The organism is Leifsonia sp. 115AMFTsu3.1 (assembly GCF_004362795.1).
GTDB lineage: Bacteria > Actinomycetota > Actinomycetes > Actinomycetales > Microbacteriaceae > Leifsonia.
Genome location: NZ_SNYB01000002.1, coordinates 552,571 through 609,493 on the forward strand (window position 1 = coordinate 552,571; position 56,923 = coordinate 609,493).

Genomic DNA, 56,923 nt, shown 5'->3' on the forward strand with positions numbered 1-56,923 from the left:
CGAGGGCTGGACCGGCGCGATGGAGCTGCTGTACCTCAAGCGCGGCTTCATCGAGACGCCGTGGTGGCGGGCGCAGGTCGGCTACGCCGACGAGGCGGAGCGGCGGGAGGCGGCGCGCCTGCGGGCGTGACACTCGCCTCCGCGCCCAGGGCGGTCGGCTCCGTCGGTGCTGCGGAAACGGAGGACATCCCGCACGTCCGGCTCCGCGCATCCTCCGTTCGTGGCGAAACGCCGCGCGTCGCCGTGGGAATTCCTCCCTTTCCACGGCCGCCGGGGCACCTTTCCCGCGTCCGCGAGGCGGCGGGAAACGGAGGAGTTTCGGTCCGACACTCCGGCGGAATGCGCGGAACGGAGGATGCGGGGAGCCGGGCGTCCGGGTTCTCCTCCGTTTCGGTGCGAGGGCGAGGCGGGTGTGGGCGGTCACTCCCGGAGGAGGCCGCGCAGCGTTTCGATCGTGTCGGCCTCGCCGGCGTCCTTGTCGTCGCGGTAGCGCTTGACGCGGGCGAAGCGCAGGGCGATGCCGCCGGGGTAGCGGCTGGATCGCTGCACGCCGTCGATCGCGATCTCCACCACCGTCGTCGGCGCGACCCAGACCGTCCCGGCGGTTCGCCGCACCTCGATCTCCTGGAAGTGCTCCGTCTGCCAGGCGAGGAGCTTGTCGGTGAGGCCCTTGAAGGTCTTGCCGACCATCACGAACCCGCCCGGCTCGCCGAACGCGCCCTCCGGATCGCGGGCGCCGAGGTGGATGTTCGACAGCAGCCCCTGCCGCCGCCCCGACCCCCACTCCACGGCGAGGACGACCAGGTCGTAGGTGTGCACCGGCTTCACCTTCACCCAGCTGGAGCCCCGCCGACCCGCAGCGTAGGGCGAGTCGATCGCCTTGACGACCACGCCCTCCTGCCCGGCGGAAAGGGCGTCGCGCGCGACGCGCTCGGCAACCTCGGGGTCGGCCGTGACCTCGCCGGGGATGCGATGGTCGCCGGCCACGCGCTCCAGCTCCGCCAGCCGGGTGGACAGCGGCTCGTCGAGCAGATCGCGGCCGTCGACGTGCAGGATGTCGAAGAACCAGGGATGCAACACCGTCTCGCGCACGGCATCCGCGCCGAATCTCGACATTGTCTCCTGGAAGGGCCGGGGAGCGCCGTCCTCATCCAGCGACAGGGTCTCTCCGTCGAGGATCACGTCGCGCACCGGCAGTCGCCGCGCCACCTCGACCACCTCCGGCACGCGGTGGGTGATGTCCGCGAGGTTGCGGGTGAAGACGCGCACCTCGTCGCCGTGGCGATGCACCTGGATGCGCGCGCCGTCGAGCTTGTACTCGACCGACGCCTCGCCGGTCGTTGCCAGGGCCTCCGCCGCGCTCGGGGCGGACGCCGCCAGCATCGGCAGAACCGGTCGGCCCACGACCAGGCCGACCGCATCGAGCTCCTCCGCGGTGCCGGTCAGCGCGAGGCGTGCCGTCTCGCCGAGGTTTCCGGACAGCATCGCCGCGCGGCGCACGCTGTCGCCGGGGCGGTCCGCGGCCCGGGCGATCGCATCCATCAGCACACCCTCGAGTGCCCCGGTGCGCATCTCGCCGAGGAGCACGCGCGCGATGAAGTCCTGCTCGCGTGCGGTGGCCCGCGCCGTGAAGTCGCGGAGGGCGCGGTTGCGCTCGCCGGCCGAGCCGGATCCCGACAGCGCCGCGAGGCGGTCGAGCAGCGCATCCAGATCGTCGACGGTCAGAGAGGCCTCCGACGCGGGCTCGCCCATCGCGCCGTTGAGCCCGCGCCAGCCGACGCCGACGCGACCCTGCCGCGCCTTGCCGACGAGGAAACCGACGGCCGGAGCGATCTCCTCCGGGTCGAGGTCGGCGAGGAGCGTCGCGAGCGCATCCACCTTCGCCAGCCGGGAGCGAGTGGATGCGACGGTCTCGGCCGTCGTCACGAGCGTGTCGAGGAGCACGTCCCCATACAACCACCGGCCTCCGACGTCGCACGGCCGGGCCGGTTCTAGGCTGGCCACATGAACACGGTCCACAACCTCGACGCCGCCTTCGCCCTCATCCCGGAGCCCTGGCAGCCGCACCGGCTCGCGAGCGTCAACGACTACGACGTGAAGGTGGCGCGCCTGCGCGGCGAGTTCGTCTGGCACGCGCATCCCGAGACCGACGAGCTCTTCCTCGTCATCGAGGGGCGGCTCACCATCCAGCTGAGCGACGGGGATGTGGAGCTCGGTCCGCACGACGTGTTCGTCGTCCCGCGCGGCGTCGAGCACTGCCCGAAGGCCGACGAGGACGCGCTCGTCGTGATGGTGGAGCCGAAGGGGACCGTCAACACCGGCGACCGTCCGGGCGAGCGAACCGCCGAGCTGCGCGAACTCGCCGACGAGGTCTGACCGGCCGCGGGCGGCATCGAAACACTCGCAACACCACCGAAACGCGGGCGAAACGCGTCGCCGATAGCGTCTGGCCATGGGCGAGCTGTTCGGTGGATACGCGACCGCGGCGTCCGGCAGGCGTCAGGGCGGCAGCACCCCCTTCGATGAGATGTTCGCGGACGTGACAGCAGCGGAGGGCGGCATCCGCCCGGCCTATCGCGAGCTGTTCGCGGCCCTCGCCTCGCTCACCCAGGAGGAGCTGCGGGGGCGGACGGAGGCGCTGGCCAGGTCGTACCTCGCGCAGGGCGTGACCTTCGACTTCGCCGGCGAGGAGCGCCCGTTCCCGCTGGATGCCGTCCCGCGGGTGATCGAGCAGGACGAGTGGGCCCACGTCGAGGCGGGGGTCAGGCAACGCGTCAGGGCGCTCGAAGCGTTCCTCAGCGACGTGTACGGCGACCAGAACGCTGTCCGCGACGGTGTCATCCCGGCGGGGCTGATCACCTCGTCGGCGCATTTCCACCGGGCGGCGGCCGGGATCGCGACGGCCAACGGCGTCCGGATCCAGGTGTCGGGCATCGACCTGATCCGTGACGAGGTCGGAGCGTGGCGCGTTCTCGAGGACAACGTCCGCGTCCCGAGCGGCGTCAGCTACGTCATCTCGAACCGGCGCGTGATGGCCCAGACGCTTCCCGAGCTGTTCACGTCGATGCGGGTGCGCCCGGTCGGCGACTATCCGTATCGCCTGCTCCAGGCGCTCCGGGCGAGCGCCCCGGACGGCATGGAGAACCCGAACGTCGTCGTGCTGACCCCCGGGGTCTACAACTCCGCCTACTTCGAGCACACCCTCCTCGCCCGGCTGATGGGGGTCGAGCTGGTCGAGGGGCGCGACCTGTTCTGCTCGGGGGGTCACGTGTGGATGCGCACCACGTCGGGACCGCAGAAGGTCGACGTGATCTACCGGAGGATCGACGACGACTTCATCGATCCGCTTCAGTTCCGCGTCGACTCCGTCCTCGGCACGCCGGGCCTGATGCTGGCCGCGCGGCTCGGGAATGTGACGATCGCCAACGCCGTCGGCAACGGCGTCGCCGACGACAAGCTCGTCTACACGTACCTTCCCGACCTCATCCGCTATTACCTGGCCGAGGAGCCGGTGCTCCCCAACGTCGACACCTGGCGCTTGGAGGAACCGGAGTCGCTCGCCGAGGTGCTCGACCGGCTCGACGAGCTCGTCGTCAAGCCGGTCGACGGCTCCGGCGGCAAGGGTCTCGTGATCGGGCCGGACGCCTCCCGCGCGGAGCTCGCCGACCTTCGCGCACGTCTCGCCGCCGACCCGCGCGGGTGGATCGCTCAGCCGGTCGTGCAGTTGTCGACCATCCCCACACTGGTCGACGACGGGATGCGCCCGCGGCATGTCGACCTCCGCCCGTTCGCCGTCAACGACGGCCGAGACATCTGGGTCCTCCCCGGAGGTCTCACCCGGGTCGCCCTCGCCGAGGGCCAGCTGGTCGTCAACAGCAGCCAGGGCGGCGGATCGAAGGACACCTGGGTGGTCGGCGCCCCGGCGACCGACGTGCCGGCCGACCGTTCGGGTCAGCGGCGCCCCGGCGATGCAGCGGAGGGCGCCTCTCGGGTGGCGGGAATCGTCGCCGAGCAGGCGGCGGGGCCGGGTGTCTCCGCCCACCACGTGCCCGACCACTCTGCGGAGGATGCGCCGCGCTCCGATCAGCAGCAGCAACAGCAACAGCAGCAGCAGGGCGTCCCGGCGGAGGTCACCTCATGCTGAGTCGCATCGCCTCCTCGCTCTTCTGGATCGGCCGCTACATCGAGCGGAGCGACGGCACCGCCCGCATCCTCGACGTTCACCTGCAACTCCTCCTCGAAGACCCGTGGATCGACGAGGACACCGCGTGCCGATCGCTCCTCAGCGTGATGGGCAGCCCGGCACCGGAGTCCGCGATCGTTCGGGAGGACGTGCTCCGCATCCTGGCGGTCGACCGCGCGGCGCCCGCATCCATCGTCTATTCGCTGGCGTCTGCGCGGGAGAACGCCCGGCGCGCCCGCGAGATCATCTCGACCGAACTCTGGGAGTGCCTCAACACCACGACCGCGCGGATGCCGCGACGGGTGACCAGCGACAAGGTGCACGAGTTCTTCAGCTGGGTGCGCGAGCGGGCGGCGCTCGCCGTCGGGCTGATGGAGTCCGGGGCGAGCCGCGACGAGGCCTGGCACTTCTTCACCCTCGGCCGCAGCCTGGAGCGGGCCGACATGACGGCACGCCTGCTCGCGACGCGGTCGCTGACCGAGGCGAGCGGGCCGAGCTGGACGACCCTCCTGCGCTCCTGCGGTGCCTACGAGGCCTACCTGCGGACGTACCGCGGAGTGCCGTCCGCGAGGAACGCTGCGGAGTTCCTCCTCCACGACAGGCTTTTCCCGCGATCGATCCTCTACTCGGTGGCGCGCGCGGTGGACAGTCTGCGCGAGATCGAGCCGAGACTGGAGCGGGTCGGGGTCTCCGATCAGGCGGCACGGATGCTCGGGCAGGTGCGCAGCGAACTCGAGTTCCGGCCGGTGGCCGACGTGCTCGACGACCTCCCGGCCTTCATGTCCGCCATCCAGGACGCGACGAGTGCGGCGACGACGGCGGTCGCCATGCGGTACTTCCCCGAGAGCGTCGCGCCGAGCTGGACGGGGGACAGGGCGTGAAACGGCTCAGGATCGTGCATTCGACGGGCTACCGCTATGACGGCGACGTGACCGCCTCGTACAACGAGGCGCGCATGCTTCCCGTCTCCGGCTCTCGGCAACTCGTGCTCCACTCGTCTCTCGATGTGCAGCCGGTCTCCTCCCACCACCAGTACACGGACTACTGGGGCACCAGGGTCCTGGCGTTCGACGTGCTGGCCCCGCACAGCGAACTGACGATCACGGCGAGCAGTCTCGTGGAGGTGCTCGAGGCGGAGCACCCCACCTCGACTGTCGGCTGGGAGGAGCTCGCCGCCGTCGTCCCGAGGTCCGCCGCGTGCGTCGAGCAGCTCCGTCAGACGGCGCTCACCGCTCCGCCGCCCTCGCTGGCCGAGCTCGCCGGATCCGTCGTGACCGACCTCGGACCCGACGTCGACGGACCCTGCGCCGCCGCCCAGGCGATCGTCGCCGCCGTGTCGTCCGAGATGGAGTACGTGAGCGGAGTGACCGGCGTTCGAACCGCTGCCGCCGAAGCGTGGGATGCGCGGAGCGGGGTCTGCCAGGACATCGCCCACGTCGCGGTCGGGGCACTCCGGTCCGTGGGGATTCCCGCGCGCTACGTCTCCGGCTATCTGCATCCCCAAGCGGACGCCGCCGTCGGGGAGACCGTCGTGGGGGAGTCGCACGCGTGGGTGGAGTGGTTCTGCGGCGGGTGGCACGGTTACGATCCGACGAACAGCATCCCCATCGGCGATCGTCACGTGCGCGTCGGCCACGGCCGGGACTACACCGACGTCACACCCCTCCGAGGCGTCTACGCGGGCGGCAGCGGGTCAGAACTGTTCGTCTCGGTCTCCATCACCCGGGAGGCGTGAGTCGGCGCCCAGGATCCCTTCGCGCCGTGTTCGTTTCCCCACCCTCCCGTGACCGCTTTTCCTCTGGTGGAGGGGCGCCCACGATATCGTCGTCTCACACGCCACTTCGGGAGACGGGCCTTCGCATGCCGAGACAGGAGCGCGCGGAGAGAACGCGCCTCGCCATCCTCGACGCCGCCGCCGCGGAGTTCGACGAGCACGGGTACGAGGGCGCTCGCCTGGAGCGGATCGTCGAGCGGACGGGCGCGACAAAGGGCGCGGTGTACTTCCACTTCCGTTCGAAGCTCGATATCGCCCGGGCCCTGGTCGCCGAGAAGTACGCGAATTGGCCGGTCATCATCGGGGAGGTCGAGGAGTCCGGGTTGCGGGGACTCCCTGCCGCGCGGGAGCTGACGCGCCGCGTCGGTGCGCTGCTGGCCTCGGACGTGCGCGTCCGTGCCGCCATGAAGCTGTCGCAGACCGTGCTGCCGCCGTCCGCCGACGAGAACCCCTACGCGCGCTGGGTCGCCGTTCTCTCACAGCTTCTGGAGCAGGAGACCGAGGACCGCGGCGGCCCGGAGGTGGATGCGCGAGCCGTCGCGACGGTCGCGGTGCACGGCATCTTCGGGGCGTACATGATCGCGGACGAGCGCGGGACGCTCGATGCGCTCGCGTCGGACATCGAGAGGATCTGGGACGTCCTCGCCGTGCCCTTCGGCCGCTGAACCCGATTTGCACTCAAACCGGTGAGTCCGTATGTTTTGGCGCGGGGACACCGACGACACTCGGCGTCGTCACCGGGGGAGTACGCCCCGTCTCTTCGCGAGTCGGGGCGTACCCTCGACCCGAGCGCACCCGCGCGCCTCGGTCATGACGACGGGTCCGCATCCCGTCGCGTTGCGCGATGACGCAGGATGCGGCGGAGCACGAGCCATCCGAGCACGAGACCGACGGCCGCGTAGACGACGATGTCGATGTACTCGGTGTACCGCTCGACGAGGTGGTACTGCGTGCCGAGGGCGAACCCGGCACCCACGAGGATCGCGTTCCAGAGCAGTGTCCCGGCCAGGGTGAACGCCGCGAACCGGCCGAACGGCATCCGTGTCGCGCCCGCGGGGAGCGAGATCAGGCTCCGCACCAGGGGCACGAGCCTCCCGAAGAAGACGGCGCCGCGGCCGTGGCGCTTCAGCCAGTCCGCGGCCTTGGTGAAGTCGTCCTCCTCGACCAGGGGCAGCCGTGACAGCAGCCGGACGGCACGCTCCTCGCCCAGCGTGCGGCCGAGGACGTACAGGATGGCCGCCCCGGCGAAGCTGCCGAGCGTCGCCGCGAGCAGCACGAGCACCACGTTGAGCGACCCCTGGTACGCGAGGAATCCGGCGAACGGCAGGATCACCTCGCTCGGGATCGGCGGGAACACCACCTCCGCCAACGAGCACAGTCCCACCCCGATCTCGCCGAGGGCGGTCATGACGCGCGCGGCGAGACCGGCGATGCCGCCGAGCTCGGACGGGTCGGCCTGCGTCCGCAGCGGGGACGCGGCCAGGGGCAGGGCGAGAAGCTGTCCTGTCATGGCGACGACGGTACCCGCGACTCGATGGGAAACGCGTGGATGTGCGGGGGCCTCCCAGCACCCGAAGCGTTACATCCCTGGTCGCCGGCCGGGCGGCCGTTCCACGCGCGCGAGCGCCAGAAGGCTGTCGAGGCCGTCCGCCGTCCCCGGCCAGTTGCGTTCGAGCGCGTCGTAGCCCGCGTGCTTCACGGCGAAGCGCACCGCGACGATCGTGAGGATCGCATCGTCGGCGTAGCCGATACCGGGAAGGAAGTCGGGGATGAGGTCGATCGGGAGGATCAGGTACACGAGCAGTCCGTAGAGCCACCAGCGGGTGGCGCGCGGTACGGCCGGATCGGTGGCGAGCCGCCGGATCAGGCGGACGACGTCGGGCACCAGGCGCAGGATCGCCCGCCAGTCCACATCGCGTCCGGCCCGGCGCTGCTGCACGACGAGGACCACCACGAGGGCGATCCACATCACGACCAGGGCGACGAGCACACCGATGACGGTCCAGATCCATCCCGGCATCGTCACTCCCGGAAGATGTGGACGGCCTCGCGCGCGGCGTAGGCGACGATGACCAGGGCGGCCACCGGGTCCGCCCACCACCAGCCGAGGAGCCCGTCGAGGCCGATCCCGAGCAGCACGCTCGTCGCGAGGATGCCGTCCACCAGGGTGACGCGCCCCTCGGCGGCCAGCACCGGGTTGGCGAGGAGGCGGCCGACGCATGCCTTCCCGAAGGCCAGCAGGAACATGACGGCGGCGGTAGCGCCCGTCCATCCCGCCCCCAACGGGCTCGGCGCCGCGCGGTGGCCGGTCGCCAGCGTGACGACCCCTTGGACGAGCAGGTAGCCGCCGAGGAGGACGAACGCGATGCCGATCAACCGGAGGGCGAGTCGCTGCCGCCTTTCGTCCGATCCGGTGAGTTCCCAGATCACCACCGTGCTGGCGCCGATCTCGATCAGGCTGTCGAGTCCGAACCCGAGCAGGGCGACCGAGGCACTGGCGGAGACCGCGATCGCGAGGACGACGACGCCGACGACGTTCCAGCCGAGGGTGATCGCTTCCAGGCCGATGCCGGCCCGGACGAGCCTGGTCCCGCGTGCGAGCTCCGCGGATGTGCTCATCGGCTCGGCGGATTCGCCGCTTCATGATGGTCGGGCACGGTGACCGTGTCCGGCGGAGTCACTTCGAGATGCAGTTCGTCGAGCGTGCGCAGGTGCTCCTGCGCGTGCGCGCGGGCGGCGGCCGCTATCCGGTGGGCGTCGCCGAGGACGACCGCGTCGACGGCGAGCTCGGCACTCCCGTGCAGCCGGTGGCCCACCCAGCGCAGTTGCACGCGCGGTGCCGCGACGACTCCGGGCGTCTCGATCAGGGCGTGCTCGAGCTGCTCCACCAGATCCGGCTCGATGCCGTCGAGCAGCCGGCGGCCGATGCTCCGGACGGTGCCCCAGAGCAGCACGACGATCGCGGCCGAGATGAGCACACCCACGATGGGATCGGCGAGAGGGAACCCCAGCATCACGCCCAGGGCGCCGAGGACCACCGCGAGGGAGGTGAAGCCGTCGATGCGGGCGTGGACGCCGTCGGCGACCAGCGCGGCCGAGCCGATGCGCCGGCCGACCCGGATGCGGTAGATCGCGACCGCCTCGTTGCCGGCGAACCCGATCAGGCCGGCCACGATCACCCAGCCCAGGTTCTCCAGCGGGTGCGGGTGGAACAGTCGGTCGATCGACTGCCAGGCCGCCACGATCGCCGACAGCGCGACGACGGCGATGATGAACAAGCCGGCCAGATCCTCGGCGCGCCCGTACCCGTAGGTGTAGCGGCGGGTGGCGACCCGGCGTCCGAGCACGAAGGCGACCCAGAGGGGGACGGCCGTGAGGGCGTCCGAGAAGTTGTGGACCGTGTCCGCCAGCAGGGCGACGGAGCCGCTGAACGCGACGATCACCGCCTGCAGCAGTGTGGTCGCGAGCAGGACGAACAGACTGATCTTCAGGGCACGGACGCCCTCGGTGCTCGCCTCCATCGCGTCGTCGATCGAGTCGGCCGCGTCGTGCGAGTGCGGGACGAACATCCCGTACAGGAAGCCGCGGAACCCGGTCGGGTGGTGGTGCCCGTGGTCGTGTGGATGCTCGTGGTCGTGCGGGTGCCCGTGGTCGTGCGGGTGCCCGTGGTCGTGCGTGTGCGTCTCGTGGGTCACGGGGTCGCCTCGTCCTCTGCCGTCGGCGCCTGGTGGTGGTGGCGCGGCGTGCCGCCGAGCGAGTGCTCGGCCTGGAAGATCGCGTCGCTCACGAGCCGGCTCGCGTGCTCGTTCTCCAGCCGGTAGAACACCCGCTGGCCGTCCTGCCGGGTCGCGACGATCCGCGCCAGCCGGAGTTTCGCCAGGTGCTGCGACACCGCTGCGGGCTGCTTGTCGAGGATGTCCGCGAGATGATTCACCGACAGCTCGCCCGCATCCCGGAGCGCCAGGACGATGCGCACGCGGGTGGCATCCGCCAGCATCGCGAAGACCTCGACGGCGAGTTCCACGTACTGGCTGTCGGGAAGACGCCCGCATATCGGCTTATCTGCATGCATACGCAGATTAAATCGCGTCGCATCCGATCGAGCAACCCGGGGGCGGCCGATAGGGTGCGTGAATGGCCGTCTCTCTCCATCCGCTCGATCCGTATGGGGCGGATCGGGACGCCCTCATCGACTTCCTGACGGGCAACGAGTTCCCGTTCCATGTCGTGCCAAGGCTTGATCGCGCTGCAGCACTCGCCGCGATCGACGCGGGTGCGTATGGCGACGACGACCACGCTGCGTTCTGGCTCCAGGTGCCGAGCGGAGAGCGGATCGGCACGGTTCGGTTGGACGATCTGGGCGACCCCACGCCGTTGATCGACCTGAGGCTCGACGGTGGCATGCGTGGTCGCGGGCTGGGCACGAAGGCCCTGCGCGCGGCGACGGATTTCGTGTTCGACAGCATGGCCGCCGTCAACCGCTTCGAGGGGCAGACGCGCGAGGACAACACCGCGATGCGGCGGGTGTTCGCGCGCTGCGGGTGGGTCAAGGAGGCCCATTACCGCGAGGCCTGGCCCGTGCCGGGGCGGGAGCCCGTCGCGTCCGTCGCGTATGCGATACTCCGGCGCGACTGGAGAGACGGCACGACGACGCCCGTGCCCTGGGAGGACGAACCGCGTCCTCGGTAGGGCGTCAGACCGAGCCTCCCCGCCCGGGCGGGGGCTGGACCGATATCCCGGCCCTCTGTGCGATGTCCGCCGCGGCGGCCCGCGAGTTGACGCCGAGCTTGCGGTAGAGCCGGGAGGCGGTGGCCTTCAGCGTGTTCGGGCTGATGAAGAGCTCCGTCGCGATCTCGCTCATGGAACGGGTGGTTGTGAGCTGCTGCAGCACGTCGCGTTCCCGCTTGGTCAGCGATCCGACCTCCGTTGCCGCCTCCCGTCGTCGCGGCGCGAGGAGGCTGTGGGCACCGGGGGCCAGGGTCTGCAGGTGCGCGTCACTGATGAGGTGGTAGCTGGCGCGCATGTCCTCCTGCTCGATGATGGAGTGCGCGAGCCGGAAGTTGTGGGCGGCGGAGCGGGAGCGTTGCAGCGCGAGGGACGATGCGGCCGTGATGAGGAAGGCCCCGGCGCGCACGCGGGGCGGGCTGAGGGGTTCGGCGGCCTGCGCGGCGTCGTCGATCGCCTCGATGAAGCGGCCGCGCCGGTACTCGCCGATCGCCCGGAGCAGGTGGTCGTCGGGCGTCACGGGGCGGTGCCCGGCTACGGAGCGCCCCAGCCGCATCCACGTGGCGCGCACGTACTGCCCGTTCATCCCGCGATTGGAGACCGCCGGCGGGTGCCTCCCGAGCTCGCGGGCGAGCTCCTCCTCGAGGAGCACCTGCTCGGCCTTCGTGTGAGCGAGGAAGGACCGCACCCAGCTGGCGGCCGCCCAGTACTCGCCGACCGGGTGGGCCGCGACGAGCGCGAGTTCGTGCGCGGACGCATCCTCCTGCAGGCGGTCGGCGTGGACGAGGGCGGCGGCGAGATGGTGGGCGGCGTCGTAGCGCGGGTTCGATTCGCCGGTGTTCCTGGCGCGGTGCGCCCAGTCGAGTGCCGCGCTCAGCCGGCCTCGGGCCGCGAGATGCCAGGCGAGGTGGCCGGCGGCGCGGCGGGCGACCTGGGGCTGCTCGGTCATCACGGCGACGCGGTGCGCTTCTTCGTACTCGTAGGCGACGGGGAGGGTGTGGTCCCCGGAGAGCTCGAGCGCCCGGCCCCACTGCACGAACAGATGCGGGAGGTTGGCGAGACGGTGCCCGACCTCGCCCGGCTCCGCTGCCGTCAGCGCCCGGCGTGCCTCGGTCGCGGCCTCGACCGCCGCCGCGTGCTGTCCCTTGGTGCGTGCCGTGGCCGATGTGCCGGTGAGCCCGATCAGGTACTCCACGAGATCGCCTGAGCGTCGACCGGGGACCGTCGTCGCAGCGGGATGCTGCTCGAAGCGGTCGGGACCGCCTCCCGAGACGACGTGCTTGAGGTAGTTCACTGCGGACACCAGGGCGACATTGTCGACGAATGCCTCTCCGGGGAGCGCCCGGAGGGCGGCGAGCAGGGCTGCGGGGTCGGTGTGCGCGTACCGGTCCCAGTGTTCCGCGATCACCGCGGCCGCGGCGGCCGAACCGGCCCGGCGCGCCGTCTCGGCGACGACCGCGGCAAGGCTGTCTGCGGGTACGCCCTCCTCGGTCCCACGGTGGTCGCCATCGGCGGGGAGCGAGTCTGACGGGGAGGGCACGGACGGAGTTCCTACAGGGTCGGGGGAGGGGCGGAGCGGATGCCGAGGCGCGTCGGCGGGGACGATCACCTCGATTCGATTGAACACGTCCCCGGAGCCGATTGTGGTCCTTCACCTGGGGGACATTCGGTATTCGTGAGGGTTAAATCCGGGGTGAATTTTTGTTCGTCGTGTGGAAATCCTTCACGCCCCCTCAGAAGACTGAGCCTGATTCACAGGATCGTCAGCCGTCTGTCTCACTGACCGGCGGACGGGGGAGGACACCAATGCACCTGGCAGCTCGGCACCGGAGACGGCGCAACGCTCAGCACTCAACGGACTCGTCGTCGGGAAGACGGCTGGTCTTCTCGCTGAGCAACCGCCGCAGCAGATTCGCGGCAGCCGTTCTCAGCGTCGGACTGCTCGCGAGCGGGCTGAGCACGTGGGCGCTGCTGGGCACGTCGGCCGCTCCGGCCGCGGCTGCTCCCGGCAACCCGGGCACCCCGTCGGCGCCGACCGTGGCGTTCCAGGAGAACTTCGAGAACGGGGTTGGGAACACGCCCGTCGGTTTGACGGCGTATACCGGCGCGTCCGGGCAGAAGTACACCGCAGACGCTGCGTGGCTGAGCAACTGCAACGGGCAGGTTCGTAACTTCAACACGCCGTCAACGACGATCGGCAACTGTCAGATCGAGAGTGACGCGGCGCACCTGAACCAGTTGGCCTATGCCCTCGGTGCGCACGCGGGTTCCGCGACCCCCGGCGCCAACCACGCGGTGACGGCTTACACGGAGAACAACCCGGGCGTGAATGCGACGGAGTTCCAGACGGCGACCAACATCCCGCTCGCCTCGTCCTCGGGTCGGTTCCTGACCTTCAGCGTCGACACCGCGGCCGTCAACTGCAACGCCTCGGCACCGCTTTACCAGTTCGCCTTCCTGAACCAGGCTGGCACCGCCACCAACGTCGGAGGGCAGCTCAACGCGTGCTCCTCCGGCCAGACCGTGAACGTCCCGGCTAACGGCTCTCTCGGCGCGGCGGCGGTGAACGTCGGCACGTATACCTCCAACGGTTCGGTGCTCTTCACCGGTTCGACCCTCGGCATCCGGATGCAGAACGCGAACGGGTCCGGCGCCGGCAACGACGCCGCCTTCGACAACATCCGCATCCTGGATGTGACCCCGCAGCTCGATAAGGCGTTTACTCCCACGGCAGTCCAGACCGGTGGAACCTCGACCCTCACCTTCACCGTCACGAACACCAGCGAGCTCGCCTCGAAGGCGGGCTGGGGCTTCACCGACACCCTCCCGGCCGGCCTGACACTGGCGAACGGCACTGTGGGCGGCACCTGTAACGCGACGACCACGGCTGTCGCGGGCGGCACGACCGTCGCCGTGACCAACGGCACCCTCGCCGCCGGCCAGGCCTCGTGCACCATCACGGTGCAGGTCACCTCCTCGGTCGCGGGCAGCTTCACCAACGGACCGGGCAACGTGACGGAGACCGGCCTGAACCCGCCGGGTGACAGCACGGTCACCTTCACCGACCTGACGATCCCCACGGTCGGCTGCACCACCGACCCGGCGATCTTCAACACCGGTTACAACGCAGCCAGTGGTGGACAGGCCGCCGACGGATCTAACGATGCGGGCTGGACGGTTGCCGGTGGGGTAGACGGTTTCTACCACAACCCGAGTACCACGGCGCCATCGACGAATGCGACTCCTGCTCTTCCGCCCGCCGGCACGACCTATGCGCCAGCGCAGGTTGGCAAGATCGCCAACGTCTGGGCGGACAGTCCGGCGGGGAACGCGCAGTGGATCTCGGCGAACTACGCGGGTCCGAACGTTCAGAACCAGTCCGACGGTAGTGGTGACTGGTACTACCGCTACCAGTTCAACCTCGATCCGGCTGTCGATCCGGGGAGCTTCGCGCTGGATATGAAGTGGCTGGCCGATAACTCGGTCGCCGGGGTGTGGGTGAACGACATCGCGCAGTCGGGAACGAACCTCCCGCAGGACACCGCTGCTCCGTACGTCTACCAGGGCTTCACCCTGGCGAATGCCGCCCAGACGTCGTTGACGACCGGGTGGAAGACGGGGTTGAACACGATCCTGGTGCAGGTCAAGAGCTTCTACACCGCCGAGGGCTTCGACGCGCAAGTCCAGTCCACTGTGCTCTGCCCGAACCCCGCCTACGCGGTCACCAAGACGGCGTCGGCAGCGACCGTCCAGCCGGGCGGCAACCTGACCTACACGGTCACGGTGAAGAACACCGGCAACGTCGCCTACACGGCGGCGAACCCGGCGACCATCTCCGACAACCTGTCGGGTGTGCTGGATGACGCCGTGTACAACGGCGATGCCGCGGTGTCGTACTCCGGCGGCTCCACCTCGGCCGCTCCGACGGTTACGGGATCCACGTTGTCCTGGTCGGGACCGCTGGCGGTCGGTGAGACGGCAACCATCACCTACTCGGTGAAGGTCGACTCCCCGGACGGCGGCGACCACAAGCTGACCAACGCGGTCACGCCGGGCACGAACGGCGGAGGCTGTGCGACCGCGGCGGACTGCACCACGACCACGCCGGTGCAGTCGTTCTCCGTGACGAAGACAGCCGACCGGACCGATGTGGTCCCCGGCCAGAAGATCACATACACGATCACCGTGAAGAACACGGGCACCGTGGACTACACCGTCACGGCACCGGCGTCGTTCAGCGACGACCTGACGGCCGTGCTGGATGACGCCACCTACAACAACGACGCCACCGGCGGCGCGACCTATGCCGCTCCGACTCTCTCCTGGTCGGGCGCCGTGGCCGCCGGTGACACCGTGACGATCACCTACTCGGTGACCGTGAACGACCCGGACACCGGCGACCAGCACCTCAATAACACCGTCGTCACCCCGCCGGGCATCGGCGGAGACTGCGATCCGACCGCGGGCAACCCCGCCTGTACGGTCAACATCCCCTCCGGCTCGTACACGGTGGCCAAGTCCGCCTCGACCACCTCGGTGACCGCCGGTGACACGGTGACGTACACGATCACGGTCACGAACACCGGCGCGATCGACTACACGGCCACCGCACCGGCGACTCTGACGGACGACCTGGCCCGTGTGCTCGATGACGCGACGATCGTCAGCGGCCCGGACAACGGAGCCACGGTCACCGGCACCTCTCTGAAGTGGTCTGGCGCCCTAGCGGTCGGGCAGACGGTCGTGATCACCTATGCGGTCAAGGTCAACAGCCCGGACACCGGCGACAACGTCATCACCAACACGGTGCGACCGAACTCGCCCGGCGGATCGTGCGACCCCGCAGGCAGCTGCACCACCACAACCGATGTGCGGGCCTTCACCGTGTCGAAGTCCTCGTCTCCTGCGGGCGCAGTGAACCCGGGTGACAAGGTCACTTACACGGTCACCGTGACGAACACCGGAACGGCCGACTTCACCGCGGGCACCCCTGCCTCCTTCACCGACGACCTGACGGCGGTGCTGGATGATGCCATCTACAACAACGACGCCACCAACGGCGCGACATATGCCGCTCCGACACTGTCCTGGTCCGGCGCCGTTGCTGCAGGCACGAGCGTGACCGTCACCTACACGGTGACCGTGAACTCGCCGGACACCGGCGACCACACCCTGACCAACGCGGTCGTACCGAGCGGTGGCGGCACCTGCGTGCCCGGTCAGTGCGCCACGACCAACCCGGTCCAGTCGTACACGGTCGCGAAGACCGCCTCGGCCGGCCCGGCGCACCCGGGCGACACCGTCACCTACACGGTGACCGTGACGAACACGGGTGCGGCCGACTACACGGCAGCGGACCCGGCGTCGATCACCGATGACCTGTCCAAGGTTCTGGACGACGCCACCTATGTGGCCGGGTCTGCTACCAACGGCGCGCAGGTCACCGGGAACACGCTGACCTGGTCCGGTCCGCTCGCTGTCGGTGCGGTCCAGACGATCACCTACCAGGTACTCGTCGGCCCCGCCGGGACCGGGGACGGCACCCTGACCAACACGGTCACGGGCGACCCGGACAAGGGCGGCTCGTGCGTCACCCCCGGCGGTTGCACGACGGACACGCCGGTGCAGGCATTCAGCGTGACCAAGACGGCGGACCAGACCGAGGTCACCCCCGGTCAGAAGATCACCTACACGGTGACGGTGACCAACACCGGCACAGTCGACTACACCGCTACCGCTCCGGCCTCCTTCACCGACGACCTGTCCGGGCTGCTGGATGACGCCACCTACAACAACGACGCCACCAACGGTGCCACCTACGCGGCGCCGACCCTGTCGTGGTCCGGCGCACTGGCGGTCGGTGCGACGGTGACGGTGACCTACTCGGTGACGGTGAACGATCCGGACACCGGTGACAAGGTGATGCCGAACACGGTGGTCACCCCCACCGGTGGCGGCGGGGACTGCCCGGCCGGCACGGACAACGCCGAGTGCACAGTGACGATCCCGTCGGGTTCGTACACGGTGACCAAGACTGCAGACAAGTCCGAGGTCGCCCCTGGCGCCACCATCACCTACACGGTGACGGTGACCAACACGGGCAAGGTGGACTACACCGCGGCCGAGCCGGCGTCGTTCAGCGACGACCTGACCAACGTCCTCGACGACGCCGCCTACAACGGTGACGCCAGCAACGGTGCGACCGTGGCCGGGAACACGCTCAGCTGGGCCGGTCCGCTCGCGGTCGGCCAGACGGTGAAGGTCACGTACTCGGTGACGGTGAACAGTCCGGATGCGGGCAACCACCACCTGGTCAACGCGGTCATGCCCACCGGGCCGGGCGGGTCGTGCGACCCGGCGGGCAGCTGCCTGACCAACACCCCGGTCGCCTCGTACACGGTGCACAAGACGGTCTCCACGACCAACACGGTGAAGCCGGGAGCCGTGGTCAGCTACACCGTCACCGTCACGAACACGGGTGAGTTCGCCTACACCGCGAGCACTCCCGCGAAGTTCACCGACAACATGAGCGACGTGCTCGACGACGCCCACTACAACGGCGACGCGACGCACGGAGCGACCCTCAGCGGCGCCGTGCTCTCCTGGGCCGGCCCGCTGGCTGTCGGCGAGACGATCGACGTCACGTACTCGGTGACGGTCAACAACCCGGCGGCGGGCAACCACCGCCTGGTCAACACCGTCGACCCGGCCGTGGACGGCGGGTCGTGCGACCCGTCGGGCGCCTGCGACACCCGCACGCCGATCGACCCGGGCCCCGGCCTGGCGTTCACCGGTAGCGATCTGGTCGCACCCGGAATCATCGCCCTGCTCCTGCTGGGCGCCGGAGCAGCGTTCATGCTGATCCGCCGACGCCGCGCGACCGAGTAAGACCCCGTGACAGTGGGCCGGCATTTCCCCAAGGTGCCGGCCCACTGTTGCGGGTTCCCGCTGACGTGTCCGGGGGGAGCGTCAGCCCACCGAGGTGCCGGCTCGGGCGCCGGCACCTCGGGTCACGGAGTGCCCATCCGACGACCTCGACGTCGTCAGCCCACCCGCACCAGCGTCTGCTGCCATCCGGTCGATCCGTTCGGCGCGATCGGCGTGCGCTTCTGCTCCTGCACGCGGCCCGCGCGATCGGTGGCGCGCACCGCGAGGGTGTGGCTGCCCGCTGTGGCGTCCCAGTCGAGCGACCACTGCACCCAGGTGTCGGCGTTGATCGGAGTGGAGAGCTTCGCCTGCTGCCACTGGCCGCCGTCGATCCGCACCTCGACGGTGCGGATGCCGACCGTCTGCGCCCACGCGACACCGGCGATCTTCGTCGGGCCGGCGGAGAGCGGCTTGTCCACGCGCGGGGTGTCGATGCGGCTGGAGAGCTTGATCGGGGCTTTCGCGCTGTAGCCGCGGGGAGTCCAGTACGCCTGATCGGCGGCGAAGGTCGTCACCTTCAGCTCGGTCAGCCATTTCGTCGCCGAAACGTAGCCGTAGAGGCCCGGCACCACCATCCGCACCGGGAAGCCGTGCTCGAGGGGGAGCGGTTCGCCGTTCATCCCGATCGCGAGGATGGCGTCGCGGCCGTCGTCGGTGAGCGCATCCAGCGGGGTGCCGGCGGTGAAGCCGTCGACGCTGCGCGACAGCACCATATCGGCGCCCCGGCGCGGACGGGCGAGGGCGAGGATGTCGCGGACCGGCACGCCGAGCCACCGCGCGTTCCCGACCAGGTTGCCGCCGACCTCGTTCGACACGCACGTCAGGGTGACGCCGTACTCGGCTGGGCGCATGTCGACGAGGTCCTGGAAGCTGAGCTCGACGCGCTTCTCGACCATCCCGTCGATGGTGAGGCGCCAGTTCGCCGGGTCGACCGACGGCACGGTGAGGGCCGTATCCACCCGGTAGAAGTCCGTGTTCGGCGTGAAGAGCGGGCTGATGCCGGGAACGTCGAGTTCGGCGCCGGCAGGCACTTTCAGGCGGGAGGCCGGCGTCGGGAGCTTGAGCGCCGAGCGGACCGCGGCGATGGATGACGTGGCAGCGGACCCCAGGCGCGACCCGACCCCGGCGACCAGGGCTCCCGCCGCTGCGACCGACGTGAGCACCAGGAACCGGCGGCGGTCGACGCCGACCCTTTCCGCTCCAGCGGTCCCGTCGCGCCAGGCGTGAAGCCGCCCGATCAGCAGTCGCAGCACCAGCGCGCCGAGCAGGGCGCCGACCGCGGCCGGAAGGAAGCCGAACGGGCTGGCCCCCGTGCGGGTCAGCGTCGCCACCACGGCCGCGACACCCGCGAGAACGAACAGCGCGACGCCGACCCACCGACGCCACCACTCCAGCACCCCCGCGACGGCGGCGGCGACGAAGACCGCAAGGCCGAGGCTCGCCAGCAGGAAGAGCTTGTCGTTCGACCCGAAGAGGTCGATCGCCAGTTCCTTCGCCCAGCGGGGGACGATGTCGATCACGAACGAGCCGACCGCGACGATCGGACTCGCGTCGCGCACGGTCAGCAGGGCCACCAGTTCGGCCGCTCCGAGGAACACGCCACCGCTCACCGCCCCGGCGAGTGCGGCCAGGGCGATGGTGCCGATTCTCTTCTTCGCTGACATGCCTGGAGTTCGTGGCGGAGAGGCCCCGCGGATTGGTTCCAATCCGATTCGCCGCCGGGGCCGAACCCCTGATGACCGCCCCGCAGCGGCCGCAACGATCGTCACCATCCCTCGAAGGAGAAGAACCATGCGATCCACAGCTCGTCTCGCAGCGGCAGCCATCCTGGCCGCAGCCGCCCTCACCCTCACCGCCTGTTCGTCCGGTGCGGGCAGCGCCACCTCCAGCGACTCCGGCTCCTCGATGAGCAAGTCCACCCCGTCCGCCTCGAAGATGGACCCGGCCGCCGACCTCGTCGGTCCCGGCTGCGCGGCATACGCCAAGCAGGTCCCGTCGGGTGCGGGCTCCGTCTCCGGCATGGCCGAGGACCCGGTGGCCACCGCGGCCAGCAACAACCCGCTGCTGACGACGCTCGTCGCGGCCGTCTCGGGCAAGCTGAACCCGCAGGTGAACCTGGTCGACACCCTGAACGGCGGCGACTTCACCGTCTTCGCCCCGGTCGACGACGCCTTCAAGAAGATCGACCCGGCGACCATCGAGTCGCTGAAGACCGAGGCGGGCACGGCCACGCTGACCTCGATCCTCACCTACCACGTGGTGCCCGGACAGCTTGCGCCGTCTGACATCGACGGCACCCACAAGACCGTCGAGGGCGGCGACGTCACCGTCACCGGCTCCGGCGACTCCATGAAGGTCAACGACGCCAACGTCATCTGCGGCGGCGTCAAGACGGCCAACGCGACCGTGTACCTGATCGACTCGGTCCTGATGCCCCCGGCCAAGTAACTCCCGGCGTCAGCCCGCCCCCGGCGCGGCCGTGCAGCCTCCCCGCTGCACGGCCGCGCCGTCTGTGTGTGCGGAAGTCGTCGCACTCACTCCGAGAGGAAGCCGCTGAGCGCCTGGGTCAGCTCTTCGCGGGCCGTCTCGTCGTCGATGGTGGCCGGTCGGTCGCCCGGCTGGGCGCCGTAGTCGCCGAACTGCGCGTGGTCCATGCCGTCGATCTGCACCATCCGCGCGTCCTCCGGCAGCAGGTGCCGGTTCGCCGCGAGCTTGGCGGGCGTGCTCAGGCCGTCGCGGCTGCCGCCGATCGACAGCACGCGCAGATCGGCACCGCTGAGGTCGTTTGCGCAATACGAGCCGAACAGGATGAGTCCGGTCACCTTCGGATCCTCGGCCAGCTGGCAGGCGCGGACGCCGCCGAGGGAGTGGCCGCCGACGTACCAGTCCGTCACCTCCGGAGCGTGGGCGGTGAACGTGGACAGCGGCCGCTGGTCGAAGAACGCCAGGTTGAGCGTCGGCTTCGTGATCACCACGGTGAGGCCCGTCTCGGCGACGACGCCCGAGAGCTTGTTCAGGTAGGCGTACGGGTCGACCAGCGCGCCTGGGACGAACACCAGGCCGTCGCCGGAGGGCGTTCCGGTCGGCTCCATGACGACGGAGTCGCCGGCGTCGTGGATCTGGACGGCCGGGTCGCGCCAGGCCTCGAGCGCCGCGGACCGGTCGCCCATCATCGGGGTGGACGCCCAGGCCAGGAATCCGACCACGGTCAGGACGAGGACGCCGAGGACAGCGCCACCCGCGATGAGGATGCGGCGTCGGGTTCTGCTGGACCGGCTCACGAATCCAGCGTAGCCTGACCATAAGCTTGCTGACTAATCTCCTAGCAAGGGAGTTTCGATGTCTTCACGTTCCCGCTGGGCCGGCCTGGTCTTCATCAGCATCGGTGTCGCGCTCATCATCGTCGACTCGACGATCGTCAACGTCGCGATCCCGTCCATCGTCGACGAACTCCATATCGGGTCCACCGGAGTCCAGTGGGTGCAGGAGTCGTACACTCTCGTGTTCGCAGCCCTCCTGCTCGTGTTCGGGACGTTGGCCGACCGGTTCGGACGACGCCGGATGCTCCTGATCGGCGTGGCGATCTTCACGCTCGCCTCCGTCGCCGCGGCCCTGTCGCCGACCGGCGCCTTCCTGATCGGGGCGCGACTCCTGCAGGGTGTCGGCGGCGCCATGGTCCTGCCGACCACGCTCTCCCTGATCAACGCGAACTTCCGCGGGAAGGAGCGCGCGATCGCGTTCGCCGTCTGGGGCTCGACCATCGGTGGGATGACCGCGCTGGGTCCACTGCTCGGCGGGTGGCTGACGACCGCGTTCTCGTGGCGCTGGGCATTCGGCATCAACATTCCCCTCGGCATCCTCATCATCGTCGGCGTGCTCGCGACGGTGCCCGAGTCGCGCGACACCCGAGCCGCACGGAGCGTGGACTGGGTGGGCGCCCTGCTCTCGGTCGTCACCTCCGCGAGCCTCGTCTTCGGGCTGATCGAGGGCCGCACCTACGGCTGGTGGCTCGTCGACACCCGACCGTCGATCGGCGAATGGACGTGGCCGTTCGACCTCTCACCCGTGCCGATCGCCTTCGCGGTCGCGGTGCTCGGAGGAGTGCTGTTCGTGCTGCGGGGCCGCGCGCGCACCCGGGCAGGCCGGAGCACCATGCTCGCGCTCGACCTCTTCCGCATCCCGTCGTTCCGCAACGGCAACGTCGCCGCGACCATCGTGTCGCTTGGAGAGTTCGGCATCATCCTGGCGCTGCCGATCTGGCTGCAGAACGTCCTGGGCTACAGCGCTCTCGACACCGGCCTCATCCTTCTCGCCCTGGCGATCGGGTCGTTCCTCGCGAGCGGCTTCGCCGGCGCCTTCGGCAACCGCATAGCGCCCGTCACGATCGTCCGCGTGGGGCTGGTCGCGGAGATCGTCGGTGTGGCCGGGCTGGGCCTCGTGATCTCCTCCACCACGCCGTGGGGAGCGCTGATCCCGTTCCTCTTCGTCTACGGCTTCGGTGTCGGGCTCGCGACCGCGCAGCTCACCGGGGTGGTGTTGCGGGATGTGCCGGTCGAGCAGAGCGGGCAGGGCTCCGGCACCACGAGCACGGCGCGCCAGATCGGCTCCGCTCTGGGCATCGCCGTGCTCGGCACGGTCCTGTTCGCCTCTGCCACCGCGGTGTTCGACGCCAAGCTCGACGACCGGGGCGTGCCGGCTCCTCAGCGCGACCAGCTGGTGTCCGCGGTGGTCGACAGCTCCGGAGCGGCGATCGCCGGGCTGGAGAAGAACCCGCAGACGGCTCCCGTCGCCGCCGACGCGAAGGAGGCGTTCAGCGACGGGACGCGATGGGCGGCGTTCGCCGCGGCCGGTTTCCTGGTCGTCGGCCTGCTGGCGACGGTGTCGCTCGGCAGTGGAGGCCGTCGGCCGAACGCGGCGGAGGAGACGGCCGAGTCCGACGGGTCCGGCCCGGAAGCCGAGTACACCGCCGACGACATCGCCCGCATGGTGCAGCACCTCGCCGACGCGCTCGAGGCCGACCCGGATCTCGACCGCGCCCGCGCCGCCGCATCCCGGCTCGACCACCGGTCGCGTGCGCTGCTGACCCGGTTCTTCCGCGACCTCGCGCAGGGGTGAACCCCGTTCAGGCGGAGGCGCTCCACTGCTCGCCGGGCCGATAGGAGCCGAAGCTCCACTCCCGGCCGCCCGGGTCGAGCACACGTGCCCGGCGGCTGCCCCACTCCGTCTCCTCCGGCGGGAAGACCACCGTCGCGCCGGCGTCCACGGCGCGTGCGAACATCCCGTCGACGTCCTGGGTCACCAGGTACAGGCCGACTCCGGTGGAGGCGCCGACCAGGGGCGGGACGTCGTAGGCCGCGTCGTTCGAGGCCAGCATCACGACGGTGTCGGCCCAGCGCAGTTCGCTGTGCAGCACCGAGCCGTCCTGCCCGGACTGCAGCTGGAGCACGTCGAACCCGAGCGCTTCGAGCCAGGCGATCGCGGCCGGGGCGTCGCGATAGCTGAGGGTGACCGCTGACGAGATCATGGTTCCTCCCGGCCCGTCGGGGTGCTCAGTCGTCCAGGACGGACGATGGCGGTCGTGCCTGCAGGTCGGCGCGGATGCCTTCGAGAACGGCGTGCACCGAGACGCGCTTGGCCTCGGTGTCGACGACGTTGGCGGGCACGGTGACGACCAGGCCGGAGCGGTAGAACGCCCGCACGCGGAAGCCGCCCTGCCACGACGACTCGCTGCTGTTGTCGCTCTCCGTGCCGCCGGAGAGTTCGAAGCGCAGCAGACCCGCGCGGCTCTCCACACGCGTCACCACCTGTGCTCCCGGCGTGCTGTCGTCGATGACCTCGGCGGCGACGACCGTGTGCTCCGTGAAGATGCCGATGCGCAGCGTGACGGTGGAGAGCCCGGAAGCGATGGCGGCGCCCAGGTAGATGATGCGGGCGTCGCCGACGGCGAGCTCCAGCTGGCGGATCAGCACGGGGTACCACTCCGGGTTGGCACCGAGCAGCTCCTTCAGCCCGCGCTCTCCGTCGAGGAGCTCGCGCAGCTGGTCCTGGATCGCCGCCGTGTCCGTCATGGCCTGCCCTTCGGTCGCCACAGAGGCGCGGCGGGAGCCGCGTCTCCCGCTCAGCCTATCGCTAGCCAGGCTAGAGGAGCGATGGTCTACGGATTCTCAGACGGCCCGGGATGCCGTCACCTTGTACCGGGCTCCGCGGTGCGTCTCCGGCAGCCGGTCGCCCGCGCCGTGCAGCTTGTTCCGCAGGGTCCCCGGCGCGTACTCCTCGGGGTATGCGCCACGCTTGCGCAGCTCCGGGATGACGTACTCGACGATGTCCTCGAACGTCCCGGGCGTGATGGCGTAGGCCAGGTTGAACCCGTCGACGTCGGTCTCCTCGACCCACTCCTGCAGCTGGTCCGCGATCTCGGAGGCCGAGCCGACGATGAACGGCCCGAGCCCGCCGATGGCGCCGTTGCGGCCGATGTCGCGCACCGTCCACTCGCCACCGTCCTCGTTCGGCCGCTGGAAGTTCGCGACCGCCGACTGGATGGCGTTGCTGTCGACGTTGCCGATCGGCTCGTCCAGGTCGTACTGCGAGAGGTCCACGCCCATCCACCCGGACATGAAGACGAGCGCGCCCTCGTCGCTGGTGTACTGCAGGAAGTCCTGGAACTTGGCCTGCGCCTTCTCGCTGGTCTCGTCGGTGATGATCGTCAGCAGCGTGTAGATGCGTGCCGAGTACCGGTCGCGTCCCGCCGCCTCGAGGGCGTCGCGGAGCTTGCCGACGGTCGCCTTCAGACCCTCCTTGGTGGAGGCGGCGACGAAGATCGCCTCCGCGTTCTCTGCCGCGAACGCGATGCCGCGCTTGGATGCGCCGGCCTGGTAGATGACCGGCGTGCGCTGCGGGCTCGGCTCGGAGAGGTGGATGCCCGGCACCGTGAAGTGCTTGCCGCGGTGGCCGATCTCGTGCACCTTCGACGGGTCGGTGAAGACGCCGGACTCGCGGTCGCGGATGACGGCGTCGTCCTCCCACGACCCCTCCCACAGCTTGTAGAGCACCTCGAGGTACTCGTCGGCGTGGTCGTAGCGGTCGTCGTGCTGCAGCTGGTCGTCGTGGCCCATGTTGCGGGCGGCGGAGGGCAGGTACCCGGTGACGACGTTCCAGCCGACACGGCCGTTGGTCAGGTGGTCGAGCGTCGACATGCGGCGTGCGAACGGATACGGGTGCTCGTAAGCGGTGCCCGCGGTGATGCCGAAGCCCAGGTTCTCGGTCACCAGCGCCATCGCCGAGACGAGAAGGATGGGGTCGTTCACCGGCACCTGGGCGCCGTGACGGATGGCGGCCTCGTTGCTGCCGCCGTACACGTCGTACGTGCCGAGCACGTCGGCGATGAAGATGCCGTCGAAGTTCCCGCGCTCCAGCAGCTTCGCCAGCTCGGTCCAGTAGGTGAGGTCCTTGTAGCGCCACGCCTGGTCCTCGGGGTGCCGCCACATGCCGGACGACTGGTGGGCGACGCAGTTCATGTCGAACGCGTTGAAGCGGATCTGCCTGGTCATTGGTCCAGGATGAGCGAACCCGGCCCGGGCCGCACGCGCACCGTCATGGTGCGTAACGCGCGCGCCTCAGCTGCGCTGGCGGAGATGCTGCCGCGTCAGTTCGGCCAGTTCCTCGTCGCTCAGGTCGTCGTAACGCTTGCCCTCGGTGCGCTCCAGGCGCATCCATCGGACGAACAGCAGGACGAGCACGGGCACGTCGGCGACCTCGGCGATGAACCACAACAGGTCGCCGGAGAGGTGCTGGTCGTGGAGGGGAGTGGGGAACCAGAACGGCATCCGCCCGACGATCGCCGGGGCGTGGTCGAGGATGCCGTCGTTGAGGCGCAGCAGGAGGCCGGGGATCGCATCCAGCACCAGTTCGACGAACGCGAGCAGGAACTCCACCGTGATGAAGAACCCGGTGCGGACGACGGAGTGCGCGACGATCGGCAGCACCAGCAGGAGGCCGACGAGCGGGGTGAGGACGGAGATGGTCCACTCGGACCACACCGAGTCGCGCAGCACGGCGGCGAGCGGCGTGAGGAAGACGAGGAATACCGCGCACGCGAAGGCGGGGGCGGCGATCGCGTTGCCGAACGCGCGCACCGGACGGGAGCGCATCACCCGGTCGGTGCGGCGGCGGCCCGTGGGTCCGAGGGCCACGCGGGCGAGGGCGACGGGCCGCCCGAGGGCGAGGAACGCGGGGACGACGAAGAGCAGGAGCGCGATCCGGGTCGTGAACGCCCAGCGGAGGTCGGTGCTCTCGGCGCCGAGGAACCCGAACGAGATGACGGCGTACGACCCGAGGCCGAGAAGCAGGAACGAGGCCGTCAGCCGGAGCGGCCAGCGGCGGCCCCGGCGGCGGAGCCGGAGGACGCCGCCCACGTACAGCAGGGCCGCGACGGCGAGCAGCGCGGCGGCGGCCGGGTCGAACGACCAGGTGATGAGGAAGACGGCGACGGGGGGCGTGGGCGGCTCCGATCGGTGGCGGGCCTCCCCATTCTCTTCCCCGGCCGGGCGCTTGATCCGGCCGGCGGCCTCCGTCTGAGAGGAACATCAGCCCGACTCAGAGGACTCCCGGTGGAGCAGGGATGCGGCCCCTTAGGCTCGATCCCGGTCGCGCGGACTTCGGGCGATGGGGTGCGGGTCGTGAGACGGACGAGGTCTGGATGACGGGCGGCGAACGACGGCGGGCTCTGGAGCAGGAACGGGCTGAGCGCGGCGGCGGCACCTCACGGAGGCGTGGCACACGACGAGGGTCCGCGCCCCGAGCCTCCCGTCGCGGGATCGCACTGGGCTCCTCCGGCGCCACCATCGCTCTCCTCGCCGGCATCGCCATGGCGCCGCCGGCCGTCGCGGAGCCCATCGACATCGTGATGGCCGCCGCGAGCGGGCACGCGGGCCACCAGGCCATAACCGTCTCGGCCATCGTCGCCTCCGCCCGTATCGACCGCGACGACCCCGTCGCCTCCGCGGTTGCGGGCATCATCGCCGGCCAGGGCGGCGCTGCGGGCGAGCGGGCCGCCGGGGCGATCGTCTCCGCCCTCGCCCTCGGCGGCGCGCGCGAACAGATCGTCGCCACCGCGCTCAGCTACCTCGGCGACCCGTACGTGCTCGACGGCTCGGATCACTCGGGCATCGACTGCTCCGGACTGGTCATGGTCTCGTACGCCGCCGTCGGCATCCCTCTCGGGCACCTCGTCCACCTGCAGGACGACGCCGGGCGACAGATCAGCGAGAGCGACGCCCAGCCCGGCGACCTGGTGGTGTTCGACGACGAGGAGCACATCGCGATCTACCTGGGCGACGGGATGCTCATCCAGGCGCCCGAGGAGGGCCGCCCGGTCGAGATCACCACCGTCTGGCAGGGCGTTCCCCACCACTTCACGCGCCTGCTGCCCTGAGCGGCCTGCATACTGGTCGCATGACCGTCGCCAGCCTGCTCGCCTTCGCCGGCCTCTGCCTCGTGCTCGCGCTCACGCCGGGGCCGGACACGTTCCTCGTCCTCCGTTTCAGCCTGGCGCGGCAGGGCGCGGGCATCGCGGCCGCCGCGGGCACCGCGCTCGGGTCGCTGGTGTGGGCGGTGGCGGTGGCCCTGGGGCTCGCCGCCGTGCTCGAGCAGTCGGCCGAGGTTTTCCGCATCCTCAAGATCGTCGGCGGTCTGTACCTGATCTACCTCGGCGTGGCCGCGTTCATCGCGAGCCGGAAGGGCAAGGCGCACGGCGTCGAGCCGACCTCCCGTCGCACCGGACTGCGGTCGGGATTCACCGCGGGGATGCTGTCCACGATGATGAACCCGAAGGTCGGCCTGTTCTTCCTGGCCATCGCGCCGCAGTTCGTCCCCCACGACGGCTCGACCATCGCCAGCACGCTGCTGCTCGGAGCGATCGTCGCCGTGGTCGGCTCGCTCTACCTCGTGGTGGTCGCGCTGCTGGCCGGCCGCGCGGTCGCCTGGCTGAAGCGTCCGTCTGTCACGACCTGGCTCGAACGCATCTCGGCCGGGATCCTGGCGGCGCTCGGGATCGGGACGATCGCGCTCAGCGCGGAGTCGTAAGCCCGAGACACACCCCGTGGGTTTATCTACTCGTCGCCCCTCGGGTGAGGAGTAGGCGACCAGGTGTTTGGTGCCGGGACCCAGCTCCCGGCCAAGAGAGCCAGCATTGTGACTACGGACATCACCCACGTCGGCAGACCGCTCCCGGGCGCGAACACGACCATAATCAGCGTGGAGAGCAAGACGACCACCACGATGGCAAGATATACGCGAACGGCGGCGGTCAGCGGTGGCGGGAAGACGGGACCCCTGACGCGACTCCACACTCGATCAAAGGTCGCGCACAGAAGCGCTCCCACCGTCAGCGCCATCCCGCCCCACGGCTGTGGGAGGAGCGAGGCACCCAGCAATACGGCTTCCACGATGAGAGCCATGGTGGCGAAGTACGCCAGGCGTCGGGGCCGCGCTGCCATCAGAATCCTTTACAACTTCCGGCGATTCCCGCCGCCGCGCTGACACCAGTACACGAGACTTCTTCACACCCGGCAAGCCGGAACGGTCCTTGTCCACCACTCGCAAGGGCAAAGCGCCCTTCTACCTACTCAGACGCAGCAACCACGGGGTCGTGACGCCTTCCTTCAGAACACTTCGGTCTTTGCGGACGTATTGCGATCCGATGGATCGCGCAGACGTGGAAGGGGGAGGAGTCCGGGTGGACTCCTCCCCCTCTTGATGTGCTGCCGGTCAGACCTGCGGGGCACCGCCCGGGCGGCGACGGCCGCGGGTGACGAACAGGTAGCCCGCGATCAGCAGGGCCAGCGCGATCACCACGATGAGCGGCGCGACGATCGAGCCGGTCGAGGCGAGCGAGCCCGCGGAGGTGGATCCGGCGGTCACCGCGCCGTTGCCGCCACCGGTCGATCCGCCGGCCGATCCGCCGGGCAGGGCGCCGGACGGCTGGCCGTCGGCGGTGACCTCGAAGTTCACCGTCACCGCCTTGCCGCTCTGCGCTCCCGTGACGGTGATGGTGTGGGCGCCGAGGTCGGTCGGCGCGGTCGCCGTGATGGCCGCCGATCCGCCGAGCACGTCGGTGCGCGGCAGGGCGACCGGGTCGGACTGCATGACCCCGGTGACCTGACGGTCGCCGCGGAAGCCCGCCAGCGTCGCCGTGATCGGGTCGCCCGGCTTAACCGTCGTGGCGTTCAGCGTCACCGACGCGCCGGCGCTGAGGGCCGCGTAGTCCCGGTTCAGCTCCAGAGCGCGGGCGATGGTGAAGAACGTGTCGGACTGGTCGGTCAGGCCGACGACGTCGGCCGCGCCGGGGCCGTACCCGGCGATGCGCAGCTGGGCGCCGGTGTGCTGCTGCGAGCCCCCGGCGGCCGCCGTGCCGTAGGCGACCTTCATCACGGTGCCGTCGGCGGTCGTCAGCGCGGTCGACAGGGTCGCCGGCGGGGTGCTGTCGACGATCTGGCTGGTGTGGGCGTGGTCGGCGGTCACGATGACCAGGGTGTTGCCGTCCTTCTTCGCGAACGCGAGCGCTGCCTGTACGGCCTCGTCGAGGTCGACGGTCTCGCCGATCTGGCCGCACGCGTCGGCCGAGTGGTCGCGCTTGTCGATGCTGGCGCCCTCGACCTGGAGGAAGAAGCCGTCACCGCCCGGCTTGTCCAGGAGGGAGATCGCCTTGTTCGTCAGCGACGAGAGGGAGAGGTCGGTCGCCAGCCGGGCCGGATTCGGCGTGCAGGTGACCGGCGCCTGGTCCGCGCCGCCGACGGTCGCCGTCGTCGAGGCGTAGCGCGTCGGGAAGTTGCCGGGGGTGAACAGGCCGAGCAGTGGCTTCTGCTGGTTCGCCTCCGTCACACCCGCCAGGCCCGCGGCGTCGCCGACGACCTGGTATCCGCGCTCGGCGGCCTGGTCGAACAGCGTCTCGTCCTTCCACTGGCCGGCCTTCGCGGTCTGCGTGAAGGAGGTCGACCCTCCGCCCAGGGTCACGTCGGCACGGGCGTCGAGCAGCTGCTCGCTGATGGAGCCGAGTCCACCGTTCTCGAGGGCGTCGGAACCGCACGATGCGCTGTCCGGCCCGTAGCAGGAGCGGGCGCCCACGTGCGCGACCTCGACAGCCGGGGTCGCGTCCTGGATCTCGGCGGTGCTGACATTGCCGGTGCGGAGGCCGTTGGCGCGTGCCAGCTCCAGCAGGGTCGCCTGCGGCTTGCCGTCGATGTCGACGGAGATCGCGTTGTCGTAGGTCTTGGTGCCGGTCGCCCACGCGGAGCCGGTGGCGGCGGAGTCCGGCACGTAGTCCGGCTTGCCCTTGTTCGCGCCGTCCTTGTACACGGAGTAGGTCGTGTACTGGCCGGTGAGCGGCAGTGCGTCGATGCCGGGGAGCATGCCGCCCGCGCCGTACTGGTAGTTGCGGGCGACCGTGATCTCGCTGTCGCCCATCCCGTCGCCGATGAGCAGGATGACGTTCTTGGCGGGACCGTTGACGATCGACTGGCGGAGCGCCGTCGTGGAGTCGTCGGGGTTGCGGGCGGCGCCGCCGTTGTCGGAGGTGGTGGCCAGCGCGGGCGCGGGGAGCAACGCGGCGGCGAGCACGCCGGAGGCGGCGACGAGCACGGCGCCGCCCTTCCAGCGCGAAGCGGAACGGAACATGCGGACGGGTCCTTTCGGTCGAGTGACCGGACCATCCGAGCGGGTTGCGGTGACGCGCGGATTAACCTGAGAGAGCGTACATGTGAACTCTCACAGGGATGAGGCGGGTCAGTCCAAGCGCGTGCCCGCGATCGGTGCCAGATCCAGTTGGTTCCGTGCGCGGTGGCTGAGGGCGTCGAGAGCTCGCGTCAGCCGTTCGTCCGGTGTCCCATCGCCGGGCCGGGGGTCCTCGCCCCCTCGAGCGACCTCGACGACCGCGTACACCTGTCGTTGAACGGTGAGCGCTGCCTCGGCGAGGGGTGAATCCGCGAGGATCAGGAGGGCACTGCAGCGCGTGCGGACCTCACGGTGCATGTCGTCCAGCCGGGCGAGCACATCGGCGCTGTCCGAACCGCCCCGTCGGACCGTGGACGCCAGGTGCCCGACCTGACGAGCCGCCATAAGCAACTCGATCGTCGAACTGTAGACATCTCTGTCCCAGCGGCGTCGGAAGGCTCGCCGTTCCCGTAGGAGATCATTCGAGACCGAAAATACGAATGCGACCAGAGCGGCGACCGCGGCCGTAAGGATCGTCTGCAGCACGGGCCAACGTTATCGACGGCTGCCTCTCGAAGCGTCACGCCGCACCGCCTGTTCAGGCGCCGAGTTCGCGCCGCATCAGCCAGCGCACCTGGCCGCCCGAGTGGGCGTCGGTGGCCAGCACGCGCGAGAAGCCGTGCTTCTCGAAGAGCTCGACCGTTCCGACGTAGCCGCTGATCACATCCACGCGCTCGCCGCCGGTGTCGACCGGGTAGCCCTCGACCAGCGCGGCACCGGAGGCGCGGGCGTGCTCGACCGCGCCGTCGAGCAGGTCGTGCATCAGGCCGCGCTTGCGGAAACCGCCGCGGACGACGAAGCAGACGATCGACCACGGGTCGCGCTCCTCGTCGAGGTGGGGGATGGTGCGGGAGTTCATCAAGCGGCGGTACGTCGACTTCGGGGCGACCGAGCACCATCCCGCCACCTCGCCGTCGAGGTACGCGAGAACGCCGGGGCCGGGCTCCGAGGAGCACTCGGCGCGCATGTGGTCGACCCGGCCCGCCGTGTTGAGCCGGGCATCCCGATAGGACATGCAGACGCAGCCGCCCGCGCCGGGCTTCCGGGGCACCATGAAGGTCGCGAAGTCGTCGAAGCGGCCCGTGGCGGGGAGGACGTCGATGGCCATGCCGGAAGTGTATTCCGGGCCACCGACGACGCCAGGGCCACCGACTACGCCAGGCTGGACTCCGTGCTCGCGATACCCGCGAGCGCTTCGCCGCGGAGACCCAGCTCGGGGAAGGCGAGCAGAACCATGTCGACGAGCTCCTCCAGCGGACGGGTGAGCGGGTCGGTGACGGGGAGGCCGAGCCCGGCTTCGTGCTCGGCGATCGTGTCATCGATCCCGGCCGCCGTCAGACCCTCGTGGTTGATGGTGACGCCGATGACGCTGGTGTCGCTGAACGCCTGGATCAGGGCGATCTCGCTCGCGGCCGTCGGCATCGGCATCATCGGGAAGTCGCCCAGCATCACGCGCCCCGGGGCGTGCTGGAGGATGACGCCCTCCGGTCGGCTGCCGCGCAGGATGGCGCCCGAGCTGAGGTAGGCGGGGTGGCTCAGCGCACCCTGGCCTTCGACGATGATGACGTCCGGGTCCTCCTCCTCGAACGCGGCGACGACCTGCGCCTCCACCTCGCCGGAGCAGAACTGGGGGATGGTCGCGTCGAGCGCCACCGCGTACCGGGCTCCCTGGATCAGCGACGTCTGCCCGGTCCCGACCATCACCGCGCGGATGCCCTGCGCGTTCAGCGCCTGGGTGAGCAGCGTGGCCGTCGTGCGCTTGCCGACCGATCCGTCCGTGCCGAGCACCGCGATGCGCGGGCACGTGACGTCGAAGATCCGGCCGCTGAACAGCGTCAGCTCAGCGATCTCCTTCGGCCGCCGGACGTCCTCGATCGTCACACCGGCCACGAGGGCTGCTGCGACGAACTCGGCGTCGTCGTTCAGGTACTCGTGCAGTCCGTTGACCAGGTTCATCCCGCGGTCGATGCCGTCGAGGAGCACGGCGCGGTGGTCGGCGGTCAGCAGGCCGTCGGTGGGCGCCATCCCGAAGATGAGGGTGTCGGGGATGAAGCCCGCGCGCTCGAGGGATGCGTCCAGGCTCGCGAGCACCGGGATCCCGTTCGGTGCGCCGTCCAGGACCTCGCCTGCGTCGCCGCCCGCACGGGTGCTGTCGATCACGCTGAGGATCTCGTACTTCTCGGAATGGCGGACGAGACCGTTGGCGGTCTTGCCGTCGAGCCTCCCGAACAGTCCTTCGCAGTAGACGACGGCTTTCACGGACGCGGGCATGGCGCTCCTCTTATTTGCACAGAGGAGGCGACGAGTCGTGGCCGGATCCGGAGGATCCATCTGTCAACGAGGCGTCTTCCCTGAAGCCGGCGCACTGCCGGCTCGGGAACCATAGCAGCGCAACCTGGGCGCGGTGCTCGTCGTGACAGCCGCCGGGGGAGAGCGCGGCCGGGCCGGCCCTCCCCCGGGGCTATCTCTCCCCGCTCACTCCCCGGTCGTGTGCGTCCGAGCGCGTCGGCGGAGCAGGACCAGCAGACCGCCGCCGATCAGCAGCGCCAGGGCGATCAGCCCGGCTGCCGAGCTCACATTGGACCCGGTCGAGGCGAGGGCGGCCGGATCGCCGCCCGACACCGTGGCGCCGGCGGCCGTCACATTGAAGGCCGCCGAGGCGACGACCGTCCCGCCGATCGACGCGGTCACGGTGTGCGCACCCGCGGGAACCGTCGGCACCGAGAAGGTGAAGGTCAGCGTCCCGTCAGATGCCGCGGTCGCCGTGCCGAGGGTGACCGGTGTGGAGTTGAACACGAACGTGACCTGCGTGCCCGGCGCGAAGTGCGTGCCGGTGACCGTGATGCGGTCGCCGACGGCGCCCGAACCGGCGGACAGGCTGACCGCCGCCACCGGGTCCGTCGCCGGGCCGGAGACGCCCTGGCCGCCGAGCTGCAGGTCGCACGCGATGCGTCCGCTGTAGAGGGCGTGGCCCTCCGTCGGGCTGCCCGGGCCGGTGCCGTACACGCCGTCGTCCGACCACAGGGCCTCGCGCGTCCCTCCGGTGCAGGTCGACGCCGGGGCGAGAGCGAAGCCCTCCAGGTTGTCGTTCGGCAGACCGGCGGGGCGGCTGTAGACGACCTGCGGGACGATCGTTCCCGTCCCGTCGACCTTCAGCACGGTGGAGGAGACGCCGCAGGTGTTGTCGCAGAGCGCCCAGATGCGCTGGGTGGCAGCGTCGAACTGCACGTCCATCACGTGGCCCATCTTCGTGTCCACGACCGCGACCCGGTGGAAAGTGTGGTCGCTGTTGAGCGCGTAGGCGTACAGCTTTCCGTCGTTCTCCAATGCGGCGAAGTAGAGGCCGGTGCCGTGCAGCGGGTAGTCGGCGGGCTTGTACGTCGTGCCGGTCGACTGGTCGACGAAGCCGTTGCCGGTCAGGTAGTTGTCCGGCACGAAGGTCACGCCCTCGAAGCCCAGGTTCGCCTCCGTCTTGTTCCCGGCGTGCAGCTCCGGGAACTCCGCGGTCAGGTTCCACTGGTCGGTGGCGACCAGAGACGTGGCCGACGAGGTCGGGTCGATGCGGAGGATGGAGTTGAGCGGGATGGTGTTGGCGGCGTTGTTGCGCTCGGTCGTCACGTAGAGCGCGCCGTCCGGTCCGACCGTGAGCCCCTCGGAGTCCGGCTGGTTCGTCGCGGTGTCGCTGTTGCCCGGGAAGAAGATCTGCTTGCCCGCGCCCCAGCCGTTGGCGGTGTCGGCCACCCAGAGGCCGTTCTCCTTCACCATGCGGAACACCCAGCCCTTGTTCTTGACGCTGTAAAGCACGTTCGCGTTGGTCGGGTCGAAGACCAGGCCGCTGACGTCACGGCCCTCCGGACCGGTCGTGGTCTCCCACGCGCACAGCGAGTCGGCGACTGAGACGGTGGCGCTTCCCGGCCAGGCGACCGGAGTGCCCGCGCCGGCGGGGAGGGTGCCCGTGCCGGACGGCGCCTCCGGCTGGCAGGTCAGCGAGTTGCCGCCGCCGTTGCCGCCGTCGGCGGGGTTGGTGAGCACGTTCTGGCACGCGGTGGCGTTGGAAGCGCCGAAGCTCTTGGTCGCCACCGAAGCGAAGGATCCCGTGCCGTCGGGGCAGCGCGCGTAGGCGCCCGCTCCGAACTCGTTGCCCTCGTCGGTGCCGGCTTCGCCTGCCGTGTAGTCGACGGAGTCGACCAGGGTGCCGGCGGTGCCTCCGGCGCCGTCCGGCAGGTAGAGCTTGACGCCGTCCCCGCCGCTGCTCAGGCCCTTGGTGGAGGAGAAGTACGCGTAGCCGTGGGCGGGCACGACCGTCGTCGGGGTCCCGTCGGCGAGGCTGGCCGAGAAGGTCGTTGCAGCCGTCGCTGCCCCGCTGTCGATCTGAAGCCAGCCGGTGATGTCCACATCCACCGACCCGCTATTGAAGAGCTCGATCGCGTCCCCGACCGGGGTGGCGGTGTTGTCGGACGACACCTCGTTGATGTGGATGCTCTTCCACGCGGGCTGCGCCGGGGCGAACCGGCTCTTTCCCGGTGAACCGATGTCACCGCTGGCCGACGCCCACGAGCCCTCCGCGTCGCCGACGGCGGAGAGCTGCCACTGCGAGGCGTCGTTGGCCCCAAGCGCCGCGGCCGTAGTGGGCACGCCCGACTTCCCCTGCGTGCGCGGGCCCTTCACCGTGCCGGTGCCCTGGTCGTTGTAGGTGAGCCGGTCGACGAGGTTCGCGACCGCATCCGGGCCGTCGAAGAGGTTGATCTCGTCGGCGCGGCCGAGGCCGGTCGTGTTGCCGGCGAGTACTTTCACGTCGGCGCCGAGCGACCATTCGGTCCGGAAGGCGGCATCCGTCGACTCGGTGATGATGGCGGATTCGCCGGACGCCAGCGTCCCGAGCCCGTCCAGCGGGACCGTGCCGGGCGTCTGGCTGTCGTCGTCGAAGGACCAGCCGGTGAGGCTGACCGGCGTCGTGCCGAGGTTGGTGAGCTCGATGAACTCGCCGCCGGTGGTGCCGGGGCTGTACATCCACTCGGTGATCCGCACGTCGGGCGTTGCCGCGGCCTGCGCCGCGGTGGGAAGGGCGAGCGCCAGTGTGCCGGCGGTCGCGGTGGCGGCGAGGACCGCCACGGTTCGGGTTCTGAGAAGTCGCACAGGGACGGAAGCTACCCACGTCGGCGGTATACGGAGGAAAGGGGAGGTGAACGGAGGACTCGTCGTCGTTGAACGGACCGTGTCCGCCCGGCTAAGGTATGCCCACCTCGAACGGCGACGACCAGGAGGCAGCGATGACCAAGGTGCGACTGGAAGCGTTCACCGACGGGGTCCTCGCGGTGGCCATCACCCTCCTGGTCCTGGACCTTCACCTCGAGCCGGGCAACGGCGAGAGTCTCCTGGATCAGGTCCTCGCGTCCGGGCCGTCATTCGCCGCCTACGTCGTGAGCTTCTTCGTCATCGGCGTGATCTGGGTCAACCACCATTCGATCTTCCGTCTCGCGACCACGGTCGACCGCGTGCTGCTGTTCTGGAACCTCATCCTCCTGATGTTCGTGTCGGCCGTCCCCTTCACCACCGCGACGCTCGCGGGCGCCATCGCCGAGGGCAGCGCCGCGGACACCCGGGTCGCCGCCGTGCTGTACGGCGGGGTCGCGACCGGCTTCGCGATCGCCTTCACCCTGGTCTACGGGCGTATCACGCTCGTCCTCGTCCGGACGGGATCGATGGATGCGGGGACGCGGCGGAGCGCACTCCTCCGGTTCGGCGCGGGGACGCTGTTCTACCCGCTGCTGACCGTGATCGGCATCGTCTACGCGCCGGCCATGCTCGTCGGATTCGCTGCGCTGAGCGTGTACTACCTGTTCAACCAGACGGGCGCGAAGGAGTGACGGCGCTGGTGCTCCCGCCCGCGTGACGCGGACATTGCGCGTATCGACGCGCTGGCGGAGGACTTGGTCGCCGGACACCGGAAGTTGCACGCAAACTCCACCCCCGACTTCAGCCGTCGTGGTTCGGCGCATATATGCACTCCGTCGTCATTCTGCTCGTGAGCTGACGTCGTAGTCAGTGACGAGTGCATGTGCTCGTCGCGGTCGTCGACGGTCTCTTCCGGTGCTGCCGGGTGAGAGACGTGGTTGACGCGTTCATGGGCGAACGAGGGACGTGGTTGTGGTGCGAGGGTGGAAATGGCGCCGGTTGATCGGCGTGTTGACGGCGGCGGTGGCTGCGGCGGCGGTGCTCGTACCTCTCGGAGGAGACGTGGAACCGGCTGCGGCGTGGGCTCGCTCCGGGTATGCGTGCCGCACGTACCCCACGACGGCGACGTTGTACATCAAGTATCCGCCCACGGTGCCGGCTACCTACCGGGCGTCGCTGAGGAAGGCTGCGGAGGCGTGGTCCGCCTGGCGGTACGTCACGGGGGTGACCATCACGTTCGGCGATCTGGCGGACCCCACCCCGGCGGGGGCGCGGGTGGTCGGTGTGGCCTCGATGCCGAACATTCCGGGTCAACCCCGGGCGCAAGCGGTCGCAGCGACGTACTGCGACTTCCACTCCGGTCAGCCTGCTGGTGGGAATATCAGCATCGCCACGAACTACATGGGTTCGTATTCGGAGACGCTGCGGCAGCACATCTTCACCCATGAGATCGGGCACATCCTCGGCCTGAACCACAACACCGATCAGCTTGCGTGTGGAACGGTGATGGAGCCGACGTCCAGTGAGGGCTCGATCTGTGGAGACAACAAAGCGCCCTACATAGACGACGTGGCTGGTGTGCTGGCGCTGTGGCGGCCCAACGCGACGCCCGGCTTTCCGGCCGGGTCGCGGATCACCTTCAACAGGGACCCCAGCTGGCATCTTGAGTCGTCCACTGCCCGGTGGTCCGGATGGGCCAACGGGGTGACCTTCACCACCGGGTTGTCTGACGGCTACTGGGATTGGACCTACGTGAAGGACAATGCGAACGACGGGTGGGGCTGGCTGGTCAACTCCGCGTCGGGGTTATGCCTCACCAGGAACGCGGGCGCCGACCAGCCGCACATGGGGTGGTGCTCCGGCGACGGGGCCCGCTGGGCCGTGTGGCAGGGTGCGAACGGCATGAAGCTGCTCGGCAAGGGGACGAGAACCTGCCTGGGGATCATGCTCGGACAGAACCTGTTCCGTCGCAACTGGGGCGATTCGATGCCCTGTTCGGACTACCGCTCGGATCTCCAGATCGTGAAGATGACGACAGCACGGACAAAGCGGTCACTCCCGGATGCCGAAACCACGGGCGGCGCGGTCATCGGCGCAGGCTCGGGTCGATGCCTGACAGCTCAGGGCGGACCGTACACACCTGGGACGGACGTGACGATCTCCAGCTGTGCTGGTGCTGCCGCGCAGAAGTGGCGGTTCGACCCTGTGGAGAACGGGTATCGGATCAGTGTCTTCAACACGACGGCGGACTTCGAGGACGAGGAGCAGGCGCAATCCGATGGGGAGGACCCGGCGATGTGCCTGTCCGGGTCGGGGGAGTCGGTCGGTACCGCCGCGTGCCAGCGAACGTCGGCCATGACCTGGACGGTCGCCGCTGACGGCACGCTGCGCAATCAGGGTTCGGGAACCTGCCTGAACGTTCGAGGCGCAGCAACCGGTGACGGCTCCCGGCTGATGCTCTATCCCTGCTCGACGGCGTCCAACATGGTCTGGAGCTCCCCCGAGTCGCTGACCAGCGGGCCGGTATCGCTGGCGCCGGTGTCCTCCGCCGGCGGCGTGCTCTCGACAACGCCGGCTGCGACCGGCGATGCCGACCAGCGGATCCGGACGGTGCTGAAGAAGGATGCCGGATCGAACACCGCACGATTCCAGTACGAGCAGGTCGGAAACACCGGGGGAGGCCTCATCCGAAACGCGGACACGGGCACGTGTCTGCGGTGGAAGGGCAACGGAGCGCAGGCCGTCCTGGATCACGCATGCGACGGGAGCGACTCGTCATATCGGTGGGGACCGACGACGGTGGGGGCGGGAGTCTGGAAGCTGCAGAGCCAATACACCGGCGAATGTCTGGACCTGTTCGGGGCGACCGACGCCGAGAACAACACGATCGGAACCTACGCGTGCAATGGCGCGTCCAACCAGACCTGGAGGGCGATACCGAACAACCCCGTCTGGCCCGCCGGAACCGACACGACCGATCCCCCCAACATCGCCGTCTTCGGCACCGCCACCCAGTCCTCCACTCGCGACGCGATCGACTCGCCGGCCGACAAGGCCAACGACGGTGACATGGGGAACACCTCTGTCGCCCGCACCATCAACGATGCCTATCCGTGGTGGCAACTGGATTTCGGGCAGACCACACAGATCGATACCGTCACGGTCCACCTGCCGACAGACGGCTCCCACTGGCTCAGATCGACCGACTTCTGGGTGATAGCGTCCAACGACCCGATCCCCGACGGCAACCCATCAAGCCTCAGCGGGGGGGAGCATCAAGACCGTGCACATCTTCCGCCCCTGGGAACCCGTGACCGCCGTCCAGCTGAACGGCAACTACCGCTACGTCAGAATCGCAAACGACTGGGCATACCCGCTCTCTCTCGCGGAGGTCACGATCACCCCGCATCGCGAAACGTGAATCGGGCCCGCGGACGCAGTAATTTGCAGCCGTGGCCGCCCTGAATGGTGTGAGGCGTGCCTACGACCAGCGCCGGGCACTCAGCTTCGTCGATTCTCGGAGAAGCGAGACGGTGAGCGTCATAAGCTGCGCGGAAGAACGGCCATTGGAGCTATGAAGGATGTCAGAGCACCGCTGAGCGCCGATGAAGCCCACCTAGACTAGCTCTAACTGAAATAAGATATATTGATTGTGGTCAAACTTGGCAGGGCAAGTTAGGTCGAGATTGGAAGCTCGGTGCGAATGCTCCGGACCGTGACTTCGAAGACCGACCGCAGTAGCCCGCGAGGTGCCGCCTGGACGGTGTGGGCCGCGCTTGCGTGTCTCGCCGTCGCCGGGATCGCGTATCTCATCAATAGCGTCATCGCGGATGTGCTTCCCTCGGACCAGAAAATAGGCGCCGATGTGGTTGCCGTAGTGCTCACAATTATCTTCGCCCTCGGCCCGCTTGCTTTCGGAGTGCCGACGCTTGCCGGACACGTGTGGCCGAGGTGGGTGGTTCTCGGCTACGCGCTCTTCGCGGTAGCCCTTGTGGTGACCGCGTTTTCGCTCACTGGCCACACTGTGCCACTGATAGACATTTACGCAGCAGGCCTGATCGCGGCCTTTGTGCTGATGTGCATTCGGCCGAGGCGCACCCGACTTTCCCCGAGCTAGCCTCGCAGCAAACCTCTACGGAGCTTGCGGAGATCCACGGCCCGCAGCGGATCGGCTACTGCGCGTGGCTACGCACGCCGCTCTGCAAGACCGCGCCGCCGGCCGCTACCGCGTGCGTCCCGGACGAACTCGGTACGCCGCTTCCCCACCTCAGCGCCCAAGCCCACGCCGCGGCCGAGGATGCGCTCGTGCACTAGATCACGCGGGCCGCTTGGACGCCACGAAGCCTTCACATTCGATATCGCGGTTCAAGACGTCCAGGCCAACCAAAACGTGAAGATGCCGACGCAGACCGACGCCGCGGAGATGATCGCGCCTGCAACGGCGAACCGCCGCGCTCCGCGATTCCGTTCGGCGATTCCGAAGAGGGAGACAACCACGCCGACGAGGCCGAAGAGCACGCCGAGCGCTCCGAGGAGAAGGGCTGCGGCAAACGCGACACACGCGAGGACGAACCCGGTCAGACCGACGCTGTTGCTCGGTGCCTGCGGGATGGTGTGCGCCAACGGCGCGCGTTTATTCGTCCATGACGTGCCGTCGCACCAACGAACGCGACCCCTGCCGTCGGCATGCCAGCCGGACGGGATCGGCGGTGCCGAAGGTGGCTTGTCGCTCATAGCTGAATACTAGGAGACTGTGTCGGGGACGCCAGGAAATCCGGTTCGGTGCCGTCTGTCTCACTTTAGGGACATGGCGCACAGCGCACGGCGACAGCACGAGGAAACCGCACAGTCATCGCACCATCCAAGCAGACCGCTTCATGTTTCGGATAACGCCCGTAAGCCGATCCCGAATCGAACTAATCGCTTCAGTCGAAACCATCGCGGCGTCCTTCCGCGGCCCTTCGGAGTTCGCCTATCGATCCGGTCGGAGTTGGCTCACCCGGTTGCCTTAGTACAAGACCAGTCGCGTGGTCGCGCCACTCGGCCTGGGGTGCCATTGTGGGCACCGTCGTGTAGCCGGCTCGCACCTCTCGGCGCCTAGTGGCCGGAAGGAGCACAATACTTACGCAGAATGAGGCGATAGAGGCGAAGAGGACAAGCCAGAACGCGATCGACCAGCCGCCACTTGTTGGGCTCAGATCCGCTCCTGCGAAGGACACCAGAGCACCCAACATTGCCAGACCGACGGTTGCAACAATTGATGTGAGCGCGAGCACCCACCAAAACCAGGCGGTTGGTCTGATCGGCACGCTGGCTCGTGTCACCTGATGGGCCACTCGCACAGCCTAGTGACCCTCCAGGTAAAGGTCGCAGACGACGAGAGCCTGCCCTCGTGTCGCCGTAACGGATACTCTTCCGCACGTATCGGCGGTGTTGCGGTCGGCGTACTCTCTGTCTCGTGGTCGACCTTTTCGCTGACCGGGTGACCGTACCGGATGTCGTTGGGCTGCCGTTCCACGTCGGTCGCGATGTGGCTTCTGCTGCAGGCGTGACGCTCGCGAACACGGACCCGGACGGACCGCCCATCGGCGCGCTGGCGTGGCCTGGGCTCTTCTACATCACCTCACAGAATCCCGCCGCGGGTGCTGCGGTGTCTCGCTGGGGATCCGTCACGGTGGAGATCGTCGCGCACGGCGAGGCGGACTCCAACGCGGCAGTGGTTCGACCGGAAACGCCACCGTCGAATGTCGCTCACGCCGTTGCTGAGCGTGACACCTTCATCGACCTCACTGAGCCGGACGACTCCGCCGTCTGACGGTCAACACGGGGTTAGCTGCGCACACCATTGGCTGATCAGGAGCGTTGCCGAGATCGAGTCCGCACGAGTGTGACAACGACGCCGACCACGATGAACGCGCCGAGAATGGCCAGCGGCAACCACGGCGGGGTCGGCGAGGTGAGGGCCACCGTGTCGTTGCACTCTTGACCGCTGGGCGGCGCAGTCGCGCAGGATGCCCACACCAGCTGCTGCAGCATCAGTCAGTCATCTCGATCTGGTCGCGCAAATGCTGAACGGCGCCCGAACACCCAGCCGAGGACGCCGACCAGGAGCAGCAGCCCGACGATTGCGAGTCCAGCGCCGACTGCCCGGTCAGTGGTGAGGGGGTACATCCCGGTAAAGGAGAACGACTCATCCGACAGCGGCGCGTAAGCAGTCCAGCCGAAGGACGCCGGCGCAAAGAGCAGCATCCCGCCTCCGACCAGCACCAAGACGGCAGCTGCCCCCAGCAGCACCCACACCCAGATTCGTCGCAGCATGCGCTCACACTATCGAGCCGACCTACCCCACGACGCTGTCCGCTACCGCCCGCTAAACGATCCGCTTACGTGCTGGATAGCCTCGCTCGAATACAATCAAATAAGGGTCCTGCTCTCGAGGAGCAGGACCCTTATGGTGTGAGGACGACGCGCCGAGGCCGTCGGGCTCGGATGCTACAGGCTGCCCGAGGAGCTGATCGGCTGCCTTGCGCAGGCCACCTCGACCAGGCAGTTGAAGTTCAGCGCCTGGAGCTGGTAGACGGTCTGCCATCCGGTGTTGCTGTGCTTGATATACACCTCGTGGTCCGGCGCTCCACGGTGGCTGCCAGAGAGGGACCAAGAGCCCGACTGGTAGACGGACGCGGTGAAGTCCGCCCTGATCGAGCCGGCGAAGCAGAACGGGTTGCGGATGTCGAAATACGCGTCCCACATGCGATATCCCTCGGCCCCCATTCCGCCGCCGACAAGATAATTCGGTGCAGCCGTATCTTGGGCGATCAGGTTGCCGTTGAGGTCGTAGACGTGCGTGGTTCCGACCCAAGTGTTGTCGTGATCGGGGGTTGAGCCGTACCACTCGATGACACGATCCCAGCGCGTACGGAACGCGTCCGACGTCGCGGAGAAACCGCGGTTGTCGCCGGCGTAGACGTGATTCGGCCAGGTATAGGTGCACCCGCCCAGCGGTGAGCTGACGTTTGGCTGACGGATGAACGTGGTGTACCGGAGTGTGGTGGTCGCATTGGAGACGACCTGAGTGGTGAAGTTGGTCGCCGCAGCCTGCATCGACGACAGCGACTCTCCTGTCGGTACGCGCACGCTGAGTCCCCACTCGGCGCCCGTCCTCGGGAGGCCCTCACCGGACTCAACGGCAGCCCGATCCGCGTCTGTCCATTCGGATTCGGGCACCGGCATGGTGGTCGATACCTCGTAGACCGGCTCGCTGCCAGCCGTGACGGCGCCGTCGTGGAAGTACGGCTCCGCCACGGTCGCCACGGCAACGCCATCGCGTTTTACCGTGTAGGGTGCGTCGACGGCCACATCCGCCCACGACAGATCCACGCCCTTGGGCGTCGCCGCCCAGAACCACTTGTGCGACTGTTTCTGGATGGTCATTCCGACCTCATCGCTGAGGGCGAGGGTGCCTCGCTTGGACCGCAGCACTGCCGCGTGTGAACCCGTCGCGGCCTTGGCGCGCGCAACGGAGACGTGCTCAAGCTCACCGCCGTCGAGAGTCTGGAGGCCCGGCTCGCTGACGTCCACCAGGAACTCGCCCGCTACTGGTTCCGTTTCAGCCGCCGCGCCTGGGAGAGCTGCCGAGAGGGTGAGGGCAACGGCCGCAGAAGCGGCAATAAGCAACGCAGCTGAGCGCCTTAGTGGTTTCTGTGAGTTCATACATGGAACCTATACAGAACGGTCTGTACGCCACAAGAACCGATCCACAAAATACCGCCGGTCAGTGGACCGGGTGGGATTGGCGGTCAGCGCCTCGCACTGCGACAGCCGCGAGGCTGGCAGCGAGAGCCGCAACCGGCATTGCGATGTACGAATAGATCGGCCACGGCGCAAACAGCAAATCGCCTACGACGCCGGCAATAAGAACGAGCACGGCTGATCCCACCGCTCCAGCTGCCGGACGACCTCGCGCATGGCCCGCCGCAGTCCAGGCGAGCACGCCCAGTGTGGCTCCAACCGCGGCCACAGCCGCCACCCCAGCGCAGACTGTCGCCCACCCAACGACGAACCACAGGGCGCTCTCAGTAGTCTGGCGCTGCAGCCAGTCTGGGTTACCAACGAGCAGGAAGAACCCGCCGAAGAGCAGACCAATCACAGCTCCGGCCGGGATAGACAAGACTGCAGCCAGCCCGAAGCGCCGAATCAACCGTCGGCGTTCCTCAGCGCCCGCCGGCAGCGCCTGCCACCGTCTCGCCGCGCTCCTCATCTGTATCGCCTCCCCGACTCCAGTATGCCGGGCATCGCCTGATACGCGTCAACTCCCTGAACTCCGCCGCGAGAGGGTTTTGAGCACCTTCACTGTGTCGCGTGACCCGCGCGCCTCTTCAGCGCCCAAACCTTCCAGTCGTGCGTTTGGATTCCCGCCGTTCCAGTTGGTGCAGCTCCGCCCGCGAGTGACCAACTGCCGTCATGGCTTCCTTGATACGCGCGAGTGAGAGGCCTTGGGCGGCGGCGCGCTCTAGCAGCCCCGGCATCATCTCGTCGGTTTGCCCGTTTCGATCCCACCCGTTGTTACCGATGAAGTGCGGTGTTTCGAGGAGGTCGTACTGATCCTTGGTGAAACCGATCCAAGAGAGGCTAGCGGGCGAATGTGTCATGTATCCATTCTTTGCCCTGAGGTTCGATAGCCCATCTTGCTACGCGCGGTGTTCGTCCGTCGGCTCGGTAGTTCTGTGCTGCTTTCCAGGGAGTCTGCGATTCGTTCGGCCGCTGTGGCTATACGTCGGAGGTGCGCCAGCAAGCTGATTCCGGCCCCGGCTGTTCGTTAGGGATCGTTTACCAGGCGTTGCTTATCGATGTCGCCGTACTGCCGTATCCCCAACGGCATGTCGCAATTTGCCCACGCGTACTGGCATGAGCGGGTGTCACTGAGGAGGGAGTTGTTGCCGTCCATCACAACGCCTCTGCGCGTTTGACGATCCCTCTAACGGGAGGAGTGTGTGATGGCCCAACCACCGCCGACACGCATATGGCCGTGCTGATGGACGCCGCAAGGGCCGTTCGCGCCGGCCGACGCGATGTCCCCGGAGAACCAGTGCGGCAAGGGTGATCCGTTGCCCTACAAGCAGCCCCCGGAAGGGTTGTTCCCGGACGACCGAGCATAACGAGGGCCGCAGCGGAAGCGGTTCGGCGGCTACTTCGCTGTGGCGTTCAACACAGCGTGAAAGAGGTAGTACAGGCGCATGGCCATCGCGAACTTGGTTTCCCACGACACCGAATCGGGATCATCGAAGAACGCTTCCAGGTCCTCCACCTTGATTCGGGTGAGGCGTGCAATGTTCTCGTTAGTCAGCTCGAACTGTGTCGTCAGCGTCTCGACGATCGCACGGAGGCGCTCATAGTCGCCGATCTCTGCCTCCCACGTCAGCTGCCCGGCAAGCGTGGAGACGCGCAGAATCTCATCCTCTGAGAATTCGTTTACGGCTGCAGAAAGACCCGGCTCCAGCTCCAAGAGCCTTTTTAGGCGTGCGGGTGCAATACCGGTGATTGCCGCGAGGGCTTGCATAGAGATGCTTCCCTCCGCAATGAGCCGTCCCAACTCGTCCCCGACGTTCAATCCCTGCACTGTCATGGCAGTTACCCTCGCGATCTTTAGAGCAATGTGGTTCCTCGGATGCAGGGCCGACGCTACCCGAGCGCCGCCCCTGCATCGACAGCTCGCGCCCGAAAGCCGATCGGCTTGCGGACGCTCCACGGATCTTTCGAAGCGGACATATCGGCGGCCGCCGGCCGCGCCATACTGTCCTTGTGGGCGAACGAGGCGAGAAATTCCTGGATTGGGCGGCCAAGCCACTAGGCCCGAATGGTGGCAAGGATCTGCGGGTTTCTGGAACGCCGTCCCGCACTCGGATGAGACAGAGAACCCAGAGGACAAGGATTGGTCGCAGAGCGAGCCTGATCCGAAAGCCCCGTAGCCGTCTGTTTCCGCTCGCGGTCTCGTCTCTAGACGCAGGTGCGCAAGCCGATCCTCGTGCGGGCGGGTCTAAAGACGCTCGCGTAGGAACTGCGTGAAGGCGGTGCTGTTCGCGTAGTAGTTGGGATACGCGGATTCGAGTTGCCCGATCTGGGAAACGTTCACGAGAACGGCGTCAAGGTTTTCGTCGTCGCGCGCCTCGAGCTCGGCGAGGCGTCGCTCAGCGTCGGCTATCCGCTCGTGGACTGTGACCGTCAGTTCTTGCTCCCGCCGTTTCAATTCGAGAGTCAGTGCGGACCGACGGTTGCTGTGCGCATGTTGGCTGACGATCGCGTTATAACCCTCAAGTCGAGAGATCGCTCCGACACTCGACTCCAGAGACCGCAGCTCCGTTTTGAGACTCGTGAGGGAATCGCTGGCGCCAGGTACCAACGTCGTCTTCTCCTCAAGCGCCATCAGCGAACTTGCAACTACAAAGAAGCGCTCAAGATCCGCGTCGGCGCGGCCATACTTCAGTCCGCTGTTTGAGAAAAGATCCATGGTCTCGACTGCGGTCGCCCATGCGTGCTGCAGCGCCGTGCGTACCTGGAGCTCGACGCGAAGGCCATGAAACTCCTCCTGCGACGCCTGATACTCGTAAACCAGGTGCACACCGCGGTACCCCGAACTCTTCGGCCCAGGATTCTCTCTGATGTAGTCGTAGTACCGAACAATCTGATTCTGGGTCCGCTTCGAACTTCGCAGGGCGCTAACAAGCTCCTCTACCTCAGCCACAGTCTCGAAGATGACACGGCATCCCCCAAGATCTTGCATCGTGGTGACGTTCATGTCTGGGTACCGTTCGTGCTTGTCCATGATCGTTGGAAGGCGCTTCAACCTGCGCGCAACGATCGCGTCGTTGGAGACGGCCAGTGCTCGGGCGCGTGCGTTGACGGTCACCGCGAGCAGTGGGTAGCCGTGAGCGCTTCGGAAGTTGCCGACAATCTCACGGGCCTCTTCGAGCTCTGCGGGCGTACCCAGACGATTGCCAATTCGCTCGCCCGCGCGCCGGACTGCCTTCTTTGAATGCATCGGCGTTATGCGAGCCATGCTCATTATGTTCGCACACGCGCGCCCGTTAGCCGGTCGACAAACGGGACACCCGTGCCGGCCTCACCCTAACGCGCCGGATCGCGTACTTCGAAGAGCAGGGCGATTCCCGTAAGACCCGCCCGCAAAATATTCCCGGTGGGGGTACCTCAAGCGCTCCAGTTCGGACCATGCTGTGCCTCTCCACCAATGCTCGAGATATCAGTTCGCGGGCAATGTCTCTGCAGCCGCTCGGCGTCGATGACGGGAATGTCCACGGACGCGGAAATCTCCATGGGACGGGTTGAGTGCCAACTCAAGTTGGTGCTGTCCTGACTGATTCGCGAACTGTCGACGCCCAGGCGACCAGCACGGTCGCGGCAACGCGGTTATATAGTTGACGCATATAAACAACCGAACTCCCACGTACTCGCGCGCACTCTGACAAGGACACCCGTGGCCCGCACCGGCATCTTCACCAAAGACCACCCGCACTACCGCTGGGTGGCACTCTCGAACACCACCCTCGGCATGCTCATGGCGACGATCAACTCGTCGATCGTCATCATCTCGCTGCCCGCCATCTTCACCGGCGTCAAGCTCAACCCGCTCGAGCCGGGCAACGTCTCCTACCTGCTGTGGATGCTGATGGGCTACATGCTCGTCACCGCCGTGCTCGTCGTCATGTTCGGGCGGATGGGCGACCAGTTCGGGCGTGTGCGTATCTACAACCTCGGGTTCGTCATCTTCACGCTCGCCGCGATCGCGCTCTGCCTCGACCCGTTCAGCGGGGGCCCTGGCGCGATGTGGCTGATCGTCTGGCGGTTCGTCCAGGGCGTCGGCGGCGCGATGCTGTTCGCCAACTCGACCGCGATCCTCACCGACGCCTTCCCGGCCAACAAGCGCGGGTTCGCCCTCGGCCTCAACCAGGTCGCGGCCATCGCCGGAAGCTTCATCGGCCTCATCCTCGGCGGCGTGCTCGCCGAGATCGACTGGCGTGCGGTCTTCTTCGTCTCGGTGCCGTTCGGCGTGATCGGCACCATCTGGTCCATCAAGTCGCTGCACGAGGTCGGTCAGAAGAACCCCGGCCGCATCGACTGGCTCGGCAACGCCACGTTCGGCATCGGGCTCATCGCCCTCCTCACCGGCATCACCTACGGCATCCAGCCCTACGGCGACTCCAGCCAGGGATGGGGCAACCCGTGGGTGCTCGGATCGATCATCGGCGGCATCGTGCTGCTCGCGCTGTTCGTCGTCATCGAGCTGAAGGTGCCCGCGCCGATGTTCGACATGAGGCTGTTCCGCATCCGCGCCTTCTCTTCGGGCATCTTCGCCGGATTCCTCGCCGCCATCGGGCGCGGCGGCCTGCAGTTCATGCTGATCATCTGGTTGCAGGGCATCTGGCTGCCGCTGCACGGCTACAGCTACGAGTCGACGCCGCTCTGGGCGGGCATCTACATGCTCCCGATCACGATCGGCTTCCTCATCGCCGGACCGATCTCCGGTGCGCTCTCCGACCGGTTCGGGTCGCGCGCGTTCGCGACGGTCGGCCTGCTCCTGGTGGCGGCGACCTTCGTGGGCCTGCTGCTCATCCCCGTGAACTTCGAGTACTGGCAGTTCGCGGTGCTCACCGGTCTCAACGGCATCGGCTCCGGCCTGTTCTCGTCGCCCAACCGCACGGCGATCATGAACAGCGTCCCGGCGAACGAACGCGGCGCCGCATCCGGGATGGCCGGTGTCGCGCTCAACGCCGGGAGCTCGCTGTCGATCGGCATCTTCTTCTCGCTGATGATCGCGGGGCTGTCGGTCGCGCTGCCGTCGGCCCTCACCAACGGGTTGACCTCGCACGGCGTGCCATCGCACATCGCGGCGCAGGTCGGGAACACCCCGCCCGTGGGCAGCCTGTTCGCCGCCTTCCTCGGCTACAACCCCATCCAGAGCCTGCTCGGACCGACCGGGATCCTCACCGCGCCGCACGTCGACGGCGCCACCCTGACGGGCAAGGAGTTCTTCCCGCAGCTGATCTCCGGGCCCTTCCACGACGGTCTGGTGGTCGTCTTCATCGCTGCCGCCGTCATGAGCGTCATCGGCGCCGTCGCCTCCTTCCTGGGCGGAGCCAAGTATGTTCATGAGGAGGCCGTCGCACCCCAGCGGCAGGCCACCGAGGAAGGCGAGGAAGTCGGTGCCCACCGCGCATGAAGCTGACGAGCGGCCGGCGGCCGGACGCGACGACGATGTCCCCGGCCGCCTGGCCCTGGCCGCTGGGCGGCTGAACCGCCGCATCCGCTCATCCACCGGAGGGCTCAGCCATGGGCAGCTCTCCGCCCTGTCGACCATCGTCCGCAACGGACCGCTGCGCCCGAGCGAGCTGGCAGCCATCGAGGTGGCGGCGGCGCCCACGATCACCCGCATCGTCGCCGAGCTCGAAGCGCGCGGCCTGGTGGAGCGCACGCCGGACCCGCAGGATCGCCGCTCCCTGTTCGTCTCCGGCACCGACGCGGGAACGGCGCTGCTGCTCGAAGCGCGGTCGGACCGCGCCCGGGCCGTCGCCGACATCCTCGCCGAGCTCACCCCCGAGCAGGTGGACGCCATCCGCGCCGCCCTCCCCGCCCTCGAACGCGCCGCGCAGGTCACGCCGCCCACGCCTCCCGCGTCCTGACATCCCGTGAGGTGCACGTAGATGCGCGCGACACGCCGGCCGCGGCCGCAACGACGTGCACCTCGGAGCCTGGTCGAGGGGCGGGTCAGGTGAGGGAGAGGAGCGCTGCGGCGGCGACGGCCAGCACGAGGCCGACCCACTGGACGGGCGCGACCCGCTCGCGCAGCACGATGGCGGCCAGCAGGATGGTGCCCGCCGGGTAGAGCGCCACGAGCACCGACATGGTGGTCAGTTCGCCGAGCCGTAAGCCGAGCAGGATGAGGACGTTGGCCGAGACGTCGAGTGCGCCTCCCGCCGCGGCGATGCCGGTTCCGCGCGGTTCGAGGTGAGGCGGATGCCCGTCCACCCGGCGTCGCGCGCGGAGCACGAGGACTCCGACGAGCGTCCACATCACGGCTCCGTTCACCGCGCGGTTGGCGATCAGCGGCACGACCCCCGAATCCTCTGGCGTCTGGTCGAGCAGGATGAGGAAGACGCCGATCATCGCGCCGGCCCCGACCGCCATCAGCAGCGCGCGGGCGGTCGGCCGCACGGCGCCCTTCTCCGGGACGAAGCCGACAAGGACCACCGCGACCAGCGCCATCCCGATCGCGACATAGCCGACGGCCCCGAATCGGTCGCCGCCGAGGAGCCCCCACGCCATCGGCACGACGGCCGACATCAGGGCGGTCAGCGGCGACAGGATGCTCATCGGCCCGATCGCGAGGCACGCATAGAGCAGACCGACGGCGACCGAGCCCGCCAATCCGGACAGCGCGCCCCAGCCGAGAGCGGCCGCCGACCACTCCCCGCCGACGAACGGCAGGGCGAGCAGGAGCAGCAGGAGGCCGCTCACGGCGCCGACGGCGGTCGTGCGTACCGGGCCGATGCGCCGGGCGGCCACGCCGCCGAGGAAGTCGGCGGAACCGTAGACGACGGCGCTCAGCAGCCCGAGGACTGCGGCCGGCATCAGCTCCCGGCCAGCCGGTACGTGTGGAGGACCGCCCCGGACTCGAAGCGGCGCAGCTCGGTGAGCTCGAACGTCCACTTCTCGCGATCGTCGGGGAAGATCCGGATGCCGCCGCCCACCATCAGCGGATAGACGAGCAACCGCAGCTCGTCGACGAGGCCCCAGACGAGCAGGGAGCGCACGAGGGATGCGCTGCCGGCGACGAGCAGAGGGCCGCCGTCGCCGTCCTTCAGCGACTGGACGGATGCGCGGACGGGCGCCTCGAGGGCGGTCGCGTTCCAGGCCAGCTCGGCCGGCCGCGAGGTGGCGACGGCTTTGGGCATGCCGTTCATCTTGTCGGCGAACTCGCCGTCGCGCGGGGGCCACGCCTCCGCGAACTGCTCGTACGTGCGTCGGCCGAGGAGCAGGGATTCGGCCTCCAGCACCTCCTGCAGCTTGAACGCGCGCAGGTCGTCGGAGCTGAACGGGATCGTCCATCCCGAATGGCGGTGGGTGGGCTCGCCGCCGGGAGCCTCGACCACTCCGTCGAGCGTCATGAACTCGGTCACGATGAGCCGCCGCATGTCCGCGATGGTACCGGAGGCCGGCCTGTGGATGCGGAAGTTCTCCACAGATCGGCACAGCCCGGCCGATCGTCGGCGGCCCCGGATACGATCGAGGGATGAGCTTCACCGACGGCTGGATCCCCGACGACAGGGATGCCCCTCCCCTCGACGAGGAGCCGCCGATGCCCGAGTTCGGCGACCCGTACGCGGGTGCGCCGTGGCCGGGGGAGGAGCCTGCCGGGGGTGGCGCCGCCTCGGGTGTTGCGGTGCGCACCGCACCCGTCGTCCGCTCCACGCCGCCGCGGTTCGCGTCCGCCGCCGAGGCCTTGCGCACGGTGTTCGGGTACGAGGAGTTCCGCGGGCAGCAGCAGGCGATCATCGAGCGCGTAGCGGCCGGCGGCGACGCCGTCGTGCTGATGCCGACCGGTGGCGGCAAGAGCCTCTGCTACCAGATCCCGTCGCTGCTGCGCGAGGGCACCGGCGTGGTGGTCTCCCCGCTCATCGCCCTGATGCAGGATCAGGTGGATGCGCTCACCGCGGTCGGCGTGCGCGCGGCCTTCCTCAACTCGACGCAGGATGCCGCGGCGCGATCCGCGGTCGAGCGCGCGTACCTGTCGGGTGAGCTCGACGTGCTCTACGTCGCGCCGGAGCGGCTGTCGTCGGAGTCGACCAAGCGGTTCCTCGAGCGCGGCAGCATCGCGCTGTTCGCCATCGACGAGGCTCACTGCGTGTCCCAGTGGGGGCACGACTTCCGCCCGGACTACCTTGAGCTCTCCGAGCTCGCCGACCGCTGGCCGGACGTCCCGCGCATCGCCCTGACCGCGACGGCGACGGAGGCGACGCACAAAGAGCTCACATCCCGCCTGAAGCTGGAGGGCGCCGAGCACTTCGTCTCCGATTTCGACCGGCCCAACATCCAGTACCGCATCGTGCCGAAGGTCGAGCCGCGCAAGCAGCTGCTCGACTTCATCACCAGCGAGCACCCCGGCGACGCGGGCATCGTCTACGCCCTGTCGCGGGCGTCCGTCGAGAAGACGGCGGAGTTCTTGTCGTCGCACGGGCTCACGGCGCTGCCGTATCACGCCGGGCTCGAGGCGTCCCGTCGCGCGCAGACGCAGTCGCGGTTCCTGCGCGAAGAGGGCGTGATCGTCGTCGCCACCATCGCCTTCGGCATGGGGATCGACAAGCCGGATGTGCGGTTCGTCGCCCACATCGACCTGCCCAAGTCGGTCGAGGGCTACTACCAGGAGACCGGTCGTGCCGGGCGCGACGGCCTCACCTCGACGGCGTGGCTCGCCTACGGCCTGCAAGACGTCGTGCAGCAGCGCCGCATGATCGACGACTCCCCGGGCGACCTTGCACACCGGAGGAGGATGACGCAGCACCTGGATGCGATGCTCGCCCTCTGCGAGACCGTCCAGTGCCGCCGCATCGACCTGCTCGGCTACTTCGGGCAACCGTCCGGCCCGTGCGGCAACTGCGACACCTGCCTGACGCCGCCGGAGAGCTGGGACGGCACGGTGCCGGCGCAGAAGCTGCTCTCGACCGTCGTGCGCCTGCAGCGCGAGCGCAACCAGCGTTTCGGCGCCGGCCACCTGATCGACATCCTCCGCGGCAAGCGCACCCCGCGCGTGGAGCAGTACGGGCACGACCGGCTATCGACGTGGGCGATCGGCGACGACCTCTCCGAAAGCCAGTGGCGCGGTGTCATCCGCCAGCTGATCGCCAAGGAGCTGCTGAAGCCCGAGGGCGAGTACGGAGTGCTCACCATCACGCCGGCGAGCGCCGAGGTGCTTGCCGGCACGCGCCCGGTGGTGCTGCGCCGGGAGCCGGACCGTCCCGAGCGCGCGCCGCGCGCATCCCGCAGCACGGCGTCCGCCGACCTCGCCGCCGCCGACCAGCCGCTGTTCGAGGCGCTCCGCAGCTGGCGCGCCGGCCAGGCCCGCGAGCAGGGCGTCCCCGCGTACATCGTCTTCGGCGACGCCACCCTGCGCGCTGTCGCGTCCGCGCGTCCAGCCTCCCTCTCCGACCTCGACGGGATCACCGGCATCGGAGCCAAGAAGCGCGAGGCCTACGGCGAGGCCCTCCTCGCCGTCGTCGCCTCCGCCTGACCGACCCCTTTGCGGCCGGCGAAAGGCGGGGTATCGTCCGTCGTTCCGGGCGGCCATCAGGGAATCTTTTCCTGCCCGCCTGCGTTATGACATTGAACGATTACTGCGGCGATCTCGGAGGAGGAAGTAGTAGATGGCACGAATGATCGAAGAGCTCGAGGACGAGACCGGCGCCGTCATCAAGTACAAGCGTCACGTGAACGGCCGAGGCCTGGTCTCGCCGTCCGCGCGGGTGGCCGAGTCGGCCTACATCGAGCCGACCGCCTACGTGGAGGCCGACGCGCGCGTCGGCATGGAGGCGTACGTCGGAGCCGGCAGCTGGATCGACAAGGGCGCGACGGTGGGCGACCGCACCTTCGTGGGCGCCAACGTCCACATCGGCGCGGGCTGCATCGTCGGCAGCGGAGTGAAGATCGGCAGCGGAGCGAAGCTCGGCGAGAACGCGATGGTCGGCAACGGTGCGCGCATCGAGCGCGACACCCAAGTGGCGGCCGGTTCCGTCATCGAACTAAAGGGTGCGGCCGCCGCGCGGGCGGCGCTCACCACGCCGCTCCGGTCGCCGCGTCCGCAGCAGCGCGACCTGCGCTCCGTGCGTGCGCCGCGCACCCCGCGACGCGCGGCCTGACCCGCGAGCTCTCAGAAGACGCCGCCCCGGTTGCCCGGGGCGGCGTTTTCGCGCTCTCGGCCCCTTGTGCGGGGTGTCACGCCGCAGGGGGTCCGATTTGGAGGTTTCCACAATCGGGCGGAGGGGCGTCGGACACGCGGTTTGTAGGCGGCGCACGGTCGTTTTCCGGTTGCGCTCGACCGGTCGTAGCGTGGCGGAATCCACGATTTTCGTTAGGAGAGGTCATGGTCGACACTGCCGAACGCGTCCCCAGCGCGACCCCCGCATCCCCCGCCACGCCCGCCGCCGCGAAGGCGCCCGCTCCGGCCACCGCACCCGGCGTCACGCCGCGCGTCGATGTCGAAGCGCTCGGCCGTCAGCTGCTGGGCGACTGGGCGGAGGCCCGTCTGGCGTCGCGCGAGCTGGCCAAGCGCCCGGAGATGCAGAAGCAGGAAGGCCTCTCGGTCGCCGACCACCGCACGCGCGTGTTCGGTCAGCTGAAGCTCCTGGTCGAGAACGGACAGGTACACCGCGCCTTCCCGAAGTCGCTGGGCGGCAGCGAGGACAACGGCGGCAACATCGCCGCCTTCGAGGAGCTCGTCGCGGCCGACCCGTCTCTCCAGATCAAGTCCGGCGTGCAGTGGGGGCTGTTCGGCGCGGCCGTCCTACACCTCGGCACCGAGTCGCACCACCAGAAGTACCTGCCGGCGATCATGTCGCTGGAGGTTCCCGGCGCCTTCGCGATGACCGAGACCGGCCACGGCTCCGACGTCGCCAGCATCGCGACCACCGCGACGTACGACCCGGAGACGCAGGAGTTCGTCATCGACACCCCGTTCCGTGGCGCCTGGAAGGACTACCTGGGCAACGCGGCGGTGGATGCGACGGCGGCCGTCGTGTTCGCCCAGCTGATCACGAAGGACGTGAACCACGGCGTCCACGCCTTCTACGTGCCGATCCGCGACGCGAACGGCGACTTCCTCCCGGGCATCGGCGGCGAGGACGACGGCCAGAAGGGCGGCCTGAACGGTATCGACAACGGCCGCCTGCACTTCAGCGGCGTCCGCATCCCGCGCACCGACCTGCTCAACAAGTACGGGGATGTGGCCGAGGACGGCACGTACACCTCGCCCATCCAGAGCCCCGGCCGTCGCTTCTTCACCATGCTCGGAACGCTGGTGCAGGGACGCGTCTCGCTCGACGGGTCCGCGACGATCGGCGCCAAGATCGGCCTGAAGATCGCGCTGACGTACGCCGACCAGCGCCGCCAGTTCACCGCGGGGAGCGACACCGACGAGGAGGTGCTGCTCGACTACCAGCGGCACCAGCGCCGGCTGCTCCCGCTGCTCGCCACCACGTACGCGGCGAGCTTCGCCCACGAGGTCTTCCTGCACAAGTTCGACGACGTCTTCAGCGGGAAGGCCGACTCCGACACCGATCGGCAGGACCTCGAGACGATGGCGGCGGCGCTCAAGCCGCTGAGCACGTGGCACGCGCTCGACACGCTGCAGGAGGCCCGCGAGGCGTGCGGCGGCTCCGGCTTCCTCACCGAGAACCGGCTGACCTCGCTCCGCCAGGACCTCGACATCTGGGTGACCTTCGAGGGCGACAACAACGTCCTGCTGCAGCTCGTCGCGAAGCGTCTGCTGACTGACTACAGCCGCAAGTTCGCGAAGGCGGATGCGGGAGCGCTCGCCCGCTACGTCGTCACGCAGGCCGCGGGGAAGGCGTACCACGGCTCGGGTCTGCGGACGGTCGCCCAGACGGTCCGCGACTTCGGCTCGACGGCGCGGTCGGTCAACTGGCTGCAGGAGCCCGCCACCCAGCGCGAGCTGCTGACCGGTCGCGTGGAGACCATGATCGCGCAGATCGCCGGGCGGCTGCGCCCCGCGTCCAAGCTGGGCAAGAAGGCCGCGGCCGAGCTCTTCAACTCGCAGCAGAACGAGCTCATCGAGGCGGCTCGCGCGCACGGCGAGCTGCTGCAGTGGGAGGCGTTCACGGATGCGCTGGAGCAGGCTCCCGACGCGGGCACGAAGCAGGTGCTCACCTGGCTGCGCGATCTGTTCGGCTTCGGTCTGATCGAGAAGCACCTCGCCTGGTACCTGATGAACGGACGCCTCTCGCCCCAGCGGGCGCAGGCGGTCTCGGCGTACATCGACCGGCTGCTCACGCGCATCCGTCCGCACGCCGTCGACCTGGTGGATGCGTTCGGCTACGGCCCGGAGCTGGTGCGCGCGAAGATCGCGTCCGGCGCCGAGGCGGAGCGTCAGGCGGAGGCTCGCGCCTACTACGCCGAGCGCCGCGCCGCGGGCACCCTCCCCACCCCCGAGAAGTCGCAGAAGAAGCGCTGACCCCTCTCGAGATTTGCGCCAAATCTCCGGTATGAGCCCGTCATAACCGCGATTTGGCGCAAATCTCGCAGATGGAGCGGCGAGACCGGGGTCAGAGGAGGCCGAGGGCGGTGACGGCGTCGCGCTCGGCGACGAGCTCGGCGACGGAGGCGTCGATCCGCTCGCGCGAGAACGCGTCGACCGCGAGGTCGGGCACGATCCGCCACTCCCCGTCGACCGACCGCACCGGGAAGGACGACACCAGCCCCTCGGGCACCCCGTAGGAGCCGTCGGAGACGATGGCAGCGCTGGTCCAGCGGTCTCCGGTGCCGTTGACCCAGTCGTGGATGTGGTCGATCGCCGCGCTCGCGGCCGACGCCGCCGATGACGAACCGCGCACGTCGATGATCTCGGCGCCGCGCTTGGCGACCCGGGGGATGTACTCGTCGGTGAGCCAGCGCTCGTCGACGAGCTCGGTGGCTGGCCGGCCGTCGACGGTCGCGTGCGTGACGTCCGGGTACTGGCTGGCCGAGTGGTTGCCCCACACGATCACGCCGTCGATCGAGCGGACGGGCACGTGCAGGTGCCGCGCGAGTTGCGCGACGGCACGGTTGTGGTCGAGCCGCGTCATCGCGGTGAAGCGCTCCGCCGGCACATCGGGAGCGTGCGCGCTCGCGATGAGCGCGTTGGTGTTGGCCGGGTTGCCCACGACGAGCACGCGAACATCGTCCGCCGCCCCGGCGTTGATCGCCTCGCCCTGCGGGCCGAAGATGGCTCCGTTGGCTTCGAGCAGGTCGCTGCGCTCCATCCCCGGCCCCCGCGGGCGCGCGCCGACGAGCAGCGCGACGTTCACGCCGTCGAAGGCCGCGCGCGCGTCGTCGGTCACGTCGATGCCGTGCAGCAGCGGGTAGGCGCCGTCCTCCAGTTCGAGTGCGGTGCCCTCGGCGGCCCGCAGACCTGCCGGGATCTCGAGCAGCCGCAGCTGCACGGGCGTCTCCCGCCCGAGGAGCTGCCCGGAGGCGATGCGGAACAGCAGGGCGTAGCCGATCTGCCCGCCCGCCCCGGTCACGGTCACGTTCACTGGGGGTGTGGATGCGCTCACGCTGCCGAGCCTAGACCGCGGCCGACGCGCCCGGGAGTCGTC

At 69.0% G+C, this 56,923-nt stretch carries 49 protein-coding genes (1 of these 49 cut by a window edge); 21 read left to right on the forward strand and 28 right to left on the reverse strand.

The window, feature by feature from the left end:
- Positions 1-130 carry the 3' portion of an Lrp/AsnC family transcriptional regulator gene (locus tag AXZ95_RS13615; RefSeq protein ID WP_231371233.1) on the forward strand. 983 nt of this gene lie to the left of the window's left edge, so 130 of the gene's 1,113 nt are visible here — the last part of the coding sequence; the start codon falls outside the window, past its left edge; its stop codon occupies positions 128-130.
- Positions 131-420: 290 nt separating this feature from the next.
- On the opposite strand, the gene AXZ95_RS13620 is transcribed toward AXZ95_RS13615, so the two are convergent.
- Entirely contained in the window at positions 421-1,944 is a 1,524-nt protein-coding gene (locus AXZ95_RS13620; RefSeq protein ID WP_018192255.1) for an ATP-dependent DNA ligase, read from the reverse strand.
- Positions 1,945-2,004: 60 nt separating this feature from the next.
- On the opposite strand from AXZ95_RS13620, the gene AXZ95_RS13625 reads away from it, so the two are divergent.
- From AXZ95_RS13625 to AXZ95_RS13645, 5 genes are all read left to right on the forward strand, one after another.
- The gene (locus AXZ95_RS13625; protein WP_018192254.1) at positions 2,005-2,376 is read left to right on the forward strand and encodes a cupin domain-containing protein; all 372 of its coding nucleotides are present in this window, start codon (positions 2,005-2,007) and stop codon (positions 2,374-2,376) included.
- A 76-nt stretch (positions 2,377-2,452) separates the two neighbouring features.
- Complete coding sequence (locus AXZ95_RS13630) at positions 2,453-4,144, forward strand: circularly permuted type 2 ATP-grasp protein (protein ID WP_018192253.1); 1,692 nt, start codon at positions 2,453-2,455, stop codon at positions 4,142-4,144.
- Complete coding sequence (locus AXZ95_RS13635) at positions 4,138-5,064, forward strand: alpha-E domain-containing protein (RefSeq protein WP_018192252.1); 927 nt, start codon at positions 4,138-4,140, stop codon at positions 5,062-5,064. Before AXZ95_RS13630 ends, AXZ95_RS13635 begins: the two co-directional genes overlap by 7 nt.
- Positions 5,061-5,918 carry a transglutaminase family protein gene (locus AXZ95_RS13640; RefSeq protein WP_020076710.1) on the forward strand — a complete coding sequence of 286 codons (858 nt, stop codon included), beginning with the start codon at positions 5,061-5,063 and terminating at the stop codon, positions 5,916-5,918. Before AXZ95_RS13635 ends, AXZ95_RS13640 begins: the two co-directional genes overlap by 4 nt.
- A 125-nt stretch (positions 5,919-6,043) precedes the next feature.
- Entirely contained in the window at positions 6,044-6,622 is a 579-nt protein-coding gene (locus AXZ95_RS13645) for a TetR/AcrR family transcriptional regulator (protein ID WP_018192250.1), read from the forward strand.
- Between the two features lie 143 nt (positions 6,623-6,765).
- On the opposite strand, the gene AXZ95_RS13650 is transcribed toward AXZ95_RS13645, so the two are convergent.
- From AXZ95_RS13650 to AXZ95_RS13670, 5 genes are all read right to left on the reverse strand, one after another.
- The gene (locus tag AXZ95_RS13650) at positions 6,766-7,467 is read right to left on the reverse strand and encodes a DedA family protein (RefSeq protein ID WP_018192249.1); all 702 of its coding nucleotides are present in this window, start codon (positions 7,465-7,467) and stop codon (positions 6,766-6,768) included.
- 69 nt (positions 7,468-7,536) lie between these two features.
- Complete coding sequence (locus AXZ95_RS13655) at positions 7,537-7,977, reverse strand: DUF1232 domain-containing protein (protein ID WP_026307299.1); 441 nt, start codon at positions 7,975-7,977, stop codon at positions 7,537-7,539.
- Positions 7,978-7,979: 2 nt separating this feature from the next.
- Positions 7,980-8,576 carry a cation transporter gene (locus AXZ95_RS13660; RefSeq protein WP_018192247.1) on the reverse strand — a complete coding sequence of 199 codons (597 nt, stop codon included), beginning with the start codon at positions 8,574-8,576 and terminating at the stop codon, positions 7,980-7,982.
- Positions 8,573-9,652 carry a cation diffusion facilitator family transporter gene (locus AXZ95_RS13665; RefSeq protein WP_018192246.1) on the reverse strand — a complete coding sequence of 360 codons (1,080 nt, stop codon included), beginning with the start codon at positions 9,650-9,652 and terminating at the stop codon, positions 8,573-8,575. The genes AXZ95_RS13660 and AXZ95_RS13665 overlap by 4 nt, the downstream gene beginning before the upstream one ends.
- The gene (locus AXZ95_RS13670; protein ID WP_026307298.1) at positions 9,649-10,029 is read right to left on the reverse strand and encodes a metalloregulator ArsR/SmtB family transcription factor; all 381 of its coding nucleotides are present in this window, start codon (positions 10,027-10,029) and stop codon (positions 9,649-9,651) included. The genes AXZ95_RS13665 and AXZ95_RS13670 overlap by 4 nt, the downstream gene beginning before the upstream one ends.
- Before the next feature lie 62 nt (positions 10,030-10,091).
- Here AXZ95_RS13670 and AXZ95_RS13675 point away from each other — a divergent pair, with 62 nt between their 5' ends.
- Positions 10,092-10,646 carry a GNAT family protein gene (locus AXZ95_RS13675; RefSeq protein WP_018192244.1) on the forward strand — a complete coding sequence of 185 codons (555 nt, stop codon included), beginning with the start codon at positions 10,092-10,094 and terminating at the stop codon, positions 10,644-10,646.
- A 4-nt stretch (positions 10,647-10,650) separates the two neighbouring features.
- Here AXZ95_RS13675 and AXZ95_RS13680 read toward each other — a convergent pair whose 3' ends face one another.
- The gene (locus AXZ95_RS13680) at positions 10,651-12,222 is read right to left on the reverse strand and encodes a LuxR family transcriptional regulator (protein ID WP_018192243.1); all 1,572 of its coding nucleotides are present in this window, start codon (positions 12,220-12,222) and stop codon (positions 10,651-10,653) included.
- A 266-nt stretch (positions 12,223-12,488) separates the two neighbouring features.
- On the opposite strand from AXZ95_RS13680, the gene AXZ95_RS13685 reads away from it, so the two are divergent.
- Positions 12,489-17,570, forward strand: coding sequence for a DUF11 domain-containing protein (locus AXZ95_RS13685; protein ID WP_018192242.1), 5,082 nt, complete (start codon positions 12,489-12,491; stop codon positions 17,568-17,570).
- Between the two features lie 155 nt (positions 17,571-17,725).
- Here the strand turns inward: AXZ95_RS13685 and AXZ95_RS13690 are convergent, their stop codons facing one another.
- Positions 17,726-19,273 carry a molybdopterin-dependent oxidoreductase gene (locus AXZ95_RS13690; protein ID WP_018192241.1) on the reverse strand — a complete coding sequence of 516 codons (1,548 nt, stop codon included), beginning with the start codon at positions 19,271-19,273 and terminating at the stop codon, positions 17,726-17,728.
- A 127-nt stretch (positions 19,274-19,400) separates the two neighbouring features.
- On the opposite strand from AXZ95_RS13690, the gene AXZ95_RS13695 reads away from it, so the two are divergent.
- Complete coding sequence (locus AXZ95_RS13695) at positions 19,401-20,057, forward strand: fasciclin domain-containing protein (protein ID WP_018192240.1); 657 nt, start codon at positions 19,401-19,403, stop codon at positions 20,055-20,057.
- 86 nt (positions 20,058-20,143) lie between these two features.
- Here the strand turns inward: AXZ95_RS13695 and AXZ95_RS13700 are convergent, their stop codons facing one another.
- A complete protein-coding gene (locus AXZ95_RS13700; protein WP_018192239.1) occupies positions 20,144-20,890 on the reverse strand; it encodes an alpha/beta hydrolase in 747 nt (248 codons plus the stop codon).
- A gap of 58 nt (positions 20,891-20,948) precedes the next feature.
- Between AXZ95_RS13700 and AXZ95_RS13705 the strand changes: the two genes are divergently transcribed.
- The gene (locus tag AXZ95_RS13705; RefSeq protein WP_018192238.1) at positions 20,949-22,724 is read left to right on the forward strand and encodes a DHA2 family efflux MFS transporter permease subunit; all 1,776 of its coding nucleotides are present in this window, start codon (positions 20,949-20,951) and stop codon (positions 22,722-22,724) included.
- Positions 22,725-22,731: 7 nt separating this feature from the next.
- Here the strand turns inward: AXZ95_RS13705 and AXZ95_RS13710 are convergent, their stop codons facing one another.
- The 4 genes from AXZ95_RS13710 to AXZ95_RS13725 all read right to left on the reverse strand — a co-directional run bounded on the left by AXZ95_RS13710 (position 22,732) and on the right by AXZ95_RS13725 (position 26,020).
- Complete coding sequence (locus AXZ95_RS13710; RefSeq protein ID WP_018192237.1) at positions 22,732-23,133, reverse strand: VOC family protein; 402 nt, start codon at positions 23,131-23,133, stop codon at positions 22,732-22,734.
- A gap of 25 nt (positions 23,134-23,158) precedes the next feature.
- Positions 23,159-23,677, reverse strand: a complete 519-nt coding sequence (locus AXZ95_RS13715; RefSeq protein ID WP_018192236.1) for a hypothetical protein — start codon at positions 23,675-23,677, stop codon at positions 23,159-23,161.
- Positions 23,678-23,773: 96 nt separating this feature from the next.
- A complete protein-coding gene (locus tag AXZ95_RS13720; RefSeq protein WP_018192235.1) occupies positions 23,774-25,156 on the reverse strand; it encodes an LLM class flavin-dependent oxidoreductase in 1,383 nt (460 codons plus the stop codon).
- A 66-nt stretch (positions 25,157-25,222) separates the two neighbouring features.
- The gene (locus AXZ95_RS13725; protein WP_018192234.1) at positions 25,223-26,020 is read right to left on the reverse strand and encodes a cytochrome c oxidase assembly protein; all 798 of its coding nucleotides are present in this window, start codon (positions 26,018-26,020) and stop codon (positions 25,223-25,225) included.
- A gap of 284 nt (positions 26,021-26,304) precedes the next feature.
- On the opposite strand from AXZ95_RS13725, the gene AXZ95_RS13730 reads away from it, so the two are divergent.
- Both AXZ95_RS13730 and AXZ95_RS13735 read left to right on the forward strand, forming a co-directional pair.
- A complete protein-coding gene (locus AXZ95_RS13730) occupies positions 26,305-27,039 on the forward strand; it encodes a C40 family peptidase (RefSeq protein ID WP_231374485.1) in 735 nt (244 codons plus the stop codon).
- A gap of 20 nt (positions 27,040-27,059) precedes the next feature.
- The gene (locus AXZ95_RS13735; protein ID WP_018192232.1) at positions 27,060-27,689 is read left to right on the forward strand and encodes a LysE family translocator; all 630 of its coding nucleotides are present in this window, start codon (positions 27,060-27,062) and stop codon (positions 27,687-27,689) included.
- A 684-nt stretch (positions 27,690-28,373) separates the two neighbouring features.
- Here the strand turns inward: AXZ95_RS13735 and phoA are convergent.
- The 5 genes from phoA to AXZ95_RS13765 form a co-directional block, all read right to left on the reverse strand.
- Positions 28,374-30,278 carry an alkaline phosphatase gene (phoA, locus tag AXZ95_RS13745; protein ID WP_018192230.1) on the reverse strand — a complete coding sequence of 635 codons (1,905 nt, stop codon included), beginning with the start codon at positions 30,276-30,278 and terminating at the stop codon, positions 28,374-28,376.
- A 108-nt stretch (positions 30,279-30,386) separates the two neighbouring features.
- Positions 30,387-30,860 (reverse strand): hypothetical protein, encoded by a 474-nt coding sequence (locus tag AXZ95_RS13750; protein WP_018192229.1) that lies wholly within the window; start codon positions 30,858-30,860, stop codon positions 30,387-30,389.
- A 52-nt stretch (positions 30,861-30,912) separates the two neighbouring features.
- A complete protein-coding gene (locus tag AXZ95_RS13755) occupies positions 30,913-31,482 on the reverse strand; it encodes a GNAT family N-acetyltransferase (RefSeq protein ID WP_018192228.1) in 570 nt (189 codons plus the stop codon).
- 44 nt (positions 31,483-31,526) lie between these two features.
- Entirely contained in the window at positions 31,527-32,645 is a 1,119-nt protein-coding gene (locus tag AXZ95_RS13760; RefSeq protein WP_018192227.1) for a DUF1611 domain-containing protein, read from the reverse strand.
- 204 nt (positions 32,646-32,849) lie between these two features.
- Positions 32,850-35,486, reverse strand: coding sequence for a lamin tail domain-containing protein (locus AXZ95_RS13765; RefSeq protein ID WP_018192226.1), 2,637 nt, complete (start codon positions 35,484-35,486; stop codon positions 32,850-32,852).
- Between the two features lie 158 nt (positions 35,487-35,644).
- On the opposite strand from AXZ95_RS13765, the gene AXZ95_RS13770 reads away from it, so the two are divergent.
- From AXZ95_RS13770 to AXZ95_RS13780, 3 genes are all read left to right on the forward strand, one after another.
- A complete protein-coding gene (locus AXZ95_RS13770) occupies positions 35,645-36,241 on the forward strand; it encodes a TMEM175 family protein (RefSeq protein WP_231371236.1) in 597 nt (198 codons plus the stop codon).
- A 532-nt stretch (positions 36,242-36,773) separates the two neighbouring features.
- Positions 36,774-39,014, forward strand: a complete 2,241-nt coding sequence (locus AXZ95_RS13775) for a M57 family metalloprotease (RefSeq protein ID WP_231374483.1) — start codon at positions 36,774-36,776, stop codon at positions 39,012-39,014.
- 250 nt (positions 39,015-39,264) lie between these two features.
- Positions 39,265-39,666, forward strand: a complete 402-nt coding sequence (locus AXZ95_RS13780) for a hypothetical protein (protein ID WP_231374481.1) — start codon at positions 39,265-39,267, stop codon at positions 39,664-39,666.
- Positions 39,667-39,914: 248 nt separating this feature from the next.
- Here AXZ95_RS13780 and AXZ95_RS13785 read toward each other — a convergent pair whose 3' ends face one another.
- Entirely contained in the window at positions 39,915-40,283 is a 369-nt protein-coding gene (locus AXZ95_RS13785; RefSeq protein ID WP_231374479.1) for a hypothetical protein, read from the reverse strand.
- Positions 40,284-41,007: 724 nt separating this feature from the next.
- Here AXZ95_RS13785 and AXZ95_RS13790 point away from each other — a divergent pair.
- Positions 41,008-41,364, forward strand: coding sequence for a PASTA domain-containing protein (locus AXZ95_RS13790; protein WP_133638912.1), 357 nt, complete (start codon positions 41,008-41,010; stop codon positions 41,362-41,364).
- Positions 41,365-41,402: 38 nt separating this feature from the next.
- Here the strand turns inward: AXZ95_RS13790 and AXZ95_RS13795 are convergent, their stop codons facing one another.
- The 6 genes from AXZ95_RS13795 to AXZ95_RS13820 all read right to left on the reverse strand — a co-directional run bounded on the left by AXZ95_RS13795 (position 41,403) and on the right by AXZ95_RS13820 (position 46,584).
- On the reverse strand, positions 41,403-41,585 hold the full coding sequence (locus AXZ95_RS13795) for a hypothetical protein (protein ID WP_018192220.1): 183 nt from the start codon (positions 41,583-41,585) through the stop codon (positions 41,403-41,405).
- Positions 41,586-41,588: 3 nt separating this feature from the next.
- Positions 41,589-41,867 (reverse strand): hypothetical protein, encoded by a 279-nt coding sequence (locus AXZ95_RS13800; protein WP_018192219.1) that lies wholly within the window; start codon positions 41,865-41,867, stop codon positions 41,589-41,591.
- A gap of 174 nt (positions 41,868-42,041) precedes the next feature.
- The gene (locus AXZ95_RS13805; RefSeq protein ID WP_133638914.1) at positions 42,042-43,259 is read right to left on the reverse strand and encodes a hypothetical protein; all 1,218 of its coding nucleotides are present in this window, start codon (positions 43,257-43,259) and stop codon (positions 42,042-42,044) included.
- A gap of 665 nt (positions 43,260-43,924) precedes the next feature.
- Entirely contained in the window at positions 43,925-44,197 is a 273-nt protein-coding gene (locus tag AXZ95_RS13810) for a hypothetical protein (RefSeq protein ID WP_133638916.1), read from the reverse strand.
- Positions 44,198-44,733: 536 nt separating this feature from the next.
- A complete protein-coding gene (locus tag AXZ95_RS13815) occupies positions 44,734-45,171 on the reverse strand; it encodes an HTH domain-containing protein (RefSeq protein WP_018192217.1) in 438 nt (145 codons plus the stop codon).
- A 411-nt stretch (positions 45,172-45,582) separates the two neighbouring features.
- Positions 45,583-46,584, reverse strand: coding sequence for a RelA/SpoT domain-containing protein (locus tag AXZ95_RS13820; RefSeq protein ID WP_231374477.1), 1,002 nt, complete (start codon positions 46,582-46,584; stop codon positions 45,583-45,585).
- A 453-nt stretch (positions 46,585-47,037) separates the two neighbouring features.
- Here AXZ95_RS13820 and AXZ95_RS13825 point away from each other — a divergent pair, with 453 nt between their 5' ends.
- Complete coding sequence (locus tag AXZ95_RS13825) at positions 47,038-48,780, forward strand: MFS transporter (RefSeq protein WP_018192215.1); 1,743 nt, start codon at positions 47,038-47,040, stop codon at positions 48,778-48,780.
- Positions 48,764-49,240, forward strand: a complete 477-nt coding sequence (locus AXZ95_RS13830; RefSeq protein ID WP_018192214.1) for a MarR family transcriptional regulator — start codon at positions 48,764-48,766, stop codon at positions 49,238-49,240. The genes AXZ95_RS13825 and AXZ95_RS13830 overlap by 17 nt, the downstream gene beginning before the upstream one ends.
- A gap of 85 nt (positions 49,241-49,325) precedes the next feature.
- Here AXZ95_RS13830 and AXZ95_RS13835 read toward each other — a convergent pair whose 3' ends face one another.
- Positions 49,326-50,189 (reverse strand): EamA family transporter, encoded by an 864-nt coding sequence (locus tag AXZ95_RS13835; RefSeq protein WP_018192213.1) that lies wholly within the window; start codon positions 50,187-50,189, stop codon positions 49,326-49,328.
- Entirely contained in the window at positions 50,189-50,752 is a 564-nt protein-coding gene (locus AXZ95_RS13840) for a dihydrofolate reductase family protein (RefSeq protein ID WP_026307295.1), read from the reverse strand. Before AXZ95_RS13840 ends, AXZ95_RS13835 begins: the two co-directional genes overlap by 1 nt.
- A 98-nt stretch (positions 50,753-50,850) precedes the next feature.
- Here AXZ95_RS13840 and recQ point away from each other — a divergent pair, with 98 nt between their 5' ends.
- The 3 genes from recQ to AXZ95_RS13855 all read left to right on the forward strand — a co-directional run bounded on the left by recQ (position 50,851) and on the right by AXZ95_RS13855 (position 55,800).
- Complete coding sequence (recQ, locus tag AXZ95_RS13845) at positions 50,851-52,845, forward strand: DNA helicase RecQ (protein ID WP_018192211.1); 1,995 nt, start codon at positions 50,851-50,853, stop codon at positions 52,843-52,845.
- A 133-nt stretch (positions 52,846-52,978) separates the two neighbouring features.
- Positions 52,979-53,470: a DapH/DapD/GlmU-related protein gene (locus AXZ95_RS13850; protein ID WP_231374476.1), complete on the forward strand. Its 492-nt coding sequence runs from the start codon at positions 52,979-52,981 to the stop codon at positions 53,468-53,470.
- Between the two features lie 224 nt (positions 53,471-53,694).
- Entirely contained in the window at positions 53,695-55,800 is a 2,106-nt protein-coding gene (locus AXZ95_RS13855; RefSeq protein WP_018192209.1) for an acyl-CoA dehydrogenase, read from the forward strand.
- A gap of 91 nt (positions 55,801-55,891) precedes the next feature.
- Here AXZ95_RS13855 and AXZ95_RS13860 read toward each other — a convergent pair whose 3' ends face one another.
- Positions 55,892-56,881, reverse strand: a complete 990-nt coding sequence (locus AXZ95_RS13860; RefSeq protein ID WP_196802443.1) for a malate dehydrogenase — start codon at positions 56,879-56,881, stop codon at positions 55,892-55,894.
- Positions 56,882-56,923 lie beyond the last annotated feature (42 nt).

Bases quoted from the DNA above. Each gene is read 5' to 3' on its own strand.
- AXZ95_RS13625 (WP_018192254.1), top strand. From the start codon at position 2,005: ATGAACACGGTCCACAACCTCGACGCCGCCTTCGCCCTCATCCCGGAG.
- AXZ95_RS13630 (WP_018192253.1), top strand. From the start codon at position 2,453: ATGGGCGAGCTGTTCGGTGGATACGCGACCGCGGCGTCCGGCAGGCGT.
- AXZ95_RS13635 (WP_018192252.1), top strand. From the start codon at position 4,138: ATGCTGAGTCGCATCGCCTCCTCGCTCTTCTGGATCGGCCGCTACATC.
- AXZ95_RS13645 (WP_018192250.1), top strand. From the start codon at position 6,044: ATGCCGAGACAGGAGCGCGCGGAGAGAACGCGCCTCGCCATCCTCGAC.
- AXZ95_RS13650 (WP_018192249.1), bottom strand. From the start codon at position 7,467: ATGACAGGACAGCTTCTCGCCCTGCCCCTGGCCGCGTCCCCGCTGCGG.
- AXZ95_RS13655 (WP_026307299.1), bottom strand. From the start codon at position 7,977: ATGCCGGGATGGATCTGGACCGTCATCGGTGTGCTCGTCGCCCTGGTC.
- AXZ95_RS13660 (WP_018192247.1), bottom strand. From the start codon at position 8,576: ATGAGCACATCCGCGGAGCTCGCACGCGGGACCAGGCTCGTCCGGGCC.
- AXZ95_RS13670 (WP_026307298.1), bottom strand. From the start codon at position 10,029: ATGCATGCAGATAAGCCGATATGCGGGCGTCTTCCCGACAGCCAGTAC.
- AXZ95_RS13675 (WP_018192244.1), top strand. From the start codon at position 10,092: ATGGCCGTCTCTCTCCATCCGCTCGATCCGTATGGGGCGGATCGGGAC.
- AXZ95_RS13685 (WP_018192242.1), top strand. From the start codon at position 12,489: ATGCACCTGGCAGCTCGGCACCGGAGACGGCGCAACGCTCAGCACTCA.
- AXZ95_RS13690 (WP_018192241.1), bottom strand. From the start codon at position 19,273: ATGTCAGCGAAGAAGAGAATCGGCACCATCGCCCTGGCCGCACTCGCC.
- AXZ95_RS13695 (WP_018192240.1), top strand. From the start codon at position 19,401: ATGCGATCCACAGCTCGTCTCGCAGCGGCAGCCATCCTGGCCGCAGCC.
- AXZ95_RS13705 (WP_018192238.1), top strand. From the start codon at position 20,949: ATGTCTTCACGTTCCCGCTGGGCCGGCCTGGTCTTCATCAGCATCGGT.
- AXZ95_RS13710 (WP_018192237.1), bottom strand. From the start codon at position 23,133: ATGATCTCGTCAGCGGTCACCCTCAGCTATCGCGACGCCCCGGCCGCG.
- AXZ95_RS13715 (WP_018192236.1), bottom strand. From the start codon at position 23,677: ATGACGGACACGGCGGCGATCCAGGACCAGCTGCGCGAGCTCCTCGAC.
- AXZ95_RS13720 (WP_018192235.1), bottom strand. From the start codon at position 25,156: ATGACCAGGCAGATCCGCTTCAACGCGTTCGACATGAACTGCGTCGCC.
- AXZ95_RS13730 (WP_231374485.1), top strand. From the start codon at position 26,305: ATGACGGGCGGCGAACGACGGCGGGCTCTGGAGCAGGAACGGGCTGAG.
- AXZ95_RS13735 (WP_018192232.1), top strand. From the start codon at position 27,060: ATGACCGTCGCCAGCCTGCTCGCCTTCGCCGGCCTCTGCCTCGTGCTC.
- phoA (WP_018192230.1), bottom strand. From the start codon at position 30,278: ATGTTCCGTTCCGCTTCGCGCTGGAAGGGCGGCGCCGTGCTCGTCGCC.
- AXZ95_RS13755 (WP_018192228.1), bottom strand. From the start codon at position 31,482: ATGGCCATCGACGTCCTCCCCGCCACGGGCCGCTTCGACGACTTCGCG.
- AXZ95_RS13760 (WP_018192227.1), bottom strand. From the start codon at position 32,645: ATGCCCGCGTCCGTGAAAGCCGTCGTCTACTGCGAAGGACTGTTCGGG.
- AXZ95_RS13770 (WP_231371236.1), top strand. From the start codon at position 35,645: ATGACCAAGGTGCGACTGGAAGCGTTCACCGACGGGGTCCTCGCGGTG.
- AXZ95_RS13785 (WP_231374479.1), bottom strand. From the start codon at position 40,283: ATGAGCGACAAGCCACCTTCGGCACCGCCGATCCCGTCCGGCTGGCAT.
- AXZ95_RS13795 (WP_018192220.1), bottom strand. From the start codon at position 41,585: ATGCTGCAGCAGCTGGTGTGGGCATCCTGCGCGACTGCGCCGCCCAGC.
- AXZ95_RS13800 (WP_018192219.1), bottom strand. From the start codon at position 41,867: ATGCTGCGACGAATCTGGGTGTGGGTGCTGCTGGGGGCAGCTGCCGTC.
- AXZ95_RS13805 (WP_133638914.1), bottom strand. From the start codon at position 43,259: ATGAACTCACAGAAACCACTAAGGCGCTCAGCTGCGTTGCTTATTGCC.
- AXZ95_RS13810 (WP_133638916.1), bottom strand. From the start codon at position 44,197: ATGACACATTCGCCCGCTAGCCTCTCTTGGATCGGTTTCACCAAGGAT.
- AXZ95_RS13815 (WP_018192217.1), bottom strand. From the start codon at position 45,171: ATGACAGTGCAGGGATTGAACGTCGGGGACGAGTTGGGACGGCTCATT.
- AXZ95_RS13820 (WP_231374477.1), bottom strand. From the start codon at position 46,584: ATGCATTCAAAGAAGGCAGTCCGGCGCGCGGGCGAGCGAATTGGCAAT.
- AXZ95_RS13835 (WP_018192213.1), bottom strand. From the start codon at position 50,189: ATGCCGGCCGCAGTCCTCGGGCTGCTGAGCGCCGTCGTCTACGGTTCC.
- AXZ95_RS13840 (WP_026307295.1), bottom strand. From the start codon at position 50,752: ATGCGGCGGCTCATCGTGACCGAGTTCATGACGCTCGACGGAGTGGTC.
- recQ (WP_018192211.1), top strand. From the start codon at position 50,851: ATGAGCTTCACCGACGGCTGGATCCCCGACGACAGGGATGCCCCTCCC.
- AXZ95_RS13850 (WP_231374476.1), top strand. From the start codon at position 52,979: ATGGCACGAATGATCGAAGAGCTCGAGGACGAGACCGGCGCCGTCATC.
- AXZ95_RS13855 (WP_018192209.1), top strand. From the start codon at position 53,695: ATGGTCGACACTGCCGAACGCGTCCCCAGCGCGACCCCCGCATCCCCC.